This is a genomic window from Candidatus Kryptonium sp., from assembly GCA_025060635.1.
Taxonomy (GTDB): domain Bacteria; phylum Bacteroidota; class Ignavibacteria; order Kryptoniales; family Kryptoniaceae; genus Kryptonium.
On the sequence record JANXBN010000003.1, the window covers coordinates 112,100 to 169,770 of the forward strand.

At 34.9% G+C, this 57,671-nt stretch carries 51 protein-coding genes, 3 tRNA genes and 1 other RNA gene (2 of these 55 running past the window's edge); 33 read left to right on the forward strand and 22 right to left on the reverse strand.

Annotated features, from left to right (window positions below):
• The 3 genes in view from NZ923_06280 to NZ923_06290 are tightly spaced (each overlapping or abutting the next) and all read right to left on the reverse strand, a layout consistent with a single transcriptional unit that may run on beyond the window.
• A protein-coding gene (locus NZ923_06280) for a 3-deoxy-D-manno-octulosonic acid transferase (protein MCS7229627.1) crosses the window boundary here: on the reverse strand, positions 1 to 190 show its beginning. It extends 1,175 nt beyond the left edge of the window; 190 of the gene's 1,365 nt are visible here — the first part of the coding sequence; it begins with the start codon at positions 188 to 190; its stop codon lies off the left edge, out of view.
• Positions 144 to 1,322 carry a peptidoglycan DD-metalloendopeptidase family protein gene (locus NZ923_06285; GenBank protein ID MCS7229628.1) on the reverse strand — a complete coding sequence of 393 codons (1,179 nt, stop codon included), beginning with the start codon at positions 1,320 to 1,322 and terminating at the stop codon, positions 144 to 146. The genes NZ923_06280 and NZ923_06285 overlap by 47 nt, the downstream gene beginning before the upstream one ends.
• The gene (locus tag NZ923_06290) at positions 1,301 to 3,091 is read right to left on the reverse strand and encodes a menaquinone biosynthesis decarboxylase (protein MCS7229629.1); all 1,791 of its coding nucleotides are present in this window, start codon (positions 3,089 to 3,091) and stop codon (positions 1,301 to 1,303) included. Before NZ923_06290 ends, NZ923_06285 begins: the two co-directional genes overlap by 22 nt.
• Positions 3,092 to 3,144: 53 nt before the next feature.
• Here NZ923_06290 and NZ923_06295 point away from each other — a divergent pair, with 53 nt between their 5' ends.
• Positions 3,145 to 4,260, forward strand: coding sequence for an SDR family oxidoreductase (locus tag NZ923_06295; protein ID MCS7229630.1), 1,116 nt, complete (start codon positions 3,145 to 3,147; stop codon positions 4,258 to 4,260).
• A gap of 73 nt (positions 4,261 to 4,333) precedes the next feature.
• Positions 4,334 to 5,734, forward strand: a complete 1,401-nt coding sequence (locus tag NZ923_06300; protein ID MCS7229631.1) for a phosphoglucomutase/phosphomannomutase family protein — start codon at positions 4,334 to 4,336, stop codon at positions 5,732 to 5,734.
• 54 nt (positions 5,735 to 5,788) lie between these two features.
• Here the strand turns inward: NZ923_06300 and NZ923_06305 are convergent, their stop codons facing one another.
• Positions 5,789 to 6,967 (reverse strand): acyl-CoA dehydrogenase family protein, encoded by a 1,179-nt coding sequence (locus NZ923_06305; protein ID MCS7229632.1) that lies wholly within the window; start codon positions 6,965 to 6,967, stop codon positions 5,789 to 5,791.
• Positions 6,968 to 7,166: 199 nt separating this feature from the next.
• Here NZ923_06305 and NZ923_06310 point away from each other — a divergent pair, with 199 nt between their 5' ends.
• The gene (locus NZ923_06310) at positions 7,167 to 9,032 is read left to right on the forward strand and encodes a S9 family peptidase (protein ID MCS7229633.1); all 1,866 of its coding nucleotides are present in this window, start codon (positions 7,167 to 7,169) and stop codon (positions 9,030 to 9,032) included.
• A gap of 10 nt (positions 9,033 to 9,042) precedes the next feature.
• The gene (gene sixA / locus NZ923_06315; protein MCS7229634.1) at positions 9,043 to 9,531 is read left to right on the forward strand and encodes a phosphohistidine phosphatase SixA; all 489 of its coding nucleotides are present in this window, start codon (positions 9,043 to 9,045) and stop codon (positions 9,529 to 9,531) included.
• A gap of 24 nt (positions 9,532 to 9,555) precedes the next feature.
• On the opposite strand, the gene NZ923_06320 is transcribed toward sixA, so the two are convergent.
• Positions 9,556 to 9,628, reverse strand: a tRNA-Gly gene (locus NZ923_06320).
• 148 nt (positions 9,629 to 9,776) lie between these two features.
• Between NZ923_06320 and NZ923_06325 the strand changes: the two genes are divergently transcribed.
• Positions 9,777 to 10,745: a formimidoylglutamase gene (locus NZ923_06325; GenBank protein ID MCS7229635.1), complete on the forward strand. Its 969-nt coding sequence runs from the start codon at positions 9,777 to 9,779 to the stop codon at positions 10,743 to 10,745.
• A 1-nt stretch (position 10,746) separates the two neighbouring features.
• Positions 10,747 to 13,917, forward strand: a complete 3,171-nt coding sequence (locus tag NZ923_06330) for a PAS domain S-box protein (protein ID MCS7229636.1) — start codon at positions 10,747 to 10,749, stop codon at positions 13,915 to 13,917.
• On the opposite strand, the gene NZ923_06335 is transcribed toward NZ923_06330, so the two are convergent.
• The 5 genes from NZ923_06335 to NZ923_06355 are packed head-to-tail and all read right to left on the reverse strand — an operon-like array spanning position 13,914 to position 16,664.
• Positions 13,914 to 14,375 (reverse strand): ubiquinol-cytochrome c reductase iron-sulfur subunit, encoded by a 462-nt coding sequence (locus NZ923_06335; GenBank protein ID MCS7229637.1) that lies wholly within the window; start codon positions 14,373 to 14,375, stop codon positions 13,914 to 13,916. The genes NZ923_06330 and NZ923_06335 overlap by 4 nt on opposite strands.
• Before the next feature lie 4 nt (positions 14,376 to 14,379).
• Positions 14,380 to 14,910, reverse strand: a complete 531-nt coding sequence (locus NZ923_06340; protein ID MCS7229638.1) for a VTT domain-containing protein — start codon at positions 14,908 to 14,910, stop codon at positions 14,380 to 14,382.
• The gene (locus NZ923_06345; GenBank protein MCS7229639.1) at positions 14,907 to 15,461 is read right to left on the reverse strand and encodes an HDIG domain-containing protein; all 555 of its coding nucleotides are present in this window, start codon (positions 15,459 to 15,461) and stop codon (positions 14,907 to 14,909) included. The genes NZ923_06340 and NZ923_06345 overlap by 4 nt, the downstream gene beginning before the upstream one ends.
• A gap of 1 nt (position 15,462) precedes the next feature.
• Complete coding sequence (locus NZ923_06350) at positions 15,463 to 16,353, reverse strand: NAD(+)/NADH kinase (protein MCS7229640.1); 891 nt, start codon at positions 16,351 to 16,353, stop codon at positions 15,463 to 15,465.
• A gap of 17 nt (positions 16,354 to 16,370) precedes the next feature.
• Positions 16,371 to 16,664 carry a DUF1844 domain-containing protein gene (locus NZ923_06355; protein MCS7229641.1) on the reverse strand — a complete coding sequence of 98 codons (294 nt, stop codon included), beginning with the start codon at positions 16,662 to 16,664 and terminating at the stop codon, positions 16,371 to 16,373.
• A gap of 315 nt (positions 16,665 to 16,979) precedes the next feature.
• On the opposite strand from NZ923_06355, the gene NZ923_06360 reads away from it, so the two are divergent.
• From NZ923_06360 to NZ923_06385, 6 genes are all read left to right on the forward strand, one after another.
• Positions 16,980 to 19,475: an ATP-dependent Clp protease ATP-binding subunit gene (locus NZ923_06360; GenBank protein ID MCS7229642.1), complete on the forward strand. Its 2,496-nt coding sequence runs from the start codon at positions 16,980 to 16,982 to the stop codon at positions 19,473 to 19,475.
• A gap of 69 nt (positions 19,476 to 19,544) precedes the next feature.
• Positions 19,545 to 20,120 (forward strand): orotate phosphoribosyltransferase, encoded by a 576-nt coding sequence (gene pyrE / locus NZ923_06365; GenBank protein MCS7229643.1) that lies wholly within the window; start codon positions 19,545 to 19,547, stop codon positions 20,118 to 20,120.
• 15 nt (positions 20,121 to 20,135) lie between these two features.
• Complete coding sequence (locus tag NZ923_06370) at positions 20,136 to 20,705, forward strand: NUDIX hydrolase (protein MCS7229644.1); 570 nt, start codon at positions 20,136 to 20,138, stop codon at positions 20,703 to 20,705.
• Positions 20,690 to 20,869 (forward strand): hypothetical protein, encoded by a 180-nt coding sequence (locus NZ923_06375; GenBank protein MCS7229645.1) that lies wholly within the window; start codon positions 20,690 to 20,692, stop codon positions 20,867 to 20,869. The genes NZ923_06370 and NZ923_06375 overlap by 16 nt, the downstream gene beginning before the upstream one ends.
• Position 20,870: 1 nt before the next feature.
• Positions 20,871 to 22,250: a DNA photolyase family protein gene (locus tag NZ923_06380; protein ID MCS7229646.1), complete on the forward strand. Its 1,380-nt coding sequence runs from the start codon at positions 20,871 to 20,873 to the stop codon at positions 22,248 to 22,250.
• Complete coding sequence (locus NZ923_06385) at positions 22,247 to 23,149, forward strand: DUF523 and DUF1722 domain-containing protein (GenBank protein MCS7229647.1); 903 nt, start codon at positions 22,247 to 22,249, stop codon at positions 23,147 to 23,149. The genes NZ923_06380 and NZ923_06385 overlap by 4 nt, the downstream gene beginning before the upstream one ends.
• A gap of 13 nt (positions 23,150 to 23,162) precedes the next feature.
• Here NZ923_06385 and NZ923_06390 read toward each other — a convergent pair.
• The 8 genes from NZ923_06390 to NZ923_06425 all read right to left on the reverse strand — a co-directional run bounded on the left by NZ923_06390 (position 23,163) and on the right by NZ923_06425 (position 30,246).
• Positions 23,163 to 23,237, reverse strand: a tRNA-Val gene (locus NZ923_06390).
• A 187-nt stretch (positions 23,238 to 23,424) separates the two neighbouring features.
• Positions 23,425 to 23,497: transfer RNA gene (locus NZ923_06395), tRNA-Arg, on the reverse strand.
• A 74-nt stretch (positions 23,498 to 23,571) separates the two neighbouring features.
• Positions 23,572 to 24,519, reverse strand: coding sequence for a signal recognition particle-docking protein FtsY (gene ftsY, locus NZ923_06400; protein ID MCS7229648.1), 948 nt, complete (start codon positions 24,517 to 24,519; stop codon positions 23,572 to 23,574).
• Between the two features lie 14 nt (positions 24,520 to 24,533).
• Complete coding sequence (locus tag NZ923_06405; GenBank protein ID MCS7229649.1) at positions 24,534 to 25,130, reverse strand: CDP-alcohol phosphatidyltransferase family protein; 597 nt, start codon at positions 25,128 to 25,130, stop codon at positions 24,534 to 24,536.
• A gap of 1 nt (position 25,131) precedes the next feature.
• Positions 25,132 to 26,613 carry an amidophosphoribosyltransferase gene (purF, locus tag NZ923_06410; GenBank protein MCS7229650.1) on the reverse strand — a complete coding sequence of 494 codons (1,482 nt, stop codon included), beginning with the start codon at positions 26,611 to 26,613 and terminating at the stop codon, positions 25,132 to 25,134.
• 2 nt (positions 26,614 to 26,615) lie between these two features.
• Complete coding sequence (locus NZ923_06415; GenBank protein ID MCS7229651.1) at positions 26,616 to 27,674, reverse strand: PHP domain-containing protein; 1,059 nt, start codon at positions 27,672 to 27,674, stop codon at positions 26,616 to 26,618.
• A 110-nt stretch (positions 27,675 to 27,784) separates the two neighbouring features.
• Positions 27,785 to 28,450, reverse strand: a complete 666-nt coding sequence (locus NZ923_06420; protein ID MCS7229652.1) for a cysteine hydrolase — start codon at positions 28,448 to 28,450, stop codon at positions 27,785 to 27,787.
• A gap of 74 nt (positions 28,451 to 28,524) precedes the next feature.
• A complete protein-coding gene (locus NZ923_06425; GenBank protein ID MCS7229653.1) occupies positions 28,525 to 30,246 on the reverse strand; it encodes a short-chain dehydrogenase in 1,722 nt (573 codons plus the stop codon).
• Positions 30,247 to 30,371: 125 nt separating this feature from the next.
• On the opposite strand from NZ923_06425, the gene NZ923_06430 reads away from it, so the two are divergent.
• The 21 genes from NZ923_06430 (at position 30,372) to accD (ending at position 55,137) form a co-directional block, all read left to right on the forward strand.
• Positions 30,372 to 32,798, forward strand: a complete 2,427-nt coding sequence (locus NZ923_06430; protein ID MCS7229654.1) for a penicillin acylase family protein — start codon at positions 30,372 to 30,374, stop codon at positions 32,796 to 32,798.
• Positions 32,795 to 33,244 (forward strand): LytR C-terminal domain-containing protein, encoded by a 450-nt coding sequence (locus NZ923_06435; GenBank protein ID MCS7229655.1) that lies wholly within the window; start codon positions 32,795 to 32,797, stop codon positions 33,242 to 33,244. The genes NZ923_06430 and NZ923_06435 overlap by 4 nt, the downstream gene beginning before the upstream one ends.
• Positions 33,241 to 33,666 (forward strand): ribosome silencing factor, encoded by a 426-nt coding sequence (rsfS, locus tag NZ923_06440; GenBank protein MCS7229656.1) that lies wholly within the window; start codon positions 33,241 to 33,243, stop codon positions 33,664 to 33,666. Before NZ923_06435 ends, rsfS begins: the two co-directional genes overlap by 4 nt.
• Positions 33,626 to 35,275, forward strand: a complete 1,650-nt coding sequence (gene argS / locus NZ923_06445) for an arginine--tRNA ligase (protein ID MCS7229657.1) — start codon at positions 33,626 to 33,628, stop codon at positions 35,273 to 35,275. The genes rsfS and argS overlap by 41 nt, the downstream gene beginning before the upstream one ends.
• A 98-nt stretch (positions 35,276 to 35,373) precedes the next feature.
• Positions 35,374 to 37,959, forward strand: a complete 2,586-nt coding sequence (locus NZ923_06450) for a T9SS type A sorting domain-containing protein (protein ID MCS7229658.1) — start codon at positions 35,374 to 35,376, stop codon at positions 37,957 to 37,959.
• Positions 37,960 to 38,192: 233 nt separating this feature from the next.
• Positions 38,193 to 38,645, forward strand: coding sequence for a MerR family transcriptional regulator (locus NZ923_06455; GenBank protein ID MCS7229659.1), 453 nt, complete (start codon positions 38,193 to 38,195; stop codon positions 38,643 to 38,645).
• Positions 38,646 to 38,664: 19 nt separating this feature from the next.
• Positions 38,665 to 39,135 carry a DsrE/DsrF/DrsH-like family protein gene (locus NZ923_06460; GenBank protein MCS7229660.1) on the forward strand — a complete coding sequence of 157 codons (471 nt, stop codon included), beginning with the start codon at positions 38,665 to 38,667 and terminating at the stop codon, positions 39,133 to 39,135.
• Positions 39,136 to 39,158: 23 nt separating this feature from the next.
• Positions 39,159 to 39,401 carry a sulfurtransferase TusA family protein gene (locus tag NZ923_06465; protein ID MCS7229661.1) on the forward strand — a complete coding sequence of 81 codons (243 nt, stop codon included), beginning with the start codon at positions 39,159 to 39,161 and terminating at the stop codon, positions 39,399 to 39,401.
• 20 nt (positions 39,402 to 39,421) lie between these two features.
• A complete protein-coding gene (locus NZ923_06470) occupies positions 39,422 to 40,066 on the forward strand; it encodes a hypothetical protein (protein ID MCS7229662.1) in 645 nt (214 codons plus the stop codon).
• Complete coding sequence (locus NZ923_06475) at positions 40,056 to 41,354, forward strand: (Fe-S)-binding protein (GenBank protein MCS7229663.1); 1,299 nt, start codon at positions 40,056 to 40,058, stop codon at positions 41,352 to 41,354. Before NZ923_06470 ends, NZ923_06475 begins: the two co-directional genes overlap by 11 nt.
• Positions 41,355 to 41,463: 109 nt before the next feature.
• The gene (locus tag NZ923_06480; GenBank protein ID MCS7229664.1) at positions 41,464 to 42,855 is read left to right on the forward strand and encodes a T9SS type A sorting domain-containing protein; all 1,392 of its coding nucleotides are present in this window, start codon (positions 41,464 to 41,466) and stop codon (positions 42,853 to 42,855) included.
• 126 nt (positions 42,856 to 42,981) lie between these two features.
• The gene (locus tag NZ923_06485) at positions 42,982 to 45,567 is read left to right on the forward strand and encodes a YfhO family protein (protein MCS7229665.1); all 2,586 of its coding nucleotides are present in this window, start codon (positions 42,982 to 42,984) and stop codon (positions 45,565 to 45,567) included.
• Positions 45,564 to 46,766, forward strand: coding sequence for a glycosyltransferase family 4 protein (locus NZ923_06490; GenBank protein ID MCS7229666.1), 1,203 nt, complete (start codon positions 45,564 to 45,566; stop codon positions 46,764 to 46,766). The genes NZ923_06485 and NZ923_06490 overlap by 4 nt, the downstream gene beginning before the upstream one ends.
• Before the next feature lie 32 nt (positions 46,767 to 46,798).
• A complete protein-coding gene (locus tag NZ923_06495) occupies positions 46,799 to 47,899 on the forward strand; it encodes a glycosyltransferase family 4 protein (protein ID MCS7229667.1) in 1,101 nt (366 codons plus the stop codon).
• Positions 47,892 to 48,866: a glycosyltransferase family 2 protein gene (locus tag NZ923_06500; GenBank protein ID MCS7229668.1), complete on the forward strand. Its 975-nt coding sequence runs from the start codon at positions 47,892 to 47,894 to the stop codon at positions 48,864 to 48,866. The genes NZ923_06495 and NZ923_06500 overlap by 8 nt, the downstream gene beginning before the upstream one ends.
• A complete protein-coding gene (locus NZ923_06505; protein ID MCS7229669.1) occupies positions 48,863 to 50,044 on the forward strand; it encodes a glycosyltransferase family 4 protein in 1,182 nt (393 codons plus the stop codon). The genes NZ923_06500 and NZ923_06505 overlap by 4 nt, the downstream gene beginning before the upstream one ends.
• Positions 50,041 to 51,537 (forward strand): oligosaccharide flippase family protein, encoded by a 1,497-nt coding sequence (locus NZ923_06510; protein ID MCS7229670.1) that lies wholly within the window; start codon positions 50,041 to 50,043, stop codon positions 51,535 to 51,537. The genes NZ923_06505 and NZ923_06510 overlap by 4 nt, the downstream gene beginning before the upstream one ends.
• Before the next feature lie 65 nt (positions 51,538 to 51,602).
• Entirely contained in the window at positions 51,603 to 53,174 is a 1,572-nt protein-coding gene (locus tag NZ923_06515) for a PglZ domain-containing protein (protein MCS7229671.1), read from the forward strand.
• Positions 53,174 to 53,596, forward strand: coding sequence for a tRNA (adenosine(37)-N6)-threonylcarbamoyltransferase complex ATPase subunit type 1 TsaE (gene tsaE, locus NZ923_06520; protein ID MCS7229672.1), 423 nt, complete (start codon positions 53,174 to 53,176; stop codon positions 53,594 to 53,596). The genes NZ923_06515 and tsaE overlap by 1 nt, the downstream gene beginning before the upstream one ends.
• Entirely contained in the window at positions 53,593 to 54,288 is a 696-nt protein-coding gene (gene tsaB, locus NZ923_06525) for a tRNA (adenosine(37)-N6)-threonylcarbamoyltransferase complex dimerization subunit type 1 TsaB (GenBank protein ID MCS7229673.1), read from the forward strand. Before tsaE ends, tsaB begins: the two co-directional genes overlap by 4 nt.
• Positions 54,289 to 54,297: 9 nt before the next feature.
• A complete protein-coding gene (gene accD, locus NZ923_06530; protein ID MCS7229674.1) occupies positions 54,298 to 55,137 on the forward strand; it encodes an acetyl-CoA carboxylase, carboxyltransferase subunit beta in 840 nt (279 codons plus the stop codon).
• 3 nt (positions 55,138 to 55,140) lie between these two features.
• Here accD and ssrA read toward each other — a convergent pair.
• The 4 genes from ssrA to NZ923_06550 all read right to left on the reverse strand — a co-directional run.
• Positions 55,141 to 55,505, reverse strand: a transfer-messenger RNA (tmRNA) gene (gene ssrA / locus NZ923_06535).
• A 164-nt stretch (positions 55,506 to 55,669) separates the two neighbouring features.
• The gene (locus NZ923_06540) at positions 55,670 to 56,011 is read right to left on the reverse strand and encodes a hypothetical protein (GenBank protein ID MCS7229675.1); all 342 of its coding nucleotides are present in this window, start codon (positions 56,009 to 56,011) and stop codon (positions 55,670 to 55,672) included.
• Positions 56,012 to 56,043: 32 nt separating this feature from the next.
• Positions 56,044 to 56,988, reverse strand: coding sequence for an SDR family oxidoreductase (locus NZ923_06545; GenBank protein ID MCS7229676.1), 945 nt, complete (start codon positions 56,986 to 56,988; stop codon positions 56,044 to 56,046).
• A gap of 33 nt (positions 56,989 to 57,021) precedes the next feature.
• On the reverse strand, positions 57,022 to 57,671 hold the 3' end of the coding sequence (locus NZ923_06550; protein ID MCS7229677.1) for a hydrogenase maturation protein. It continues 1,039 nt past the right edge of the window; 650 of the gene's 1,689 nt are visible here — the last part of the coding sequence; the start codon falls outside the window, past its right edge; its stop codon occupies positions 57,022 to 57,024.

The window sequence follows — 57,671 nt, forward strand, 5'->3', positions numbered from 1 at the left end:
GATCTTTTCGCCCTTCTATGCCCTTTTTTGCTTTTTTATTCAGATGCCCGAGAATGTGAAAAGCGACGAAAAGAATCGGGATAAGAAATAAGTTGTAAAAAATCAGCGTTAGAATCAGATTAAATTTCTTCATTATGGTATGTTTATTTTTTTGAAAGCCATATCTCTGGGTTTTGTTGTTGTCGTTCATACCATATTTCAAAATGAACAATTGAACCTTCAATTGAATCCCCGCTTCTGCCTATGACCTGTCCTGACTTTACTGTTTCGCCTTCGTTGACAAATATATCTGATAAGTTAGCATAAACTGTTCTAAAACCACCGTCGTGTGTTATGATGATTATATTTTCAAAACTCGGTAGCCAAAAAATTTTTGAAACGATTCCGTCTGCGACTGCTTTAACCGGGCTATTTTCTGGAACTGCAATATCAACACCATAATTTAGCGTAATAGTTTTAAGGGTAGGGTGTATTTGCTCCCCGAAACGAGATATTATCTTTCCATTATCTACGGGCCATGGAAGTTTACCTCGTAGTTTAGCGAAGTTTCCTTCTATTTTTGGAATTTCTACATCTGTTTTCTTCTGTTCAAGTTTTCTTTTCCTTTCTTCTTCAATTAGTTTTGCGATAACAGTTTCAAGCTCCTTAATTGCTTTTTTCCTCCGTTCAAGTTGTATTTGCAAATTTTGTTTATCTTTCCTTATCTTCGCAAGGATTTCTCTTTTTTCTCTTATGCTTGCCTGAAGATTAAGTTCTTCTTTTTCTTTCTGATTGACCAGATCCTTTTGTTTTGATAAGACAGATTCAAGTTCATTTTTTTGTTCTTTTAACTTCGTATGTAATGCGTAGATGGAGTCAATTGTCTTTTTTCTGTATTCTGTAAATTTTTTAAGGTAAACAGTTCGCGTCAACATTTGATTAATTGATTTTGCGGTTAAAATCAATTCAAGATCGTGAGTTCTGCCCCGTTTGTAAAGTGCCCTGACATATTTAGCATACTGCTCTTTTAAGGTTTGGATTTCGCTTTCGGATTTGTAAATTTCGGTCTGAAGCTGATGGATCTGTTGTTCGTTTTCTTTGATTTGTTTTTTCAATTCAGCAATTAATCGTCTCAAGAGATTATCTTTCCTTTCGTAATCATCTATTAATTCCAGTGTGATCTTTTCTTCTCTTTGTGCTTGTTTAATTTTGTTTTCAAAAATCTCTATCTCTTTGCGAAGGCGATTTAACTCTTCTCTTTTTTGCTTTATTTTATCCTGCGAGTTTTGCTCAGTGGTTGTGAGAAAAATTAGCAATAAACTTAAAATCCAAACTCTTTCCATCGTTGAGTGATACTTTCTTTGACTTTTTCATCCATTTTTATAACTTCAAGCCACGGCTTGTGATGTCCTTCTTCTTCAAATTTTCTCGTGCAATCAATTGCCATTCGGCGACCAAAATAGGGAAGAACGCGATAATTTAAATTTCTCTCGTCAAAAAATATATCTCTCTCGGGATCAAATCTCGTAAATATCCCCCACACAAGTTCAGTTTTATCGTGGATGTTAACCTCTTCATCTACAATGAACATAATTCTGATCTTTCTACCGATGTCAAGATTCCATATTTCTCTTGCTATCTCTCTGGCTTTAAATGGTTTATCTTTTTTGATTTTTATTACAAGAATTCCATCAACTGGTCTTAATTCATCAATGATCTCGCTTTTACCTTTCAATTCAGGTATATCAATTTTCTCTATCTCAAACGGTTGTCTTTCTTTTTTAGGGGTTGCATCAATTCCAAGTTTTGAACCGTGGTCCGTTGTTGGTCCTGCGACATCAAGTGTATCAGTGTGGGCATCTCTTACGAAGATCAAATCTTGTGAAAAGTCAACCCATTTTAAAATTTCAATTGCGACATCTTTTAGGTTTTCTGGATTTATGTTTTTGTCAACAGCTATCAAAATTTTAGTTAAAGAAAGTTGTCCAAGTCCCCAAACTCCCATCATTGCTTTAACTGCTTGTCGTGGGAAGTAGCTCTCAACAGATAAAATGCCCAAGTTATGGAAGCCAGCTTCTTCACTTATATACATCTTTTCTATTTCGGGAAGTTGCATTTTTATGATGGGGAAGAAAATTTCAGATATTGCTTTTCCAATCCAAGTATCTTCCATCGGAGGTTTTCCAACTATTGTTGCTGGGTAAATCGCATCTTTTCTATGAGTGATTGCAGTGACATGCAAAACGGGAAATGGTTCAGAAAGTGAATAATATCCGAAATGATCACCAAACGGACCTTCAGTCCTGCGTTCAAATGGATAAGCATAACCTTCAATTATAAATTCAGCGTTTGCCGGAACTAATATTGGGATTGTTTTCGCTTTTACAAGACGAATTTTTTCATTAAGAAGATATGAGGCAAACATAAGTTCATCAAGATTAGGTGGTAGAGGGACGATTGCAGAAAAGATTAGCGCTGGATGTCCGCCAATTGCGATGGCTACAGGAAGTGGTTTGTTAAGTTTTTCAGCTTTCCAATAGTGATAAGCTCCTGTTTTATGGCTTTGCCAATGAAGCCCTGCGGTTTTTTCGTCATAAAGTTGAATTCTATACATCCCAACATTTCTTTTTCCCGTTTCTGGATCGTGAGTTATAACAAGTGGTAACGTGATGAACTTGCCTCCATCTTTAGGCCAGCATTTCAGCACAGGAATTTCAAAAAGGTTGGGATTAAGATTTACCACTTCTTGAACAGGCGCGTTTTTAACAACTTTAGGTTTTAACGCTTTGAAAAGTTTAAAGAAATATCTTCTATTTTTGTAAATGTTTTTAGGCGTAGGTTTTTCAGTTAGAAATTCAACAAGCCATTTGAAAGTTTCCGCAGGTTCATTTTTGATTGCAAGCTTAACTCTCTCGTATGTTCCAAGTAGATTTATCGTTACGGGAAACTTACTATCTTTAACGTTTTTAAATAAAAGAGCCGGACCGCTTGATTTTACAACCCTGTCTGCGATCTCGGTAATTTCAAGCTCTGTGGAAACTTCAGCGTTAATTTCTTTAAGTTCGTTTCTTTCCCTTAAAATCTTCAGGAAACTTCTTAAATCTTGAGCCAATGCGATGAAATTTTTTGTTTGTAAAATTTTTAGTATAATTTAACAAAATTCAGATGGGCTTACAAACAAAAAATTACTTTGTAATGTCAGCTGCACTTTTCACGGGCTTTCCGGGATTTATCGGGGCGAGGTTGATAAAAAGACTGTTTGATTATAGGCGGGATATAGAGAGGTTTTATCTTATTGTTCAGGAAAAGTATCTTTCTCTTGCGAATGAGACGATCAAAAAAATTCTCACAGAATTTCCGTCAATGTCAAAAGCATTTCAAGTTATAATAGGTGATATCACTCTACCAAATCTTGGAATTGAAAGTCCAGAGAAGATTAAAGATGAAATAACGGAATGTTTTCATCTTGCAGCTGTTTATGATCTTGCTGTTCCTTTTGAGGTGGGTTACCGAGTAAATGTTTTGGGGACTGAAAATGTTGTTAATTTTTTGAAAAATTGTCCCAATTTGCGAAAATTTAACTATGTAAGCACAGCTTATGTTTCCGGTCTTGCGACTGGAGTTTTTAGTGAAGATGATTTTGACCTCGGACAGGGTTTTAAAAATTTTTATGAGCAGACGAAATTTCTCGCTGAAAAAGTTGTGAGAGAAAATCAGAAGTTTATTCCCACGACGATTTATAGACCAGGGATAGTTGTTGGTGATTCAAAAACTGGTGAAACCGCTAAATTTGATGGACCTTATTATGTCATTCTTTTGATGCTAAAGCTCCCAAACTATTCCCCGTTTCCTAAAGTTGGATCGGGTGAGGCAGAAGTTAACATTGTTCCTGTGGATTATGTGGTTGATTCAATTGCTTATTTGAGTGGACTTGATGAGACAGTTGGAAAAGTTTTTCATCTTACAGATCCGAGACCACACAAGGTTTTTGAGTTGGTTCAAATTTTCGCTGAACGGCTTGGAAAAAGTTTTATTTATTTCCGCATTTCACCCCAAACAATGAAAAAGTTGATGAAACCTCAATTCTTGCAAAGAGTTGTTGGTATTCCTGTGCAGTTGATTGATTACTTTGATCATCATATTCATTATGATTGTAGTTTTACAACTTCAATTTTAGAGCGAGGTTATATAAGGTGTCCAGATTTGCTTGATTATGTTGATGTCATGATTGAGTTCGTTCGTAGGAATAAAGGTAGGATTGCAAGACGGGGCTTAAGTTAAGGTAATTTTTGAGTTTAAATTCAAAAGGTTTTAAATTTAATCTGCACAAATTAAAAACAAAACCAAAAAGAACATGGCACATATAAAATTTGGAACTGATGGTTGGAGAGGTATAATTGCCAAAGATTTCACATTTGAGAATTTAACGAAGGTTGCAATTGCAACCGCCAAATTTTATAAAAGACATAAAAAAGCTAAAAACGGACTTGTCATAGGATATGACACAAGATTTCTCTCACGAGAGTTTGCTGAACATGTTGCAACCGTGATATCGAATTTTGGAATAAAGGTTTTACTGTCCGACGGATATTGCCCAACGCCTGCAGTTTCATTAGCAATTCCAAAATTTAATTGTGCTGGAGGAGTTGTTATAACCGCAAGCCATAATCCTTATAAATACAATGGCTATAAGCTAAAAGCGGATTTCGGCGGTCCTGAAGAGATTGAGAACATAGAAAAAGTTGAAAAAGAAGCGAATAAACTCCCAAAGTCAGAAATTGAAAAAGTGAAAAAGTCATTTGAACAGCTAAAGGATAAGGGATTAATTGAACTTGTTGACTTGAAAAAAATTTACATTGATGATTTAAAAACGAAAATAGATGTTGAAGCAATAGAAAGATCAGGGCTGAAAATAGCTCACGATGCGATGTATGGAGCAGGGCAAAAGATTTTGAATGAGATTATACCTTCAGCGGTTGTCATTCATAATGAATTTAATCCTTCATTTGGTGGAGTAAGTCCTGAACCAATTGCGAAAAATCTTGCCGAATTAATGCGACTTGTTCCAGAGAAAGGTTTTGATGTAGGTCTTGCAACGGATGGGGACGCAGATAGAATTGGCGCTGTTGATGAAAAAGGAAATTTCGTAGATCCGCAAAGAGTATTTGCGATTTTGTTAAAGTATTTTTACGAAGATAAAGGTTTAAGAGGCGATGTTGTTAAAACTGTGTCCGTTGGATTAATGGTTGATAAACTTGCGAATAAATATGGCTTAAAAGTTTATGAACTACCTGTTGGTTTTAAACATGTGGCAACGCTTATGGTTACTAAGGATGTGATGATCGGCGGTGAAGAAAGCGGCGGAATCGGAGTTAAAACTCATATACCAGAGCGAGATGGGTTATTTCTTGGATTGACAATTTGTGAAATGATGGTCAAAAGAGGGAAAAAACTTTCTGAAATAGTTGATGAAATTTTTGAAGAAATAGGTCCTCACTATTACAAGAGAATTGATCTTCACACCACAGAAGCACACAAACAGAAAATTCTTGGAAGGCTTAAGAAAGGATTAAAAGAAATTGCGGGTTATAAAGTTAACAATGTCCTAACAATTGATGGATTTAAATTCTTCTTTGATAATGGCTGGCTTCTTGTGAGGGCTTCGGGAACCGAACCATTGTTAAGATTCTATTGTGAAATGGATGATCCTGAGAAAGTTGATAAAGTCCTTGATTGGATTGTCAATCTAAAATAAAAACAAAAAACCCCGACTGTTTGAAGTCGGGGTCGCCCTTAAGTTTTAAGTTGTTCATGTAAATGCGGAATAACCAGTGATGTGCTCTCCAATAATAAGTGTGTGAATGTCGTGTGTCCCTTCATAAGTTTTTACTGATTCAAGATTATTCATATGTCTCATAACTGGATACTCGTTCAATATTCCGTTTGCTCCAAGTATATCTCTTGCAAGGCGTGCGATTTCAAGTGCGTGGTAGACATTATTTCTTTTCGCAAGCGAAACTTGGACGAAGTTAGCTTTACCTTGGTCTTTCAATCTTCCAAGTTGAATGCATAAAAGTTGTGCTTTTGTTATTTCAGTAAGCATGTAAACGAGCTTTTCTTGGACGAGTTGGAACGAGGCAATTGGTTTATCAAATTGTATTCTTGTTTTGGCATATTCAAGGGCTGTTTCATAGCATGCCATAGCAGCACCAACAGCACCCCAAGCAATACCATATCTTGCCTGTGTCAAACACATAAGAGCTGATTTTAAACCTACCGCCTTGGGTAATATGTTTTCTTCAGGTATCCAGCAATCTTGAAATACAAGTTCACTTGTCACAGAAGCACGAAGAGAATGTTTGCCTTTCATTTCTGGTGCTTCAAATCCCGGGGTTCCTTTCTCAACGAGAAAACCGCGAATTACTCCATCAAGTTTTGCCCATACAACCGCAACATCAGCTATTGTTCCATTTGTTATCCACATTTTTGTTCCATTCAAAACAAATCCACCATTTTTATATTCTGCCTTTGTTCTCAATCCGCCAGGGTTTGACCCAAAATCTGGCTCTGTCAATCCGAAACAACCGATTTTCTCACCGCGTGCAAGTTTTGGAAGCCAATAATTTTTCTGTTCTTCGCTTCCAAACTCATAAATTGGGTACATTACAAGTGAACTTTGCACTGATGCGAAACTTCGTATTCCACTGTCCCCGCGTTCAAGCTCCTGCATTATTAAACCATAGGCGACATTGTTAAGGTTTGCACAGCCGTATTTTTCTGGCAATGTTGCTCCGAAAATCCCAAGCTCTGCCATTTCTGGCACAAGGTGCATCGGAAAAGTTCCTTCCATATAATGTTTCTCAATTATCGGGATAACCTTCTCATCAACCCACTCCCTAATAGTATCACGAACCATTTTTTCCTCTTCAGTGAGGAGTTCTTCGGTATTGTAGAAGTCAACGCCCTTGAACTTTGTTCCTACTAACATAGCAATGAACGATTTTGTTTTGAAGCTCGGATTTAAATTATCAAAAATTCTGTCTAAATGCAAAATCTTCATGCTTATTTTTTCACCAGCTTTTAAGTTCGTCTCTTCATCTTTCTGACCTTTGGGATTAGTTTGAACATTACTTGAAATTTTTATAATTTTTAAAGTGTTGAAACTAAACAAAATTTTTAAGCAAGTTATGAGGAGAAAAATTATTTTCCTTGCCCTATTTACAATTTTACCTTTCCTTCTTTTGTTTGCTCAAACTTATACGATTGAACAATATCTCAACATCAAGAGTGCATCTGGTCCAACCGTCTCGCCAGATGGAAAGTTTATAGCTTATCTTACTGACATAACTGGGACAAATCAGGTGTGGAAGACCGGCATTACATCTGGTTGTCCTGAGCAATTAACATTTTTTGATGAAAGAGTCCAATTTGTCTCATGGAACCCTAAGGATGGATACTGGCTTCTTTTTGGAAAAGATATCGGAGGTAATGAACATACCCAACTCTTTCTTTTGAAATCTGATGGAAGTGAAATAAGAAGATTAACTCATAATGATAATGTAATTTATAATTTCGGAGCTTGGTCTAACGATGGAACCATGTTTGCTTTTACGGCAAATGAAAGAAATAGAGCGTTTTTTGATGTTTATGTTATGAACATTAAAACTGGGGAGAAAAAACTTGTATGGCAAAATGACGGGAATAATTCCGTTGTCGCATGGTCGCCTGACAATAAATATATCGTTGTATCTCAAAATCGCAGCAGTTTTGATAATGACCTCTATCTCATAGAATATGAAACTGGAAAAGTTTATAACATAACGCCACACACTGAGCCAGCGAGATACTTCGGAGTTGAGTTTTCAAAGGATGGCAAGCGAATTTATCTTCTTTCAGATGAAGGAAAAGAATTTGTTGGAATAGCCTATATTGACATTCCAAATGGGAAATTAAAATATATCTACAACACCAACTGGGATGTTGAAACAATAGAACTTTCAAAAGATGGCAAATATCTCGTTTATGTTCTTAATGTTGATGGTTATAGCGAGGTTTATTCCTTGGATATTAACTCTGGAAAGAGCAGAAAATTGAATTTCCCTGCAGGTGGAGTCATAGGAACTTTAAGATTTACTTCTGATGGGACAAAGATCATATTTACATATTTAAGCCCTGTAAAAAATCAAGACATTTACTACTACGACATACAAAAGAATACTTACTCACAAATTACCAAGAGTTCAACCGCTGGAATACCGCAAAGTTCGTTTGTCGAGCCAAAACTTGTTCGCTTTAAATCATTTGACGGGCTTGAAATCCCTGGATATCTTTATCTTCCGAAGAACGCTAAAAAAGATGCTTCATTGCCGGTGATTGTTTCAATCCATGGTGGTCCTGAAGCGCAAGAATTGCCAAGATTTTCGGCACTTTATCAGTATTTCGTAAATAACGGTTACGCTGTTTACGCACCAAACATCCGCGGAAGCACTGGATATGGGAAAACATACGCTTCACTTGATAACACAACGAGACGAAAGGATGCAATAAAAGATGTTGCTATGATACCTGAATTTCTTAAGTCAACTGGTTATATTAATCCAAATAAGATCGTTGTTTATGGTGGCAGCTATGGGGGTTATATGACGCTCGCAGCAGTTACATTTTATCCTGAACTTTGGGCTGCTGGTATTGATCTTGTTGGAATTTCCAACTTCTTAACATTCTTAAAAAATACAGGCGCATGGCGCCAAAGACATAGAATGGCTGAGTATGGTGATCCGGAAAAGGACGCTGAATTTTTAAAGGAAATTTCCCCGTTCTATTATGTTGATAGAATTAAAGCACCTCTTATGATTATTCAAGGAGCAAATGATCCGCGTGTTCCAAAATCGGAGTCAGATCAAATTGTTGAATCAATAAAAGCAAGGGGTGGAATTGTTGAATACCTTGTTTTTGATGATGAAGGACATGGGCTTTCAAAACTTAAGAATAGAATTAAAGCATACAAAGCGATCGTTGAGTTTCTTGATAAATATGTGAAAAATAAAAAATGATCTTTGATTTGTGATCATTTACCTTGTACGACACGCAGATGCTGAGCAAAAGAAACCGGGGATGAGTGATTTTGATAGAGGTTTAACCGAACTTGGAAAAGAAATGACGAGAAAGATGGCTACTTTTTTGAAAAAAATGAATTTGAAAGTTGATTTGATAGTTTCAAGCCCTCTTGTTAGAGCAGTTCAAACGGCGGAAATAATTCGTGATGTACTTGAGGTGCGATCGGATATCGTGAAAATAAATGAACTCATCCCCGGTTCCGACTTTCAAGCCTTGATGAAAATAATAAAATCTTTTGATTGTGACAATCTCCTAGCTGTTGGACACGAACCTCATCTTGGAGAATTTTTGGGTTGGTTAGTGGGAATTTCTAAACCGATTGAATTTAAAAAGAATAGCATTGCCTGCGTTGAGATATCTTCATTCGGTGCTTCAGGGGGTAATTTGAATTGGTTAATTCACCCAGATATGTTTACTTGGATTGAAACAATATAAAAGAAAAAATAGTCAAAAAAGTTGAGCGGGAGACGGGACTCGAACCCGCGACATTCACCTTGGCAAGGTGACGCTCTACCATCTGAGCTACTCCCGCTTGTCAAAGATTCACTATAAATATAATATCTTAAAACAAAAAATTCAAGTTTTACGGCAAAATTGACTTTGCGAAAGATAATAAGTTGGTGTTTCCCGAATGAAGCGGGATAATAGGTAAAAGGTAAAAATTTATTTCTGATTTTAACATGATTGAAAAAATTTTTGATTTTATAGTTCCACCTGATGATGCTTTGTTTTTCTCAAGAGGTGATGAGAGCGATCCGCGAATGGGTGATTTAGTTTTGAGGAAAAGGGAAGATTTTAGAGATATTGATATCGCTATCCTTGGCGTCCCACAGGATGAAGGAGTTAAAAGAAACAAAGGAAGACCAGGCGCTTCAAAAGCTCCGAATGAATTTAGAAAGTATTTTTATCGCTTGACCCCATTTAATTTTAAATTCAAGAAACAAATAACTGAGTTAAAAATTTTTGACCTTGGAAATTTGAAAACTGATGGAACTCTTGAAGATATCCATGAGCGACTTTCTTTCGTTGTTGAAGAACTTATTAAAAATGGGATTACTCCAATCATAATTGGTGGGGGACATGATATAGCGTTTCCAAATTATATTGGCTTCGCAAGAAATTACATAACAAACAAAAAAGCTGTCATCAACATTGATACACATCTTGATGTTCGTAAAGCCGAGCTAAGAAATAGCGGAACACCTTTTAGGCAAATTCTTGAGTTAGAGATTAAACCCGATGCGATCTTTGAAATCGGAATTCAAGATTTTGCAAATTCAATTTATCACTTTAATTATGCTTTGGAAAATGGTGTAAGAATTTTTACGCTCCAAGATGTCAGAGAAAAGGGAATTGACTTTATTTTGAATGACCTCAAAAATGAGTTAAACGAACATTTTATTCATTTGAGTTTTGACATGGATGCTGTTAGAAATTCCGATGCCCCAGGCGTAAGCGCGACTTACCCGGATGGATTGGCTGCTGAAGAAGTTTTAAAAATCGCGTTATATTGCGGTTTAAACCTAAATGTAAAGGTTCTTGATATAGTTGAGATAAATCCAGAATTTGATATTGATGGTAAAACATCACGCCTTGCTTCGTTTTTCATTCTTAATTTCTTAACCGGTCTATTAAACTCTGGATGTTGATATGAGTTTAAAGATAAAATTTGTTTTGTTTTCTCTTTTCACTCTTGCTGCTTTAATGTTTATCTCAAACATTTCTCGGTTCGGTGTCAAAGTTGAGCCAATACTGATCTTTACACTTATCTTTTTCGCTCTCGGCGCAGGATATGTTTTCATTTGGAAGATTTTGAATCCTATTGAAAAATATAAGATTGCAATTGAACGAGTACTTAAGGGGCAATATATTGAAGTTGATTATAAATCAAGGGATGAGGTAGGTGAACTTGGTGAAAAACTTTCAAAATTAATTGCAAAGATAAAACGGCGTGATCTTGAGAATTTTATTATATCCCGAATTGATCACATTCTTCTATCAAATATACAGATTCAGGATGCAATCGGTGAAATTTTAAAAATTTTCAAAGAATCATTGGGTTACTATCGCTTTTCAATTTATCTTGTTGACAAGGAAAACCAAAAATTTCGTTTGCTTAGCTCGGTTGGATTTCAAGAAAAATATTTAATTAACGAACTTGCATTCGGAAGCAAGGGACTTATAAACCATGCTTACATATTTAGAAGCCCAATTTATTCTCCCGATGTTTTAAATGATCCAAGATATATCAAGGAACATCCGGACATAAGATCTGAATTTGATGTCCCTCTTATGCTTGGGGATGAAGTAATTGGAATTCTTAATGTTGAAAGCGATAAAATTGATGGGATAAAACCAGAGGATAGGGAATTTTTAACTCGTGTTTCCGTTCAAATCGCAACCGCTTTTAGGAATTCAGAATATTATAACCAAGCAATGAAAAGATTGAGGCAGTTGAACATTTTAAATAAAGTTTCGCAAGTGATTGGTTTTAAACTTGATATTGAAGATATCTTGAGATCTGTATTAAACTTGATGATGGAAAGTTACGAGACAAACAAAATTGCGGTTTTCTTGAAAAATAAAAAGGGAGAAAGCGAGGTTTTAAATTGCGCTGTTTCAATTGGTTTAAGCGATAAACATATTGAAATTGCTGAGGAATATACACCTTGGCGAGGTGAAGAGTATATTTTTCCTGTTGTAATTGATGATGTTGAAAATGAAAGGTCTCTTTTTAACTTTAAAGATGTTTTAGTTGAAGAAGGTATCAAATCCCTTGCATTTTTCCCGATAGTCCACAGAGAAAAGTTTTTAGGACGACTTGATATTTATTTCAATTCCAAAAAAATACTTGGAAAAGAGGAAATTGAACTTGGTGTAAATATATGTGGAGAAATCGCAAGCGCAATTGAAAATGCCAGATTGTTTGAATTGTTGAAGAGCTCTGAAAAATTTATAAGAACAGTTCTTGAAAGTGCTCCTGTTGGAATATTAAGAGTTGATAATAGTGGAAATCTTCTCTATCTAAATTCCGAAATGAAAAAGGTGCTTGGTTTATCTGAAGAGGATATTCGTAGCGTAGCAGAGGAAAGAATAAAAGATTTCTTTAACAGTATCAATTTAGAGCTTCTTAAAAAGACGCTTGAGAGAGGGGAAGGTATAAAAAAATTATTTGTGCCTTTCAACTTAGATAACGGAAAAGAGATAACCCTCGTCGTAGACATTCAACCTGTTTTTTCTTCCACTGGAAATGTAGATGGGTATATAATCATCGCAATGGATGTAACAGAGGAAGAAAAATTACAGCGTGAAAGGTTAATGTTAAGCAAGGTTATTGAAAATCTTTCAGAAGCGGTGTTAATAACCGACATAAATGGTAATATACAATATGTTAACCCTGCTTTTGAAAAAATAACCGGATACAAAATTAACGAAGTGCTCGGACGAACTCCAAGAATTTTGAAAAGTGGAAAACACGATAAAAAATTCTATGAGAATCTGTGGAAAACAATTTTAAGCGGCAAGGTTTGGGAGGGTGAATTGATTAATAAGAAAAAAAATGGCGATTTTTATTATGAGTATATGAGTATTTCACCGTTGTTTGATAGTCAGGGTAACATCACAAATTTTGTCGCCATAAAGCGTGATATAAGTGAGCAAAAGCTTTTTGAGACACAGATGCTCCAATTTCAAAAGCTTGAATCAATCGGTTCAATATCCAGCGGTATTGCTCACGATTTTAATAATGTTCTTTCGTCAATACAAGCGGGTATTAAAGTTTTAAGAAGAAAATTACCTGAAGAAGACCCTGATATAGCAAAAGTGCTTGAGATTTTAAGAAAAAGTGCTGAAAGAGGAGCTGATATAACAAGGCGACTCTTGAACTTTGTAAGAAGGGAAAGTGGAAAGATGTCAATTATTGATGTTAACGATTTAATTCAAGAAGTTAAAACCCTTGTCGTTCATAGTTTTCCAGAAAATATAAAAGTTGAAACATTAGTTGCTGAAAATGTAGGTTATGTAAATGTTGATTACGGTCAAATGGTTCAAGCGATAATGAACTTATGTATTAATGCCAGGGATGCTATGCCAAATGGAGGGGTTTTGAGGATAGAAGTTAGAATTGTTGATGGAGAGTTCTTAAGAGGTAAATTTGCAGGTGTTACTTCTAATCAGTATGTCGTTATATCAATTTCTGATACGGGCGTTGGAATTCCGGAGGAGATTAAAGATAAAATCTTTGAGCCATTTTTCACAACTAAACCCTCTGAAAAAGGCACAGGTCTTGGGCTTCCGATAGTTTTGAAAATTATTCAATCTCACAATGGCTTCATAAATTATGAAACGCAAATAGGCAAAGGAACAACATTTTATATTTATCTACCATCATTTGAAAGAAAAGTTGAAAAAGTAGAGGAAATTGAAGTCAAAGAAATTACACCAGTTACAATCTTAATAGTTGAGGATGAAGATAATTTGAGATATCTTTTGAAAGAATATCTTGAATCAAAGGGACACAAGGTATTTGCGACCGATGATGGTTATGAAGCTATTGAAATTTACAAGATGAACATGGAAAAAATTGACCTTGCCTTGATAGATATCGGTTTGCCAACGATAGATGGAATTACAACATTTAGAAAAATAAAACAGATAAATCCTAATGCTTGCGTCGTCTTAACGAGCGGATATTTCATTACAGAGCCATCGCCAACAGTATTAATGGCGGAAGAAGGTTTAAGCGGATTTATTCAGAAACCTTACGATATAGACAAAATAGAATTTTTAATAGAAAAATTTATCGGGAAAGCCAAGGCTTAAAGATATATAATTAATTCGTTTGTATCGCTTTTGTATTCAGTGTTATATGTTCTCAAGTTTTGTGTTGCCGGTCCTTGAATTACCTTGCCATCTTTATCAAATCTTGAACCATGACAAGGGCAATGAAATTGTTGTTCCGAGTTGACCCAATTAGTCCTACAGCCTTGATGTGTGCATATCATGGAGAAAGCTTTGAATGTTGTTTGTCCCGTGCGAAATACAATTATAGGAGTTGAATTTACAGTAAATGTTTTGAATCCTCCAATCTGTCCAAGCTCTGGATGCTCACTTAATTTTATTGTGAATCGTGTTCCCGATGTGGGAGGTTGAGTTGGATTCGTTTCTTCTTTTCTGCAACCGTGAAATAAAGTGAAAAACGCTGAAGCACCAATTGAGGCTACAATAAACGAGCCCGCAAGATTAAAAAATTGGCGCCTTGATAATTTATTGTTTAACATAGTTTTATCCTCTTTTTAATTTTAAAATCTTCAACATTGTTATTGTGAAAGCAATTCCCAAAAAGAAGCCAAAGATAAGCATTTGATATTTCCGAACATCAAGGAAAAGGGAGAGCGTCTTACCAGAGATTAACCCGATGGTTGTAAATGTCAAAGCCCAAATTAATGCTCCTATAAAATTTAAAATAGAAAATTCAAGGTGCTTTATATCCGTCAATCCGAAAAGCGCTGGAATTATATTTCTTGTTCCGTAAATAAATCTTGAGAAAAGAAGGAGGAGCGTTTTGTATTTTTCAATTAACATTCCGGTTTTTAAGATTTTCTCATGTTGAATTGGCAGAAGTTTGAATCCAGCTTTTGATAAGGCGAATATTATCTCATTATTTATGAAGGAAAGTAAAGTTGCAATAAAGATAATTGAGAAAAAGTTAACGCTTCCAGAATGAATTAAATGTCCAACGCCAAGCAAAGCAATTTCACCTTGAAGGATAATTCCAAGCGATAGCAATAAATAAACTATTAAAGTTGAATTCATAACCCAAGTTTATCTGATATTGACTTCATTGCATTAATGACAAATTGAATGTGTTCATCAAGTGGGATTCCAAGTTCCTCAGAACCTTTATAAATATCATCTCTATTCACAGACCTTGCGAATGCTTTGTCTTTAAGTTTTTTCTTTACTGATTCAACCGTTACCTCTTCAAGTTTTTTGTTCGGTCTAACAAGAGCAACGGCTGTTATAAAACCACAAAGTTCATCACAAGCATAAAGAACCTTAGCCATCAATGTGTCTCTTGGAACACCAGTGTAATCTGCATGAGCTAAGATCGCCTTGCGTATATCTTCCGGATATCCTCTTTCTTCAAGTATTTTTGAGCCAACCCAAGGGTGTTGATCTGGGCTTGGAAATTTTTCATAATCAAAATCGTGTAAAAGTCCAACGATTGCCCATTTTTCTTCATCTTCACCAAATTTACGAGCGTAAGCTCTCATAGCTGCTTCTACAGCGAAAGCGTGTTTGCGTAGATTTTCGCTTTCGGTATATTCAAAAAGAAGGTTCAAAGCATCTTCATAAGTTGGCATTTCATTGTTCCGCTTTTGTTTTTTTAATCCTTAAATCTCTTCCCCACATTAACTTTGATCTTAACAAATCAAAATAGCTTATCTCAAGCCGTTTCACGAGATTTACCTTATAATTGGCTTTCTTTACAACAACCTCAACAGGTGGCTTGATCTTGTATTCAATCTGCCCGTCAGCTGTGATTAAAATATCTCTCTCGTAAAACTCAACTTTAATTTTAATTACGCTATCATCTGGTATTACCACAGGTCTTGCAGTTAAAGTATGGGGGCAAATGGGGGTAAGAGTTATGACATTGCTTGACGGTGTCACAATAGGTCCGCCGGCAGCAAGGGAATATGCGGTTGAACCTGTAGGTGTAGATATGATAAGTCCGTCTGCAGTGTATGTTATTAGGTATTCATCGTTTATGTATGTTTCAATGTCAACAACTCGCGTTGAACCAGATCTGTCAATTACGATATCATTCAAAGCGAAGTATTTTTCATTTTTCCCTTTTACATTTGCTTCAAGAACCATCCTTTTTTCAATTCTGTATTCACCATTACAAACTTTTTTTATGAAATCAAAAATCTCTTCTGGTGAAACTTCGGCGAGAAATCCAAGCTTCCCCAAGTTTACGCCGAGTATCGGTAATTCCCTATGGCCAACTAATCTTGCTGTTGAAAGAATTGTACCATCGCCACCGAACGAAACAATTATGTCCGCGTTTTCAAGTAGATCCATAAGATTTAGTTTAGGTTCAATCCTTCTTGAAAATCTTTTTTCAATTTCATTTGCTATTTCTTCTTGAACAAAGAATTGAATTTTTTCACATTCCAATTGATTTACTAGGTTTAGAACTATCTCGTAGAGTGATTCTTTTGCGAGGTTACCTATTATCCCAAATTTCATTTAAATGTGAGATTTATTTATGATTGGTTTTGTGTGGTTGTTTCCGATTTTTGCTTCTTTTCATTTTCAACTTCAAAGAAATAATTTATCTTAAGCTGCGAAATTGAGTATTCAAGGAATCTTGATTCATCCTCTGTTAAATTTCCCTTTGTTTTTTCCTTCAGCATATCAAGTAGATCAATCGTGAATCTGGCTTCTTCCAGTTTTTTCTCAATTTTGCCAGTTGCGGGATTAGGTATCTTGCCAAGTTGTTCCCACCCTTGTGTGTAAAGTATGAAGACAAGCTTTTCAAACAGCGTCATATCTTTCATACCGATTTAACAGGTTTTATGTTTGAAATCTTTGTAAATTTTAAAAAATGAAAGAAACAAAATCAAATTGAGCGTATTTTAGGCTATTCTTTCTTGACGAGGTTTCGTATTACACGCTTAAGTTTGGTGGTTCCGTGATTTCACAAAGAACGCATCTTCATAAACCCTAACTTCGCCTTTGCCGGTAAATTTTTTAATTTGACAAATGAGCATAAAATAATTATATTTGATTAAGGGAAGTTGTTCTTGTGAAACTGGCTTTAAATTTTTCTTGTTAAGAAAAGTGAAAATACAAACAAATGAAATAAACTTGCCATGGAAGGTAACTTCTCTAACCGAGTTCAAGAAGTTATAAGATTGAGTCGTGAGGAAGCGTTGCGATTGGGACACGATTATATTGGAACGGAACATCTTCTGCTTGGCATAATCAGAGAAGGTGAAGGTCTCGCTGTTAAAATTCTTCGTAATTTGGGCTGTGATCTTTACAAACTTAAAAAAGCAATTGAAGACACAGTGAGAACAACCGGTGGGACGCTGGTTATGGGGAGTTTGCCGTTGACGAAGCAAGCGGAGAAAGTTCTAAAAATTACTTACCTTGAGGCGAAACTTTACAAATCAGATGTAATTGGCACCGAGCATTTGTTGCTTTCAATCTTAAGAGACGAAGATAATCTCGCATCACAGATTTTGAAGCAATTTGGAGTTACATATGAAGCAGTACGCAATGAGCTTGACAATATATTGAGCGGGAAATCAAGCGTTACAGAAAAGGCGAAGCATTTTGAGTCAACAAAACCACAAGAGCGGACAAAAACTCCGGTGCTTGACAATTTTAGCCGAGATCTAACCAAGCTTGCGATGGAAGGGAAACTTGATCCAGTAATTGGTAGAGATAAAGAAATTGACAGAGTAGCTCAGATTTTAAGCCGAAGAAAGAAAAATAATCCGGTTCTAATAGGCGAGCCAGGCGTTGGTAAAACTGCGATAGTTGAAGGGCTTGCCCTTAGAATTGTGCAGAAAAAGGTTTCAAGGGTTTTGCACAATAAAAGAATAGTTCAACTTGATCTAGCTGCGCTTGTTGCTGGCACAAAATATCGGGGTCAGTTTGAGGAGAGAGTCAAAGCTATTCTAAACGAACTTGAAAAAGCAAAGGATGTAATTCTTTTCATTGATGAATTACATACAATAGTTGGAGCAGGTGGTGCTTCGGGTTCACTTGACGCTTCAAATATGTTTAAGCCAGCCCTCGCAAGAGGTGAACTTCAATGCATAGGTGCTACAACACTTGATGAATATCGTCAGTATATTGAAAAAGATGGAGCTTTGGAGAGAAGATTTCAAAAGGTTATGATTGATCCACCAAGCGTTGAAGAAACAATCTATATTTTGATGAACATAAAAGACAAATACGAGGAACACCACAATGTAAAATATACAGACAAAGCAATTGAAGCATGCGTGAGATTAAGTGATAGATATATAACCGATCGTTATCTTCCAGATAAAGCAATTGATGTAATGGATGAAGCTGGAGCAAGGGTTCACCTATCGCATATAGTTGTTCCAAAGGAAATAGTTGAGTTGGAAGAGGAAATTGAGCGAATAAGACAAATGAAAAATCAGGTCGTAAAAAATCAAGATTTTGAGCAAGCAGCAAGATTGAGAGATCTTGAGAAAAAACTCCTTAGCGATCTTGAGATAGCAAAACGTGAGTGGGAAATAAAAGCGCAAACGATGGTTTTTGAGGTCACCGAAGAAGATATAGCTGAAGTTGTCGCAATGATGACTGGAATACCTGTGAATAAGATAAGCCAGTCGGAGTCAGAAAAATTAATGAATATGGAGCAAGAACTTAAAAAGCAAGTGGTTGGACAAGATGAGGCAATTGAAAAATTAACACGTGCTATAAGAAGAGCAAGAGCTGGCTTGAAAGATCCGAGAAGACCAATTGGTTCATTCATCTTTTTAGGACCAACGGGTGTTGGAAAAACCGAACTTGCAAAAGCGCTCGCAAGATATTTGTTTGATACCGAGGACGCACTGATAAGAATTGATATGTCGGAATATATGGAGAAATTCAATGTCTCAAGATTAATCGGTGCCCCACCTGGATATGTTGGATATGAAGAGGGAGGACAATTAACTGAAAAGGTAAGAAGAAAACCTTATTCAGTCGTTCTTTTTGATGAGATTGAAAAAGCACATCCCGATGTTTTCAATATCTTGCTTCAGGTTCTTGATGACGGACAACTTACCGATAGCCTTGGCAGAAGAGTTGATTTCAGAAATACAATTATTATAATGACTTCAAACATCGGAACGCGAGATATAAAAGTCACAGGTGGAATTGGTTTCGGAATTGGCGAAACCCCGAAAGATAGGTTTGAGGCGATGAAAGCAACAATTGAAGAAGCAGTTAAGCGTGTTTTCAGCCCTGAGTTTTTGAATAGAATTGACGAGATAATTATATTCAAACCACTTGAAAAAGAGCATATAATTCAAATTGTTGATATTGCAGTCCAAGATATAATGAAAAGGTTGAAGACGATGAACATGACCCTTGAGCTTACGAAGAGCGCAAAGGAGTTTCTCGCTGAAAAAGGTTACGATCCTAACTTTGGAGCAAGACCTTTGAAGAGAGCTGTTCAGAAATATCTTGAGGAACCATTGTCCGAGGAAATTTTGAAAGGTAAATTCGCACCAGGAAGCGTCATCAAAGTAAGATTATCCAAAAACAGAGACGAATTGATTTTCTACGAGTCGGGAAAGCAAAAAGATGAACCAGAAGAACTTGCAGAAGAAGAAAAATAATTTAAGGTGGATGGCTTAAACGCCATCCACTTTTTAAAACAAAATCTTTGAGTTATGCAATTTTCTCAAATCTCAGCTGATGAAGTTTTAAAAATTTTCAAGGAAGTGGGGGCTCTTCTTGAAGGTCATTTTCTTCTTACTTCTGGTCTGCATAGTTCCAAATATTTTCAATGTGCAAAGGTATTGCAATATCCTGAATATGCAGAGCTTTTGTGTCGTCAGATAGCAAGACATTTTTATACAAGTGAGGTTGAACTCGTGGTTTCTCCCGCAGTTGGTGGCATAATTGTTGGCTATGAAGTTGCCAGACAACTTGAAGCGAGAAATATATTTGCTGAAAGAGAAAGTGGAATTATGAAATTGAGGCGCGGTTTTGGAATAAAACAAGGTGAGAGGGTTTTAGTTTGTGAGGATGTTGTAACAACAGGAGGAAGTGTTTTTGAGGTCATAGAACTGGTGAAAAATTCTGGGGGAAAATTAATAGGAGTTGGATGTATAGTTGATAGAAGCGGAGGAAAAATTGATTTTGGAGTGAGGTTTGTTTCGGTTATCAAACTTGAGGTTCCTGTTTTTAAACCTGAAGAATGTCCATTATGCAAAGAAGGAATTGAAATAGAAAAACCCGGGAGCAGGGGAATTTACTAACAAATTTTCTGTTTTATGTCCGAGGGGAAAATCGTTGGAAATATGAAGCTTAAGAAAAGAAATGTAATATATCGTGGCAAAGTTTTTAATATAATCGTTGATGAGCTTGAATATCGCGAATCTGGAAATCATACCATTCGTGAAGTTGTTGAACATCCTGGAGGCGCTGTGGTTCTCGGTGTTCTTCCTGATTGGAAAATAATTTTAATTAAACAGTACAGATACCCGATTGATAAATTTATCTATGAATTACCAGCCGGAAAGCTTGACTTTGGCGAAGATCCAGAAGCTTGTGCAGTAAGAGAGCTTGAAGAAGAAACAGGTTTTAAACCTGAAAAAATTGAACTTTTAACCTATATATACACGACACCCGGATTTTGTAGCGAGAAGCTTTATATCTATCTTGCTGAAAACTTGCAAAGGAAAGAACAAAACCTTGAAGAAGGTGAGGTTTTGTCGGTTGAGTTTAAAACCATTGATGAGGCTGTGGATATGATTTTAAATGGCGAAATTGTTGACGCAAAGTCAATCGCCGGAATTATGATCGGAGAAAAAATTTTAAAACGGCGGTGGGCGAAGAAATAAAAAACGGAAATAGGCAATATAATGTTGAGATGCGGAAATGCATCTTTAAAGGTTGCACAGGTGAACTTGAGGAAATTAGCTATTACGAGAGAAACAATTGGATAACCGTGGAATATCAGTGCAAAAAATGTAAAAGAAAATTCACCTTGAAGATAGAAACCTGAGATGAAAATTGATATAATTTGGTTCAGAAGGGATTTAAGAATTCACGATAACCCAATTCTCTCGCACGCAGAACTTCCGGTTATGCCTATCTTTATTTTTGATACAAACATACTTTCTGAACTACCGAAAGATGATAGAAGAGTGACTTTTATTTTTGACAAGGTCATTGAGTTAAAGGAAAGCTTAAAGAAAATAGGTTTTGACCTCGCAATTTTTTATGGGAAACCATCGGATGTTTTTGATTACATCTCCAAAAAATACGAAATAAGAAAAATCTTTGCTTCAGGCGACAACGATTCGTATGCGAGAAGCAGGGATAAAGAAATCGCGTCAAAATATAACTTTGTCTTAGTGCATGACAATTTCTTGCTTAGGCCTCACGAGATTTTAAACTCAAAAGGGGAAACTTACAAGATATTTTCACATTTTGAAAGAGCTGTTTTAGATGCCGTTCCAACTCTTGCGAATGTTAAGTATTTGCCTGAGTTTAAGTCAAAATTAGTTGATTTTGAATACTCAAACATTTTAAAGATCAACAATGTCGTTGAACTTCTACCTTTAGAGCTTGAAAGCATCGGTTTTGAGAGACAAGAATTGGTTTTTGAAGGTGCTGTTAAATCAGCAGAAGAATTGCTGAGAAGATTTGAAAGATACATAAATTCATATGAGGAACAAAGAGACTATCCAGCTTTAAATGCGACATCTTTGTTAAGTGTCCACTTAAGATTTGGAACGATATCAATAAGGGAAGTTTTTAGATGGGCTTTAACTTACGATAAAAGTGGAAAGTTTATTTCAGAGCTTATATGGCGTGAGTTTTTTAATTATATCTTGTACCATCATCCAGAGATTGAGTTTGATAACTTCCGTAAAGATGTTATTGCAAGTTGGGAAAATAACGAAAAAAAATTTGAATTATGGAAAAAAGGTTTAACAGGGATACCATTAGTTGATGCTGGAATGCGACAGCTTGAGATGGAAGGATATATGCATAATAGAGTAAGAATGGTTGTCGCAAGCTTTTTGACAAAAAATCTACATATTGATTGGCGATTTGGTGAGAAATACTTTGCAATGAAGTTGCTTGATTATGAAGCATCGTCAAATGTTGGAAATTGGCAGTGGAATGCAGGCACTGGAACAGATACAAAATTGAGGTTTTTTAATCCGTTTTTACAATCAAAAAAATTTGATCCGAGCGGTGAATATATCAAGAAATATGTCCCAGAACTAAGACATATCAAAATAGAGCATCTGCATGATGAAAATTTTTTCTTGAATGAGAAAATTGAGGGATATCCTAAACCAATAGTTAATTTAAAAGAGTCAGTTGCAAGGTTTAAGGAAATTTACAAAAGACAGGATGTAATGCGGAGATGAAACCAACAGTAGTTATAAGCGCTTGTCTTGATGGATTCGCTTATAGATATAATGGGGCTTCCGTCAACGATGATATTGTCAACAGGTTGAAATCTTTATTTAATTTGATCCATGTTTGTCCAGAGTTTGAAATAGGACTTGGGGTTCCAAGGAAAACAATAAAACTTCATAAGATTCAAAACAAGATAAGGGCTATTCAGGATGAAACTGAGATTGACTTGACACCTCAACTTGAAGATTTTTCAAAAAAATTTTTGAGCAATCTTGGAAATGTGCATGGTTTTATTTTAAAAGCGAAATCACCAAGCTGTGGGGTTGGTAGTGCAAAAGTTTATTTAAACAATAATCCATATGGAAAAACTTATGGGATTTTCGCAAATGCTGTAAGAGAAAACTTTCCTCATATACCTTTAATTGATGAAGGTAGGTTGCGAGATAAAAATCTAATGTGGGAATTTTTGAGCAAAGTTTTTATGCTTTACCGATTTGAAAATGCAAAATTTAATATAAATTCTTTAATTGAATTTCACAGCCGACATAAATATTTGTTCATGAGCATTTCGCAGAAACATCTTAAGAGTTTAGGACGAATAATTGCTGAACATAAATCTGGTCATTTCAGCCAAATACTTGAAAATTATGAGGTCGTTTTCAAAGATATGATGCGACTTACTTTTAGAAAAACGAACATAATCAATACGATAATACATATCTTTGGACATATTTCCGAGAATCTCTCAAGAAATGAGAAGGCGAATTTTTTAAAAGCGGTGGATAGGTTTAAGAATGAAAAAATTGAATTAGCAACTATACTTGAGATGCTTAAGCTTTACGCTTTAAGATTTGAGGATAATTATCTGCTTGGTCAGTATTTTTTAGAGCCATTCCCCGAATTTTAAGTTAAAATGGAAGTGGGCGGTAGAGGATTCGAACCTCTGACCTCTTGCATGTCAAGCAAGCGCTCTAACCAGGCTGAGCTAACCGCCCGAAAATTCATTTTTAATATAAAAATTTTTGAGGTTAAAATCAAGTTTTAAAAAAGATTTTTCAAAAATTGGATAAACGAAAAATACTAAATGAGTTGTAAACGCATCTTTGCTAAAGTTAAGGTGGGTTAAGTGATTTTCAAAGTTGGAAATGTTTATCTCAAACTGATATGATTTCTGCAGTTAAGCGCGCCCGGCAGGACTCGAACCTGCAACCCACGGCTTAGAAGGCCGTTGCTCTATCCATTGAGCTACGGGCGCTTTGAAATTCTCGGATATAAATATAAAATTTTTGAAAAAATAAAGCAAATTAGCCAAAAATTTTCTAAAGGAATTTATTTTTCTAAAATTGCATCAACGAAAGCGTCAGGATCAAATGGTTGAAGTTCATCAATACCTTCACCAACCCCTATAAATCTAATGGGGATTTTAAGTTCATTAACTATCGCGAAAACAACACCACCTTTTGCTGTTCCATCAAGCTTGGTTATAATTAATCCAGTTACCCCAACAGCTTGTGAAAATTGTCTGGCTTGTTGAATTGCATTTTGACCAGTTGTGGCATCAATGACAAGCAAAATCTCGTGAGGTGCGTCGGGAATTACTTTTTGGATGACCCTTTTAATTTTTTTTAGCTCCTCCATTAAATTGGTTTTCGTGTGAAGTCGTCCTGCGGTATCAATTAAGACAACATCAATGTTTCTTGCTAACGCTGACTTGACTGTGTCAAAAGCAACCGCACCTGGATCTGCTCCTTTTTGCTGCTGAATTATATCAACACCTGCTCTTTCTGCCCATATCTCAAGTTGTTCATTTGCTGCTGCTCTAAATGTGTCAGCTGCACCTATCAAAACTTTCTTCCCGCGAGATTTATAATTGTAAGCAAGTTTTCCTATTGTAGTTGTCTTACCAACGCCATTGACTCCAACGATCATCATCACATATGGCTTTTTGCCATCGGGAATTGCAAATGGTTCAGAACTTTCAAAAGAAAGAGCGGTATTTAAAATTTTCTTTAGTTCTTCTTTCAAAAGATTGAAAAGCTCGGATGTTTCCTTAACATTTTCTTTTTTAGTCCTCTCTCTCAAAGCGGAAATTATCTTTTCGGTCATGTCAACCCCGACATCGGAGGTTATTAAAATTTCCTCAAGATTTGCAAGAAAGTTTTCGTCAATTACTTTATTGGTGCTGAATAGATTTGAGAGTTTTTCAAGTAAATTATTTCTTGTCTTTGCTAAACCATCTTTGATCTTTTTCAATCCGATTTTATCAAGTATCCCCATCAGCAAGAGATCATTTATTTTAAGGTTCTAAAGGAGTTAACATTTTTTAAACTCTCAAAAAATCTCTTGCCATAGACATACAGCGAAAGAAAGATCATAAATACGCTCGCAAGAATCAAGAGATCCATTATCAAACCTTTCGCCTTAAGCATTGAAAAGGCAATTACAATAGCAATTGATGTAACGGTATATTTCCCAGTCCTGTTTGAAGGTAAAACAAATTTTATTCTTGAACTCAAATAAGCACCAGCTGTTAAAATTAATAAATCGCGCCCAATTACTATTCCAACATACCAGGCTGGCAAATCTCCTTGTTGAACTAAACTTAAAACTATAACACCGATACAAATTTTGTCGGCAAGTGGATCAATTATCTTGCCAAATTCTGTGATTTGATTATATTTCCTTGCAAAATAACCATCCGCTAAGTCACTTAAATAAAGCAGAAACATAAAAAACATAGATATTGCACGATTAAGAGAAAGCTTAAGTCCATATGATTCAAAAAGAATGACCTCGGATTCGGCCGTTAAAAAGTAAATTGCTGGTATCAAAATTATAAATCTGCTGAAACTTAAGAGGTTTGATATGTTCAAAATAGATTTGGTCATGTTAATCAAATCTCTCTGTTGCTTCTTTGATGTTTAATTCATGTTCAAGTTTTTTAGGTTTTTCTTCAACTGATGTTGGGTAATTTCCAGTAAAGCAAGCGATGCAAAAGCTTAAATGTTTCGGTGCAGATTCAAGGAGCTTTTCCACAGATAAATATCCGAGGGTTTCAACTCCAAGTTCTTTTCTTATTTCTTCAGTATCTCCATTTAATCTTGATGCTATAAGTTCATCTTGATCTGGAAAATCCATCCCATAGTAGCAGGGATATTTTATCGGTGGGGAAGCGACTCTAAAGTGAACTTCCTTTGCTCCAGCTTCTTTAATTAACCTTACAAGAGCCTTTGATGTGGTCCCGCGTACAATTGAATCATCAACTATCACAACACGCTTGCCCTCAAGCACTCCTTTAACAGTGTTAAATTTTACTTTGACTTTAAATTCTCTGAGATTTTGCTGTGGTTGAATAAATGTTCTACCAACATAATGACTTCTTATAAGTCCAATTTCAATTTTAACATTGTTTCCGAGTTTATTGCTTTCGCTTGCGAATCCAAGAGTTGCGGTATTACTTGAGTCAGGGACATTTATAACAATCACTTTGTCATCTTCGCTTGATTGAGGTGCTGGGTGTTCGTGTGCAAGTAATTTTCCAAGTTTTCTTCTTACTTTATCAACATTTTCGCCAAAAATTTTGCTATCAGGTCTTGAAAAGTAAACAAACTCAAAAATGCAAAACGCAGTTTTTTCAACCTTTTTGTCAATCCAATATGATTTTGGTAGCCCCGTTGAGATCACTTCGTCATCAATTACAAGAATTTCACCCGGTAAGACATCCCTTATATATTTTGCACCAATTAGATCAAAGGCGCAAGTTTCAGAGGCAACAACATAACTTCCCTCAGGCATAACTCCAAGTGCAAGTGGTCTAAATCCATAAGGGTCGCGAATCGCAATAAGTTTATCGTCTGTTAGGATAACAAGTGAATAAGCGCCTTCTACTTGGTTCAATGCATCTTTTATCTGATCAATTTGATTTTCTTTTTGGCTTCGTGCTATTAGATGTAGGATTATTTCGGTATCTGTTGAGGATTGAAAAATTGTTCCTTCAGATTGTAATTTGTTTCTCAAATATCTCGTATTTGTCAAGTTTCCATTGTGCGCTATTGCAAGGTTGCCGTTTTTGTAATGAACGACAAAGGGTTGAATGTTTGCTTTGTTTGTTGCACCAGTTGTTGAATAACGATTGTGTCCGATTGCGGATGTTCCTTTTAGATATTCAGTGATTATTTTTTCATCCTTGAAAACATCGGCAACAAGTCCAAGTCCCTTATGAAAGTTAAACCTTACCTTGTTGGTAAGTTCATCTTTCTCACAAGTGACGATCCCAGTTGATTCTTGCCCTCGGTGTTGGAGTGCATAAAGCCCGTAATAAGTCATAAGTGCTGATTGTGGATGTCCATAAATTCCAAATATGCCACACACTTTTAAATCACTCCTTTATTTCCAATTCTTATATGATTTGAAAAAATCCAAGGTTTTCCTCCAAAGTATGCTTCAACTCTGTAAGCTCCCGTTTCACCAACTTCGTAATTCAATTCACTTGCATATGTTTTCGTCACTATCTCACCATTTTTCAAAAGAATTATATCAGATTCTTTTGGAAGGACTACTTTTAACTTTACCGGGTGTTCGTCTATTTCAATATAATCTCCCATATTGTAGATTTCGCCGTTTTTCTCTGCGAAAAACCTAAATCCCTTTGGATCGGCAAAATATGCATATGTGACGAAGCATCGCCCATTTTCAATCGCTGAAAAAATTTTTTGTTTGTAAAGTTCAAAATTTTCTTTCCTATTTTTATCAATCGGCTCATCAAGCAAAACATGGGTTCTTATTCCTCTGAACATGACTTTATAAGGGAAAACTTCAACTTCAAAAAGTTGCCAAATTTTATATTTGTGTCCGTGTGCATCAACGCCACCGATTCCAACGACTCGCCTTCGCCTTGCTATTTCATCCCAGCGTTTAAGTGTTTCAGGATAAGGACCTTTTAATGATTTTAGCGGATGAATAAATCTTTTAAATTTATTTTGTTGTGTCAAGCCTTCAATCCATTCCGACATATGGTTCCATATTTCAATTCCCGTGAAATCATCAAGATCCCATTCGTTCCATGGATATGGTGGATATTCTTCAAAACTATTTCTTCTTTCGTCAGGATGTGCGATGATTCCAATTCCATTAAGTTCTTTTACCTTTCGCACATATTCTCTCGCTGAATTGTTAGGATATAAAACCTCGTCAACTCTGAAGACAAGATAATGATTTTTATCATTTGGATCGTTAAGCTCATATCCAATTATAAGCATTGTATCGCCATACCAGCCTTCGTATCCGTCTTTTTTAGGTTTTAAGGTGTTATGATCGGTCATCATTACGAAGTCAAGTCCAAGTTCATTTGCTGCTTTTGCTATTTCGTGAATCGTTCCGGTTCCATCAGAATAGGTAGAGTGAACATGTATTACGCCAGCATATTCAAACATCTATACAAAAGGGTTTTGTTTAGGACAAGATAAAAATAAAAATTTAAATCCGAATAACAAAAGAAAAAGGGGAGGAAGAACCTCCCCTGATGATTTAGGTAGTGGTGGAGCTATTTTTCACCGACAAATTTCTCAAGAAGTATGTTTTTATCAACGATGTCATTGGTTTTTACGACTTCAACCCCTTCAGATTTCCATTTGTCAATAAGTTTTTTACCGCGATCTTCGTAAATGGCTTTAACTGCATCTTCAACTAAATAAATTTTGTATTTCTTTCTCTGTAAAAATCCTTCAATTGCATATGCGTCGCACACATCAAGCGCGACACCGAAAACGACAATTTCTTTCGGGTTTATAATTTCAAGAACTGTGTCAACATTTGGGTTTGAAAAGACATCAAATTTTTGCTTCCTAAAAATTATCTCACCTGTATGATTTTGAATTAATTTTTCAATCTCTTCTTTAGAATAAGGATGGCTGTCAATGTAAACAGGATTCAACGGCTTAGTTGCTTCTATTCTTTCCCAGCCAGGTGTATCTTGCAAGCAATGCGGTGGAAATGTATTTAAATAATCGGGGTTATCCGATATTTCTTCGTCGTTAAGTGTATGATAATCGGATGAGCCCATAATTTGTATTTTGTTCATCCTGGCGTAATCATAAAGCTTTTTAAGATTTGGGATAATTTCTTCAGCATTAGGAACATAGAGCTTTCCATCTTTCATCATAAAGTCATACTGTGTATCAACATCCCAGAAAACTATTTCTCTTATCATGGCGCACCTCCGCTTTTAATTTTTGCTGGAGCAATTTCAAAATTTAAAACAAGCCCATTGTTTTTCTTGTTTCATTAGGACTTCATTCTCATTCCGTGCTCTTCGCGGTCAAGTATCCAGCCAGCGAGTTTTCCTTCGTTAATTGTTTTGAAATCTTCCCAATATTCTTTTGTTCGGACAAATCGTGAGCTTGTGTCTTCTTCTGGGATTGATTCAGTTTCTTTTATTATCTGCTGAAACCTTCTCTTCCAAGTTTCCATATTTTCAACTCTCAAATCAACCCATCCATCATAAGCCCATTGGTTGATTCTTTCACGAGTTATCTCAACAGTGTTTTCTCCACGATATGGAGGTATTTTTATCTCATTTCCGCGTATAAGCGTTTCGCCATCTGGCATAAGGATTGGAATTCCAATTGAAATGATTTGCGATCTTAGTTTTTTGTTTGATTTGATGATTTCCGCGCATTTTTGACTCATTACTTTCGGATCTTGCTTTATCACATTTTCCATGCTATCAAATGCTAATTTAAGTAGGTGCGCCTCATAAAGAAGTTTGGACAATCTCGGTGGCCCAAGCAATTCAAAAGCGATGCTTTCAGTACCGTGTTGTTTTTCAAGTTCTCTCATTCTTTTTAAAGCTGTTTCTGTTAAAAATCCGGCTCTATAAGTTGGTTCAAGGGTTGCATGATCAAGAGCATTGATTATGTCATGTCCTGTGTTTCCACCTTTTATTTCAAAAATAACTGTTTCAGCAATTTCTTCAGGAGTGACATATTCCATTTGACCTGGGGTTGAAAGTGTTTCAAATTCAGCGCGTGAGAAAAGTCCGTTTTCGCCTGTATCAATAAACACCGATTTCAAAGTTTCATTCAACTTTTCAAAATTATCTTCCGCTATTTTTAATTCAAGCTTTCCGTTCAACTTAAATGCTTTATCTGGGGGACAATCAATTAACTCAATAGGTTTTCCAAATCTTTTGATTTCTCCAAATCCAATTTTTTTCCAAGCTATCGCTGCGGTTGGTTTAATTTCCTTCGTTATGGGTGCATCGGGTGTTCTCCCCATTAGGAACAGAAGAAGTGTGTGCGCGCCAGCTACAGCTGATTTGCTGAGAAGGACTTTAGAAGGTCTTTCTTCGCTGTGAGTATATGGAATATTCAATCCCATTCCTCCAGTTCCGCTTGTTCCGATCTTAACATAAATTTTAGTTCCAACTTCTTGCATTGATCGGTAAAGTATTTGCACATGTCTTATCAACTGTGGCACATAAAGTGTAGCAAGTAATCTCTCTGTAAGTTCAATTAAATTATCTTGTTCTTTTTTCCCGTTGCTGGCTTTTAATCTGTCAATTGAATGCAGAACTTCAAGAGCTATTGTAAAGATATCTTGATAAGCGATCGCAGTTGCTGTGTTGATGCAGTCAATCACAATTTCTGGGGCAAATCTATTAAGGAGCTTGTAAAGAGCTGATTGTTTTAATGTTTCGTCGGTTAATTCTCCGAGGATGTCGTCAATGAGAATTCTCCTATATTCAGGATTTGATAAAATTTCCTCTCTGCTCATGTCTTTGAATTCATCTCTTACAAAGATATTGCCCCACCATGGTATGAAGAAGTTTTTGTCAAATTCTGGAAATTCGCTTCTTAATTTTTCAACTGCTTCTTCAGCTTCCCACTGTTTGAGGGAAGCAACAATTACATTTCTTGGTTTTTCTTGAACTATGCGACGGGTGACAGCAGAGCCGACAAGCCCCCAACCGCCGAGAACAAGAACTGATTTTCCTTTAATGTCCATAGCGTGGGTGGTTTTAGTTTTTGTTGCATTTTAATTTAGCCAGATGAAGCAAAATTTCCAAAGTTAACACATTTGAAATGAAATTATGTTTTTGTAAATTTTTTTAAAACAAAATTAACACGGATATGTCAAACCTTGCGAAAATTGTCGCTGGTGTTTCATTTATATTAATCGTCTTAATTATTGCAGTGATAATTTTATCATATAGACTAATTACGCATCCACATCCACAACTTGAGGGAAATCTAACCTCGCATCTTTTGATTGATACTGTTTATGTCTATAGAGATGAAAACGGGATACCACATATATTTGCGAAGAACGAACATGACCTTTATTTCGCTCTCGGATATGTCACCGCACAAGATAGATTATGGCAAATGGATCTCTCACGAAGAATTGCAAGCGGAAGGTTATCTGAAATTTTCGGTATTGAAACAATTGAAATTGACATACTTTTTAGAACGCTTGGGTTAAATGAGACAGCTCAAAAAATGCAGAAATATCTAAGCGAAAAATCAATTGAGATATTAAAATCGTATACAGATGGAGTAAACTACTTTATTCAAACTCACAAGGGAAATTATCCAGTTGAGTTTAAATTACTTGGATATGAACCTGAGCCGTGGAGCATTACCGATTGCCTTTTGATAACAAGATTAATGGCTTGGCAGTTAAATTTCGCTTGGTGGACCGAACCAGTTTTTACGGAGATTTTAGCAAAGGTTGGAGAAGAAAAGTTTGAAAAAATAATCCCTGAATATCCAGCAAACGCACCGCTCATTTTAAAGCGATATCTAATCCCAACAGGAAAATTTGTTGATGCAAATATCAAGTTTAGAGAAATCTTTGGAAAACTTTCCGATGGAATAGGAAGCAACTCGTGGGTTATTTCTGGTAAAATATCAAAAACTGGCAAGCCAATGCTTGCGAATGATCCACACCTTCCATATTCCTTGCCATCAATTTGGTATCAAGTGCATCTTAATAATGGTGAAATTGATGTCGTTGGTGTTAATATACCTGGAACTCCTGGAATAGTTATCGGGAGAAATAATTATATTGCTTGGGGTTTGACGAATGTTATGCTTGACGATGCTGACTTTTACATTGAAAAGATTGACACTGCTAATAAAAAATATCTCTACGATGGGAATTGGTTACCTTTGAATGAAAGGGAGGAGATCATTCAAGTAAAAAATAAAAGAGAGTATAAGTTTAAAGTTTTATCTACACACCGCGGACCGATTATAAGCGATGTTTATGAGATAAGTTTTACTGAATATTTTCCAAAACCAGAGGCAAGATTTATAACGACAAGCGCTATATCTATGCAATGGACTGGCAACTTAATCTCTGATGAAATTCTCGCATTTTACAAAATTAATCACGCGAAAAATTGGGATGAATTTAAAGAGGGACTTAAACTTTTCACTGTTCCCGCGCAAAATTTCATCTATGCTGATACACTTGGGAACATCGGATATTACTGCGCTGGTAGGATTCCAATAAGAAAAAACTTAAATCCAATTTTAATAAATCCTGGAGATAAAACCGATTATGATTGGACCGGTTTCGTTCCATTTAATCATTTGCCAAATTTGTTAAATCCACCAGAAAATTTCATCGCAACTGCAAATAATAAAGTCGTTTCAGATGACTATCCATATTACATTAGCTATCTTTGGGAGCCAGAATCAAGAGCTGTGAGAATAAATGAGTTTCTTTCATCAAGGGAAAAGTTTGACTTAAATGATTTTAAAAATTTACAGTTGGATTACTTTTCTCATTATGCAAAGGAATTAACGCCATTTATCATTTCTGCTTTTAGTGGTCTTGATGTTAACGACAATTTTGTCAAAGAAGCCGTGGGATATTTAAAGAATTGGAATTTTAACTTCACTCGTGATGATGTAGCGACTACAATTTTTAATGCTTTTATTGTTGCTATGTTGAAAAACACTTTTGAAGATGAACTTGGGAGTGAACTTTACAAAAGATTTGTATTTTACTCTGGCGTCCCGCTGAGAATTTTAGCACAATTAATAATTAAAGGAGATACGCTATGGTTTGACAATGTAAAAACAGCCGACAGAGTAGAGACAAGAGATGATATTATACGTTTAAGTTTTGAAGAAAGTGTTCATAATTTGAGGAAACTTCTTGGTGATGATATTTTATCTTGGCACTGGGGCAAGGTTCATAAGCTTGAACTTATCCATCCGCTTGGTTTAAAAAAGCCACTTGATAAAATTTTCAACCTTGGTCCATTTGAGGTTGGTGGTGCTGGGACGACCGTGAATAATGCAGGTTTCAGCGTGCTAAAGCCGTTTAATTGTGTTGTGGGCCCATCAATGCGACAAATTGTTGATTTTTCTGAAAATTCATTATATTCAATTATACCAACGGGACCTTCTGGGCAAATTATGAGCAAATTCTATGATAGCCAAACTCAGCTTTACTTAAAAGGAGAGTACATTAAAATTGAAATAAGCAGAGAAAAAATAGAAAAGAGCAATCCAAAGATATTGAGGTTTATTCCATCTGAATGAGATCAAAAAAGCGAAATATATTTTTGTTTGTTACTTTTGGAGCTACATTTTTAACAGGGCTTATTTTGCTGATTTTGAAAATTTTAAGCGCAAGTTATAAATTCTCTAACGAAGAGGAAATTACAGTTAATAATCCATCTTATCAAATAGATGTTTTAAATGCTTGTGGAGTTGAAGAGATAGCTTTCCAGATTACACAATATTTAAGAACCAAGGGGTTTGATGTAATTGATTACGGAAACTATGGCTCTGTCGTTAATGAAAGTTTTGTTATTGATCGCGTTGGGAAACCTGATACAGCAAAGTTGATCACAAGAGCGCTTGGCATAAAGGAAGGTAGAATCATAAGGTCAAAGGCGAAATATTACAATGAATTTACAATCGTCATTGGTAAAGATTATATGTCGTTGAAACCATTTAAAAACAAAAGAGAGGAAGATTTTTGAGACCTAAAACAATTGCTAAAAAAGCTGCTCAACTTGCGCTTGAGAAAAAAGCCGAAGATGTTGTTATAATGGATGTGAGGAAATTAACATCAATTACAGATTTTTTTGTGCTGTGTTCTGCTGAATCATCAATTCAGTTGAAAGCAATTGTAGATCACATAGTTGAGGAACTTGAGAAAAAGGATATCAAAGCTTGGCATATTGAGGGGTATACGAATCTGACTTGGGTTTTGATTGATTATGTTGATGTTGTGGTTCATGTGTTTTTAAAACCTGCCAGGGAATTCTATGGTCTTGAAAGGTTTTGGGGTGATGCGAAGTTTGAATATGTAACGGAAAACGATTTGAAACCAAAAACAAAGAGAAAAAAGGATAACAAAAATGTTTCGGACGGCGAGGGAATATCTGAAAGAAAAGATTAAATTAGCTCTAAGCAAAATTGGAATTCAACTTGATGGAATTGAACTTGTTTTTGACAAACCAAAGAATGAAACTTTTGGTGATTTTGCGACAAATGTAGCAATGTTAATAGCAAAGAGAATGGGGAAAAACGCAAGGGAAGTCGCTCAACAAATACTTTCAAATCTTGAAATAGAACCTCAGTATATTGAAAAAGTTGAGGTTGCTGGACCCGGTTTTATTAATTTTAAACTTACTTCAAAATTTTACATTCAACAAATTCGTGAAATTTTGACTCAAGGTGAAAATTATGGAAAAATAGATATTGGAAAAGGGAAAAAAGCAAATGTTGAATTTGTAAGTGCAAATCCAACTGGTCCTCTCACTGTTGGACATGGCAGGAACGCGGTGCTTGGCGATACAATCGCTAATATACTTCAATGGGCTGGATTTGATGTTACAAGAGAATACTACTTTAACAACGCTGGAAGGCAAATGAAAATCCTTGCTGATTCAGTTCGTCTAAGGTATCTTGAATTGCTTGGAGAAAAAATTGAATATCCACAGGAGTATTATCAAGGAGACTATATTAAAGATATTGCGCAGATGTTGTTAGATGAATATGGTGATTCGCTAAAAAACGAGAGTGATTTGAAAATTTTTAAAGAAAAAGCTGAAGCAGTTATCTTTGACGATATTAAGAAAACTTTGAAGAGGTTAGGTATTGAGTTTGATGTTTTTTACAATGAAGATTGGCTTTATGAGAAAAAAATTTGGGATGTCGTTGCGGAGCTTGAAAAGCTCGGTTATGTTTATGAGAAAGACGGTGCGAAATGGTTCATGGCAACGAAAGTTGGAGGAGAACAGGATAAAGTTCTAATTAAAAGCACGGGAGAACCTACATATAGATTACCAGACATAGCTTATCATATTGAGAAATTTAAGAGAGGATTTGATTTAATAGTTGATGTTTTCGGTGCCGATCATATTGCAGAATATCCAGATGTTTTACGCGCGCTTAATGTTCTCGGATATGATACATCAAAAATTAAAGTATTAATTTATCAGTTTGTAACATTGGTACGTGATGGTGAAGTAGTTAAAATGTCTACGAGAAGAGCGAATTATGTTACGCTTGATGAGTTAATAGATGAAGTTGGTCCTGATGTTGTTAGATTTTTCTTTTTAAATAGAAGTAGGGATGCACATTTAAATTTTGATCTAACTTTAGCAAAAAAACAGTCGGAAGAAAATCCTGTTTATTATCTACAATATGCTCACGCTAGAATTGCAAGCATCTTGAGATTTGCGAAAGATTCGGGAATTGAAATTGATAAGGTAAATGAAGCAAATTTAGAATTACTCAGGGAAAAAGAGGAAGTAGAGCTTGCGAAATTATTAGGTGAATTTCCAGAGATAGTTGAAGTTGCATATTTAATGCTTGAACCGTTGAAAATAATAAATTATTTGAATGAAGTTGCAGAATCGTTTCATAGATTTTATCATAGGCATAGAGTTGTTGGTGCTGATAACGCTCTTACATTATCTCGCCTTTCGCTTTGTTTAGCTACAAAAATCGTTATTGCAAATGGACTGAAAATACTAGGAATATCAAGACCAGAAAAAATGTAAAACTTAATGTAACCCAAAAACGAGCAAGAATTTGCTTGACTTTAAAATCAGAGTATCTTATATTTGAGGTGAATCAAAAAAAATTTGGAGGCTCAATTATGTGGAAAAGGTTAGTACTTTTTACCTTAATTGCTCTGTTAATTTCTTTTCCTTTCTATCAAGCGCTTGCTGATGTATATGCAAGTAATATAAGATTTACCAATCCGGATGGAATAACACCGTTTGATGGAAGCTTTGCTGACAGAACCGGGGTGCGGATTTGGTTTACTTTAAATGATTCTGCTTCTGTTGTTGAAGTGAAAATTCGTCCCGCAACTGCACCAACTTATGTTAAAACTATAACAGCTTATAACTTAAAGTTAGGAGATAATAGCGTTTATTGGGATGGAACAAATGATAGTGGAGTACCAGTGCCGGCTGGAAATTGGATTGTGGAAATAACTGCACGACAACTTCGTGGTTATACTGCATGGACCCAAGTTTGGGAAAATCCAGTTTATACAGGTGGAGGTATTGGATTGAGCAACAGAGACATTGATGTCAACAAAGATCCAAATAGCAAAAACTTTGGCTTTATTTATATTACTGAATCAACGACTACTTACCAGTATAACCGTATGATTAAAGTTAGTGCTTATGGTTCTCTTATAGCTGAATTTGACAGATCACCGACTTTCATTAACTCAAACTTTGATCCATGGCATTTAGCAATTGCAAGAGATGGAAGAACTTATGTTACCTATAATACCCTCAGACAAATAAGAGTTTACAGCGATGTAGTTCTTGTTGATTCATTTTCAATTCCATTTGCACCAAGAGGAATAAATGTTTATGATACTGTGATTTTTGTTACGGGTGATAAGTATATTTATAGAATTGGGAAAGTTGGTAAGACTATATTGTCAAGAGATTCACTTCCGGGAGTTGGATTTTTCAGAGACATTGCAATTGATGATTCTGGTTATGTGTTTGTCGCAGGCGGGGCAAGTTCAACAGTTTACAGGAGAATTTACAGATTTAAATTAGGTGCTACTGGTTTAACTGTTCTTGATTCTGTGGAACTTCCAGACAATGTCACTCATATTGTTATCTATTCTGGTTCTAACTTGACTACAAATGTAGATGACATACTTTATGCGAGGGCCATTGGAGCAAATGGTGGTGTATTCAAAGTAAGCTTTAACCCACCAAGCTATGAACGATTATTTATTCCTGTTGCAAGCACTTCTGGAAGCCATGCCATTGCTGTTGATGTTGTAGGGAATATCTATTATGCAAATCCATCACAGGAATGGGTAAGAATGTATGCTCCACCTAACGGACCAAATTCATTTACAACAAGAGCACCTGATACTCTTGTTGTTGTAAGCCCCGGAAAAGCTGCAAAGCTCGTAACACTTGCTGAAGCGAGAAAAGACGATAATAACGATTATATTCCTGATTACAGAGTTACGGGCGATACTTTGCTTGTTTATGGAGTTATTACATCTCCCAATTACACGGCGTCTGCAGGCGCTACATCATACTACATACAAGATGAAACTGCTGGACTAAATGTTTTCAGAACGGGTGTTGTCTTAAACTTTGATCTTGGTGATTATATTATGGTGATAGGTAAAATGGATATATTTAGAGGTTTGACAGAAATAATACCATTAACAGCTGATACGACATCAATAAAAGTTCTTTGGAAAAATCATCCTCTGCCTACGCCAAGAAAATTAACAGTCGCTGAATTTCTTGCAAATTTTGAGAGGTATGAAGGTCAGTTAATTAGACTTGATTCTCTTTGGAAAGCAGCAACATCACCAGCTTGGCCAGCAAGTGGAGCAGATGCAAATATGATTTTCACTTCATATGCCAGAACTGAGACATTAACCGTCAGAATAGATAGAGACACTGACATAGATGGTCAGCCTGAACCACGATATCCTGTAAGTATTATTGGAATCGCAACGCAGTTTACTGCTGGACCAACTGTCTATACGGGTGGTTATCAAATCTCGCCAAGATATTACTCTACTGATTTTATAACGGTTAATTTGCCTCCTTCAGCTGTGACCTTAGTTTCACCTGGTGACAGCGCATTTGTTCGTATACTTTCCACAGATACAATAAGATTTGTTTGGAATAGAGCAAGAGATGGCAATGTGCCCGAAGATACTTTGACATACATCTTCTGGTTAGCAAAAGATAGAAACTTTACTACTGCAAGTATCATCAGGCGAGATACATTAGTGATGGATACTCTCAGGTTAGTTAGAGGTTCTGAATTATTCCCACACTTTACTGATACAACTCTTGTGCTTTTCTGGAGAGTTGATGTCACTGATAGAAAATCACCAGCTGTTAGATCAGCAACATACAGATTAAATCTTTCAAGACCTGTATCTGTAGATATAGCTAATCAGGATATCCCAACTGATTACTATTTAAGTCAAAACTATCCAAATCCATTTAACCCGGTTACAACAATTAAATTTGGTTTGCCTGAAGATACCGAGGTAGAGATATCAGTTTACAATATACTTGGGCAAAAGGTGGCAACACTTGTTAATGAGTTCAGACGAGCTGGACACTATGTTGTTCAATTTGACGGAAGTAATTATGCATCAGGAACTTATTTCTATGTTTTGAAAGCAGGTAATAGAATCATAAAGAATAAGATGTTGCTTATTAAATAGTTCCCGTTTGAAATCCACAAAATTTTGAAAGCCCGGGTCTATCCCGGGCTTTTTTGTTCATATTTGACACCTACCCTCATTTGCTTGTCTCTAAAATTCACAATTGCAATCCGTAAAACCCCAACAAATTTTATTGTGTTTCAATTAGTTTGTGATATTAAATGTCGTGGCATAATATTTGAAAATCTCTATTTATGACTCTAATTATTTGAAAGTCATAGATATAGATTTTTATGAAGGAAATTGACGAGAATGAGCCTGTATTTCCAATAGGCATAGTAGCCGAACGACTCGGGATCTCGGAGCACACAATAAGATTATATGAGAAAGAAGGCCTGATTATACCTTACAAAAAAGAAAGTGGACATCGTTTGTTTAGTCAGATAGATATGCAAAGAATTGAATGTATAAAGAAAACGATAGCGGAAAAGAAAGTAAGTATAGCAGGAATCAGGAGGCTATTAGCTTTAATCCCTTGTTGGGAGATTAAAAAATGTGAAGATGAAATTAAGATTAATTGTCCTGCATATTTTGATTATGAAAAACCTTGTTGGTTACATAAAGCAAATCTTAAAGGTGAGTGCGCCACTAATGATTGCAGGCAATGTCCAGTATATAATTCAATTAGAAGTTGTAGTGAGCTCAAGGAGCTTTTAAAGAAATTCATGCAGAAAACATCAATATAAAACAAAACGGTTACCAAAAATGGAGCAAAATAAACTTTCAATGGTTGTTTTTAGTGGTGATATGGATAAGTTGATGGCAGCATTTATTATCGCAACGGGGGCAGCAGCCTCTGGAATGGAAGTAAGCATGTTTTTTACATTTTGGGGTCTACAGGCAATTAAAAAATCTGAAAAAACAGGAAAAAGCTTCTTTGGAAAATTGCTTGGTGTGATGCTAAAAGATATAAATACCGTTGGTCCAAGCAAAATGAATTTCGGAGGAATTGGAAGATGGATGTTCAAAAAAATGATGAAGGCAAAAAATGTAGCGATGCTAAATCAACTCCGCGATATGGCAATTCAACTTGGCGTTAAACTTATACCATGCCAGATGAGTATGGAAGTAATGGAATTAACATTAGATAAGTTAATACCTCAAGTTTCGCAACCTGCTGGGGTGGCAACATTTCTTGAAGAGGCAAAAAATTCAAAAATTACATTGTTCATATAAAAATTAAATATAAGGAGATTAAAATGGCTGACCAAGTAAAAGTTGATCTTGTTCTTGATCTCAAAGGATTACTTTGCCCATTACCAATTGTAAAATTATCTCAAGCAATAAAAGATTTACCACTTGGTGCAGTTATAGAGGGAATTGCAACAGATCCTGGGGTTATGGCTGATGTTCCAGCTTGGGCAAGAGCTAGTGGACAGGAGTTAATTTCAATAGAACAACAAGGTAAGGAATACAGATTTTTGATAAGAAAGGTAAAATAATTAACAACGGAGATAATCTTATGTTCTGGCTTGACTTTACAAAATTTTTAGCAACAATGTCACTTCTATTTTTCGTTGCCGGATTAGCATACCACTACTACAAAACCAAGCGGTTGAAATCTGTATCTGATTTTTCACTTCCGAAGGGTTCAGACAAAATTGGAGTGATCTATGCTTTTACGATTGGGATGCTACCATGGGTTAAGGAAAGCACACGGAAACATTGGATCGCATATACGCGAGGTGTAATTTTTCATATCGGAATATTTACAGCAATAGCAGTTTTGATTCTAAAACTTCTCAATATTGAAATTAATTCTTCGCTCATAAAACTATTTGCGACTATCGTAGGAATTGGAGCAGTTGTGGGATTTGTAGGGATTGTATTGAGGATTATTGAGAAAAACCTTCGTGAAATTAGCACATTTGATGATTTTATTTCTACTTTTCTTGTTAGTTTGTATCTTGCAGCTACCACCTTTGCACTTATTAATGTAAAGTTTGATCCATTAATGTATGTTATTTCATCTTTCACCTTGATATATGCGCCTTTGGGGAAAATAAGGCATTGTTTGTATTTCTTCTTTTCAAGGTTCTTCTTTGGAATTCATCTTGGTCGCAGAGGAATTGTCCATAAACATACGGAGGTAATCTATGGCGGGTAATGAGAATATTCAAAAAGTTTTTGAACTATTGGACAAACAATTAAATCAACCTTTGAAATCATCTCTTGAAGTTTGCGCAAGATGTGGTATATGTGCAGAGGCGTGTCATTATTATGTATCTGAACCAAAACTTGAACATGTACCTGCGTTTAGAGCCGAACAATTAAGAAAAATTTATAGACGAAAATACAACTTCTTTGGGAAATATTTCCCATGGCTTGTCAATGCACAAGAACTTGATGAAGAGCAATTTAACAAGCTCGTTGAAATAGCTTTTTCTGAATGCACTCTTTGCAGAAGGTGTACTTTTAATTGTCCGCTTGGTGTAGATACACCTCTTGTTATGAGAGTTATAAGGGCAATTTCAACCGCAACTGGTAAAGCGCCTGAAATTTTGGTTATGCTTGCTGATTCAGCGATAGCGAAAGGTGAAAATCCAGAAATTTTCAAAGAAATTTTTATACAACAGATTTCTGAACTTGAAAAGGAACTACAGGAATTGACAGGTGATAAAGAAGCAAGAATCCCTGTGGAAAAAGAAGGAGCCAGGGTTTTATATGTTGGGCTCGCAGGTGCTCATTCAATATTGCCACCCGCGATAATTTTCAATGAAGTAAAAGAAGATTGGAGTTTAAGTGTCTTTGAAGCAGCAAATTATGGTGTATTCCTTGGCGATGTTGAAAGAGCAAAGAAAATTGCAAAACGAATAATTGACGAAGCAAAAAGATTGAGAGTTCAAGAAGTTATTATAGCAGAATGTGGACATGCAACTACTGCTTTGGTTTGGGATGCTCCTAATTGGTTTGGTGAACAATTTCCGTTTAAAGTTAGAAGCATAGTTGAAATCGTAGCTGAATACATTCAAAGTGGAAAATTAATACTTGAACCTGATGCGAATTTGGAAGCCGTTACATATCATGATTCATGTAATCTTGCGAGAGCAAGTGGTATATTAAAAGAACCGAGAATTATATTGAATTCTGTTGTTAAAAACTTCAAAGAGATGAACCCTCATGGTGTTGAAAACTATTGTTGTGGTGGCGGTGGAGGATTAGTTGCACTTCCAGAATATTACGAAAAAAGAATGAAGGCAGGGAAAGCAAAAGCTGAACAAATAAGAAAAACTGGTGCAAAAATCGTTGCCACAGCGTGTGAAAATTGTAAACTCCAACTCAATGATTTAAATAACTACTATAACCTTGGAATTGAAGTGAAAGGGCTTGTTGATTTGGTAGCCAACGCAATTTTACATAGAAAAAGTATCAAGCAAGAAAAAATTACATCTTGAATATAACAAGCACCTATAGCCACTTGGTATAAAATTCCTTGAGATCTGCTGAACCAAGTGGTAAAAACAACAAATCTAAAAATCTAAAAACAAAAAAGAGGTAGAAGCCATGAAGCAACTCAAATACCTTATCTTGGTGACTTTGATTATTTTCATTGCAGTTGATCTTTTAGCTCAAAGCCCTGCCAATTTCCCAACAAGCCTTCATAAGACAAGGGAAGGCAAGAGAACTTGGTACAAAGCTGCTAACGATGGATTTGAGAAAATAACAAATATCCCAATTGAAAATGTGAATTGTTTGAAGTGTCACCCTGGAACCAAAGCTGATGGAACTCCGATTAACCCGGCTACATATGATCCTGATTGTGCTGATTGCCATAATTTCGCCCAAGGGACAAGAGTTCCAGATGATATTTGCTTAAAATGTCACACAAGGCAGAGAAGAGAACGAGAAATTTATGGATTATCAGCTGATGTCCACTATGCAAAAGGTTTCAGATGTATGAGTTGCCATACTCAACGAGAAATGCATGGAGATGGGAGAACTTATTCATCATGGCTTGATCCAGGTGCAACCGACGCAAAATGTGAGAATCCAGGATGTCATCCAACAATTTCATCTACTCCTGCGCATACCCTTCATCCAAATGTGCATTGCACTGCTTGCCATGCCAGAACTGTGATAACATGTTATAACTGCCATTTTGAAAGCGAATTAACACCCGCAAAAATTAAAAGACCATATGGTATACTTCGTGATTTCTTGCTTCTTGTTCGCAGGATGCCAGAAGGAAAGATTTACTCTGGAACTATGATGACAATTACATATCAAGGTAAATCATTTGTAACCATTGCACCATATCGTGCTCACTTAATTTTGCCTAAGGATTCCACTAGAAAATGTTCTGAATGCCATAATAATGCTAATGTTAGAACCTATAACCAAACTGGGCAACTTTATGTTGTAAAGTGGGATACTGCCCTAAAGAGGTTAATTAATACCAAAGGAGTTATACCAGTTCCACCAGATTGGAAAACTTCATTGTTATTTGACTTTGTAGATTACACAGGTAGACCTGATACAACTTATACAGATCCAACCAAGTGGGTATTTTTGAAATCAACCGCTGACTTAAGACAGGAATTGACTCAATATGTTGCACCGCTAACCGCAACGCAGATGGCTAAAATCTCTATGCCTGTCTCTGTAGAAGATAACCGTAAACTTATTCCATCCGAATATAAACTTTTGCAAAACTATCCAAATCCATTTAACCCAGCAACGACAATTGAATTCCATTTACCAAAGGAAACGATCGTATCCCTAAAAGTTTATAATGCTGCTGGTGTTGAAATTAAAACTTTGATTTCAAATGTGAGATACAGTGCCGGAATTCATAGAATTAGCTTTGATGCAAGCAATCTGCCAAGCGGTGTGTATCTTTATAAGATATCTACCCCTGAATTCACTGATATGAAGAAGATGGTCTTGATTAAGTAGTGTTATTTATTTTCCGTCGTGAAAAGAGCGGGAGCTTTAAAGCTCCCGCTTTTTTATTTTTAGGGGTTTGAAATTTGAGTTTATTTTTTTAATTTTTTAGAAACAAAAAATTAAAAAACAAGTTTAATGGCTGAAAAGAAAAAAGCAGAAAAACCTCAAACGAAAAAAGCGCTTGAAACATCAAGCTATTTGATTGATATCAATCCAAAGTATCATTCTATTATCTACATTTTTTTGATAATTCTCTTGTTGCTTGTTTTATTCAATAAGGCTTTGATAGAAGGTAAAATTTTTATATCTGGAGATATAATTGCATTCAAAAGTTGGTACGCTCTTGGGGAAGATGCTCGTGAACAAAAAGTCCCTTTACTTTGGAATCCCTACATTTTTTCAGGAATGCCAGGTTATGCTAGCTTAATTGTCGGTCCTGAACGAACCTTTGATTTAATAGGAGTTATAAGGGATTTTATATTTAACTTAATATCTAAAATTTCTCCCGATAGAGAAGTTTTTGATATTGTAATTTACATGATTATTCACCTGATAATCATGGCTATTGGGGCATATGTTCTGGCGCGTCAGAAGGGAATGAGCAAATTTGTTTCTTTCATAGTTGCTTTTTCCATGACTTTTTCAACTTTTTTTATCGTTTGGATTACGGTTGGACATCAGACCAAAATTATTACTATGTCTGTTTTTCCATATTTGTTATTGCTAATTGAAAAAACAAATGAAAAAATAAAAATAATCAACATAGCACTGCTCACAATAGTAATTTGGGTAATTTTCGCAGCCTCTCACATTCAAATGATGTTTTATATATACCTCGCTGTTGGAATCTATTACTTAACAAACTTGATAGTTAAAATCACAAAAAAAGAAAATATTTTTGGATTAGTTCGTTCTGGCTTTGTGTTTGCTTTAGCGACACTTTTAGCTTTTGGAATTTTCCTTGACAAGTATTTACCAGTTCTTGAATATAACAAATATTCAATTCGTGGACAGCCACCGATAACTGAAATGAAAGAATCACAAGGTGAAGAAAAAGGAACCGCTCAAAAAACTGGTCTTGACTATGAATACGCGACGCAATGGTCATTTAGCCCTGGCGAGATTTTGACATTCATAATTCCATCTACTTATGGATTTGGTTGGAGAAATTACAATGGAATTTTAAGCGGTGGTGAAACTGTCCGATTGAATACCTATTTCGGACCAATGCCATTTACAGATGCAGCAAATTACCTTGGTGGAGTTGTGGTTCTACTTGCCATAATTGGAATAATTTTGAATTTCAAAAATGACACTTTTGTTAAATTTTTAACCTTTCTATCTTTGATCTCACTTTTTATTTCGTTTGGAAAAGAATTTCCATTGTTATACGATCTTTTCTTCTACTATGTCCCTTTCTTTAACCGTTTCAGAGTTCCAAGCATGATCTTATCTCTTGTAATGTTTGCTGTTCCAATTCTTGCAGGTTATGGTTTGAATTCCATTTTACAATTCTATAAAAACGGATTCCCTGAAAAAGTTAAAATTGCTTTTAGAAATTTAGCTTTAGTTTTTGGAGGATTGTTTATGTTTTCAATTATCTTCAAAAGCTTTATTTCAGATATATATCGTTCTCTCTTCGCTACTGATAAAGCTCTCTCATTGGTTATTCAAAGCAACTTTGGGATGATAAATCAGGAACTTTTCAATAGAGTTGTTCCATATATTTACGAGTTCATTTTTAATAATTTTTTAACTGATTTTCTCATTTTCCTTGGGCTTTCCACGATCTTATGTGCGCTTATTTATTTGCTTTCCCTTCGCAAAATAAACTTACATATTTTCAATTTTGGCATTGCTTTAATTGTAATCTTTGATTTGTGGCGGGTTGATAATATGGTGCTTCATTACTCAAATAAAGAAGAACTAACATCAATATATAAAGCTCCTGACTATGTTGAATACATAAAGCGTGATACCACTCTTTATAGGGTCATTGAACTCTCTGGAGGTCAACCTGTTATGTCAAATTATCTTGCTCTGTATCGTTTACAAAATGCATTTGGCTATCATGGCGCAAAGATGAGAAGTTATCAAGATCTAATTGATGTCGCTGGAATTACAAATCCATTTGTTTTAAACCTTTTGAATGTTAAGTATGTAATAAGTGATAGATACGATTCTATTTACGGAAATTTGGTTTACAACGGTAGCAAGAAAGTTATATTTAATCCAAATTATTTACCGAGGGCCTTTTTTGTAAACCGCTATCAAGTTGAGAAACCGTTAAATATACTTCTTAAAATGAAAAATGCAGAATTTAACCCGCGCGATGTAGTTTTCCTTGAAGATACACTCGACATTAAGATTGATCCACCAACTGAAAAGGCCTATGTTGAATTAATGAAATACCAAATTCAAAAAATAATTTTGAAAGCAAATGCGACAGGGAATAACCTTTTGTTCTTAAGCGAAACTTGGTATCCAAACTGGAAATGTTATATTGATGGTAAAGAAGTCCCTGTTTATAAAGCTAATTATGTTTTTCGTGCTGTTGTGGTTCCACCTGGTATACATGAGATTGTATTTGTTTATGAAGATAAAGAATTTGAACTTGGTAGCAGAATTAGTTTGTTTATAAATATCTTAATTCTTGGTGCACTTTTAATTTCACTTATTCCATATGCCCAAAAACTCATCCTTAAAGCCGAGAAACGATGAAAATTCTAATCCTCTCGCATAAAATGCCGTATCCTCCAAAGGATGGAGGAAGTATCGCAACGCTAAACTATGCAAAAGAATTGGCAAATCTTGGCTGTGAGATTACCATTCTCGCAATGAATACTTATAAAAGAAAATTTGAGGTAGATAAAATTCCAGACGAGTTAAAGAAATTAATAAAATTTTACGCTGTTGATGTTGATACGAAGATAAAAGTTTGGTATCTTTTTATAAATATGTTTCAAGATGTCTCATACCACATCTGGCGCTATGGAGCATCTTTGAAGTATAGAAACACCTTAATTGAGATTTTAAATAATCATAAATTTGATATTGTTCAGCTTGAGGGATTATACTTAGCACCTTATTTAAGTTTAATTAAAAAGAACTCAGATGCCAAGGTCGTCTTGCGCTCGCATAATATAGAGTATGAAATACTTGAAAGATATGCTGAGTGGGAGAGATCAATTTTAAAAAAATACTGGTTAAAAGTTCAGTCAAAAAGGTTAAAAAAATATGAGTTTAAAGTATTAAATCAATTTGATGCGGTTATTGCTATAACTGAAAGGGATGCAAAAGTTTTAAAAGAAAACGGCTGTAAAGTTCCAATCTTCGTTGCTCCCGCTGGGATTGAGATTGATAAATATAAAGCACAATTGTTATCAGTTGATTCTAATTCTATATTTTTCTTGGGCGCGCTTGATTGGTTTCCAAATCAGCAAGGTCTTGAGTGGTTTTTAAATAATGTATGGATGGAATTATACGAAAAATTTCCAAGTTTAAAATTTTACATTGCAGGTCGCAATCCAAATTTATGGAAATTCTCTTCAAAGGTTTCTAAATTCCCAAATGTTGAGCTCGTAGGTGAGGTTGAAGATGCCATTGAGTTCATGAAAGACAAACAAACTATGATAGTTCCAGTTTTCGCTGGAAGTGGAATTAGAGTGAAAATTATTGAAGCCCTTGCATTAGGGAAAATTGTTGTAACAACAAGTGTTGGAATTGAGGGAATTGAAGCAAATCAAGTTAAAAATGTTTTAATAGCTAATACGAAGGATGAATTTATAGAAAAAGTTAGCAAAGCTCTTGAAATTAAAAGTGAAAATTTGAAAAATGAAACGATTAAAATAAAAGAAAGATACGATATTAGGTTTTTGACAAGAGCTTTATTTGAGTTTTACAAACAAATTACAACATAATCCTCTCAAAACATCAACTTAAAAGAAAAGATATGCGAATAACTTTTATCGGTTCCTTTGTTAAAACGAAAACTGGAATTGAAAGAATTAATGAGGAGTTAATTAAAAGATTAATTCAAGATGACGAAATAGAAAAAATAGATATCATAGCACCAAAACAAAGAGCTCACTTGCAAGATATTGTAATAAAAAGCGATAAAGTTAGGCTACAAACATTTCCAACTTCTTTTTTAAAATTGCTCTTTTTTATTCCAAGATTCATAAAAACTATCGGAGGTAATCCGGTTTGTGTTATAGCCAATATAAGGCCTATAGCAATTATAGCTTATCTTTGCTGTTTTTTTAAATATCAAACCAAAATAATTCAAATCGTTCCAGATATCATCGCTTGGCATTATCCAAAACTTTTTCCATTTATTGTTTCTTTATCTTTTAAAATTTTTGGTATCTTATTTAAAAATTTTCCTTCTTTGTATATCGTCCATTCTGAGTTCACAAAAAACGATCTAATTACAGAGTGGGGCATAGATGAGAAGAAAATAAAAGTTGTAAAATTAGGAACCTTCATTAAACCTCACCAACCTAGAGACAATTTCGGCAGCAAGAAGATCCTATTTGTTGGAACAATAGAGCCAAGAAAAGGACTTGACAAACTGCTTGATGCTTACGAGATTATCAAACAAGAAATACCTGATGTTGAGCTTATTATATGTGGCAAGATAGGATGGAAAGTAAAAGATCTCGTCCTCAAATTGAATAAAATGATAAGCACTAATACCAAAGTAAAATATTTAGGATATGTTGATGACGATAAGTTAATAAATCTATATCGTGAGGTTGATGTTTGTGTTTATCCGTCTTTTTATGAAGGCTTTGGATTACCACCACTTGAAGCGATGGCTTGCGGTTGCCCAGTTATAGTTTCAAATACCTCATCACTTCCAGAAGTGGTAGGGGAAGCAGGAATTACTGTAGATCCAATAGATGTTAAACAGCTTGCTACTGCTATAAAAGAAGTTATTCTAAATGATGCTTTAAAGAGAAAATTAAGCATCGCCGGAATTCAAAAAGCCGAAGAGTACGATCTAAATGTCAATCTACTTCAATTAATTGAAGTAATTAAAAATGCTTGATCTTACGATATCTATTGTGAATTATGACACAAGTGAAATGATTGTAAAGTGTCTTGATAGCATTTTTAAATTTACAAAAAATTTAAATTTTGAAGTTATAGTTGTTGATAATGGATCATCAGATGGAAGTCCCGAAATTATCGCAGAAAGATTTCCTTCCGTAAAGTTAATTAAAAATCAGCAAAACGAAGGATTTGCAAGAGCTCATAACAAAGCTTTTAAATTATCTTCAAGTAAATATTTCGTAGTTTTAAATTCCGATGTTGTTATAGAGCATAACGCATTCAAAGAACTTGTTGATTTTATGGAAAAAAATCCCGATGTTGCTTTACTATCCCCAAAGGTTTTTTATCCAGATGGACGTATTCAAGATATCATTGATTACAGCCCTAGCATAAAAGATGTTTTGTTAAAAATTTTTTATAGAGTCAAACTCATAAATAAAGAAAAATTTCACGCCTATAGCCCTATTAATTTCAACTATAATCAAATGAAAATCTTAACATCTAATGAATATATAACTGGTTGTTGTTACTGTGTTCGCAGAGAACATATAAAAAACGATGAACTTTTTGATGAAAAATTCTCACCAGTATATTTTGAAGATACGGATTTATGTGCTCGCTTAATTAATGCGGGATTTAAAGTAGTTTATTATCCGAAAACTTATGTAATACACCATCACGGTTATACTGTTTATAAAAAGCGAGAAAGCAACTATAAAGATTTTGTAAACTTTAGGGTTATCTACAGATTGAATAGGTATTACTACTTTAGAAAGCACAAAGGATACATACAGGAAATTTTAGTCAGGTTACTTGATTTTGCTGAATCCTTAATTTTGCTAACCTGGAGATTGCCAAAATGGTTTCTTGAAAAAAAACAGCATGATAGAATATATCTTGAGATAGATTTTAATACATTAAAAGCAAGTTTGGGTTTGATAAAAAAACATAAATTGGTATGAAAAAAGTTGCTCTGGTTAGAGGGAATGCTTTGACAAAATTTGAACTACAATATTACTATCCCCTTGAAGACCGATTTGAAATTGTTGGAATAACAACATTGAAAAATCAGTTTAATGTTAATGAAAATAAATTAAAAATAATCCGCCTTCCTTCTGTTTACGATTTTGAATTTTTCATCCCAAGAAAATTTAAATTTAGAAAAATTTACCAGCGAATTTTTTACTATGAACTATTCTGGCAGAAAATTTTTGGGCTTGAAAAGGCATTAAAAAACTTTGATATAATCCACTCGGGCGATTTGGAGTATTTCTATACTTATCAATCTGCAAAAGCAAGGTTAAAGTATGATAAAAGATTAGTAATAACACAATGGCAAAATATACCATTTGCATATGGATTGCGAGGATACCGCTTTGTGGAAAGCAAAAGATTCAAAATTTTAAAAGAAGCCATTGATGTTATAATTGCGAAATCGGAAAGAACAAAATTGGCGCTTATACTTGAAGGTTTTCGCGAGGAAAAGATTAAAATTATTAAACCCGGCATAGATCTTAACAAATTTAAACCGATGGAAAAAGACGAGTTTCTAATGAAAAAATTGGGAATAGGGGAGAATGATAAAATTATTCTATTTTCTGGACGATTACATTGGCATAAGGGGGTTCAAGTTCTTTTTAACGCCTTTAAATTACTTCTTATGGACAAAGAAATTAATCCAAATTATGTTAAACTTTTAATTGTTGGGACTGGTGAATTAAAAAATATGTTATACGATTTTTCAAAGTTCTTAAATATTGAAAAAAATGTTAAACTCGTTGGCTTCGTTGATTATGAGGAGATGCCAAAATATCACAATCTTGCGGATATTTTCGTCTTGCCAAGTGTTCCCACCCAGAGATGGCAGGAACAATTTGGAATGGTTCTTATTGAAAGCATGGCTTGTGGAAAGCCAGTTATAACCACGATGAGCGGATCTATACCTGAAGTAGTTGAAGATAATGCAATGCTTGTTCAACCCTTTGATTTTCTTGAGCTTTATAAAGCAATGAAGAAAATCCTCACTGACAATAAATTGGCAAACGAACTTAGCAAAAGGGGAAGAGAATTTGTAGTTAAGAATTACAATGCAGAAAATGTCGCAAAAGAAATTGAAAAAGTTTACAACTCTGTATTATGATGAAATGGTCAAGGAGAAAAATTTTAAGTGATTTCTCTGTAGCATTAATTGCTCAATATCTAACACAATTCATTCTTTTCTTTCGTAATTTTGTTTTTGCAAAATTACTTGGGCCTTCCGACTTTGGAATCTATGCCTCAATTTTTTTATTCTTTTCATATGGGACATATGCTAATCTTGGGATAATTGATGGGATCTCAAGAATCGCTCCATATGAAATAGGAAGCGGAAACGAAAAAAAAGTTAAAAACTTGTTTGGAGCGGGATTATTTGGACTAAATTTTATAACATCAGCATTTGTGGTTGCCCTTGTTATTTACTCAATAATATCCCCCTTTCAAACAATAGTTGAAAATAGATTTTCTGTTATATTAACTGCTTTATCTATTTTGCTGAACCAAAATTTTCTTTTCGTTATTTTATATCTGAGGATTAAGCACAATTTTAAAAAATCATACATTCTTCAACTTTTTCAAGCAATACTTGATTTCACGCTTTCAGTTATTTTGATGCTGAAATTTAAGGTGCTTGGGATATTTGTCGGAATGATGCTTGGCTTTTTAATCACGCTTCTTTTTTCATTTAAAGATTTGTTAAAAGAAATAAAACCTAACTTTAACCTTAATCTTGTAAAAGAAATTCTAAGAATTGGTTTTCAGATTTTAATTGTTGGTTTTACCTACGGATTTTTAATGAGCCTTGATAAATTTTCCGTTGCAAATTTATTTGAAAAATCGCAAATGGGAATTTACTCTATTGCGGTTGGTTTAGGAGTGATACCTTATTTTATTTCCTCTACGCTTGGACAATTTATCGGACAAAGAATGCTTGAAGAATTTGGAAGATCAAAATTAAAGGAAAATCTTAAAATTTTCCTTGATGAATCTTTGCTCGTTCTTGCGTTTATTACACCACTCGTTTCAATACTTACAATAGCTTTTGCGGAGCCATTTATCTACTTGTTTTTGCCAAAGTATGAAGAAAGTTTAAGATATGTAGATAAACTTGCGATTGCTTATTATTTCCTCTCGCTTGGCGCTATACTTGGAACATTTTTAATTAGCATAAACCAACAGATTAAGATTCTTATATTAAACCTCAGCGTCATTCCAATTGTGCTTTTTTTAAACTATGTTGTCTATAAAAATAATTTAGGATTGCTTGGAATTGCTTATGTTACCTTCTTTAATTTCTTTGTCCGAACTTTTTTTCTCTTCATTTTTAGTTATGGAAACTACGCAAGTTTACTCTCATCAATAATCTCGTTTGCTAAATTCTCGTTTCCATCCGTGCCGATCTTATTTGCTTTCGCCCTGAAGTTTTTCATATTTGATGTTTATTTAAAATTTTACTTAAGAATTTTAATATCTCTCGTTTGGCTTGTTTTTGCGGTTTACTATTTGCTGAGAAAGACGCAAATTGTTTCAAATATGATAGAAATTATTAGCAGTAAAATTGGAGTGTATTTGAGCAGAATTTCAGATTTGTTTTGAAAAAAGTTTGTTTATTTTGGATTTGATTTTTATTTTTTTATGAAAAAGAAAACAGCAGCGGTGAAGTGAAAGAGAAAAAAGGACACATACTTTGGATAGATGATGAAATAGAACTCTTAAGATCTCACATATTATTTCTTGAGCAAAAAGGATATGAGGTTTCAGTAGCCACAAATGGAGATGATGCGGTTGAATTTTTAAGAGAAAAAGGTAAGGATATTGATCTTATATTACTTGATGAGATAATGCCTGGGAAAGGTGGTCTTCAAACTTTATCTGAAATTAAAGATCTATTTCCTGGAATCCCTGTTGTTATGGTGACAAAAAATGAAGAAGAAAGTTTAATGGAAGAAGCGATTGGATATAAAATAAGTGATTATCTTACCAAGCCGGTTAATCCGAGCCAGATTTTGATGGTTTGTAAGAAATTTATTGAAGCGAAAAAAATCGCAAGTGAAAAGCTGACAATTGAATATCTTCAAGGATTTCGCTCCATTGAAAATGCTTTGATGACGGAGTTAGATTATCAAGATTGGATTGAAATTTATCTTCGTTTAATAAAATGGGATATTGAACTTGATGAACATCCAGAGTTGGGATTAAGAGAATCGCTCTTTGAACAAAGAAGACGATGCAATATTGAATTTGGAAAATATATTGAACAAAACTATCCCGAGTGGATTGCGTCGGAGAATAGACCTGTTTTATCTGTTGATATAGTTGAAAGATATATTATTCCAGAGATTGAAGATGGGAAGAATGTTGTTTTATTTGTTGTTGATTGCATGCGTCTTGATCAATGGTTTGTGATTGAAAAAGAATTACATGATTATTTCATCGTTGAAAGAGATTATTATTATTCAATTCTACCAACTGCGACTCCATATGCAAGAAACGCAATTTTCAGTGGCCTCTTTCCGATAGATATAGAGAAAAGATTTCCAGAATTATGGGAAGGGAACAACGATGAGGAAAAAAGCAGGAACAAATACGAAAGAGAATTTTTGGAGGATTTGCTAAAGCGAAACAGAGTCAATTTGAAATCAAAGATAAAATACTTCAAGATAATTGATCCAGATTTTGGAGTAGGGGTTGAGCAAAATATAACCTCTTACGCTCAAGGGCAATTAACTGCAATAGTTGTAAATTTTGTTGATATGCTTGCTCATAGCCGTAGCAATTCAACAGTTATCAAAGAGCTATCTTTTGATGAATCTGCATATAGAAGCGTAACTCATGCTTGGTTCGTTCATTCTTCATTTTACAGAATGCTTAAAACGCTTTCAAAAATGAAAAATGTTGTCGTTTTTGTCACCACCGATCACGGTAGCATAAGAGCTCTTCGCGGTTCAAAAGTTTTTGCGGATAAGGAAGCAGCAACAAATTTGAGATATAAATATGGAAGGAATCTAAGATGTGATGAGAAGGAAGCAATTTTCATAGAAAAGCCCGAAACATACAAATTGCCCAAACGAGGTGTGGCGATAAATTATATAATTGCAAAGGAAGATTATTATTTTGTATATCCAACTGATTATCACCATTACTTAAGTTTATATAAAGATACATTTCAACACGGCGGTGTTTCTCTTGAAGAGATGATCATACCGATTGTCAAACTCATTCCGAAAATTTAATGACAGGGAAATTTTTGACAGTAAGCGAGGAAGAAACAATTAAACTTGGAAGGGAATTTGCTAAATCGTTAAAAGCAGGTGATGTCGTTGCTTTGTATGGTGAGCTTGGGGTAGGGAAAACTAAGTTTGTGCAAGGTGTTTGTCTCGGTCTTAATGTAAAGGAAACCGTTAACAGCCCAACATTTATTATAATGAACAAATATGAAGGTGATTTAACAATATATCATTTTGATTTTTACAGGGTCGATTCAATAGAAGAAATAATTGAAATAGGATTTGACGAGTTTATCTACAATGATGCTATTTCCTTTATAGAATGGGCAGAAAAGGTAGAGGAAATTTTACCAAGGAAAAGATATGATATTTTTATAACCTTCGGAGAAATGGAAAATGAAAGAAAAATAGAAATAGTTAAAAAATGATATTGGCTATTGAAACATCTACAAGTTTCGGCTCTGTAGCCATAACTGAAGAAGGAAAGACAAAATCTTTAAGTATAATTAACATTAAAAATCTTCACGCAGAAAAAATAGTTTTTTTGATAGATCAAGTTCTAAAAAATATAAACCATAGGATTGATAAAATTAAAGCAATCGCTATTTCCATTGGACCTGGTTCCTTTACTGGTTTGAGAGTAGGGCTAAGCGTAGCAAAAGGTTTATGTTATTCTTCAGGTAAACCATTGATAGCAGTTCCAACGCTTGATGCACTTGCTTTGAAATCGCTTGAGATATGTAAAATTCTTAAAAGATATTTCATAAAAGATGAAATTTATGTATGCCCAATTTTAAACGCTAAACAAAATGATTTTTATTACAGTTTTTATAAATTTAGTGAAAGTGAACTTGAGAGAATAGACGATTACTCGGTTGGAGATATTGAGTCTATTAATCAAAAGATATATAATACCACATTATTTCTCGGAGATGGAGTTGACATCGTAAGGGAAAAAATAAATAATCAAAAGGCAATCATTCTAAGTGATGAGTTTAGTTATCCTGATGCCTCATATGTTGGAAAAATCGCTGAGAGAAAGTATTTAAATAAAGAATTCACCGATATAGTTTCAATTGAGCCAATATATGTAAAAGAATTTTCAATCAAAACAAAGTAAAGGTTAAAAATGTCTTGGTTTAAAAGATTAACCAAAAACATTTCCGGTGAGAAAAAGGAATTACCCGAAGGATTATGGACTAAATGTGAACAATGCGGTGAAATAATTCACAAATCACAGCTTGAGTTAAACCTATGGACTTGCCATAAATGTAACTATCATTTCAGAATTTCAAGCTATGATTATATCAACATACTCATTGATAGCGGGACATTTAAGGAATTTGATAAAAAAATACGTTCTGTTGATGTTTTAAATTTCACCGATACAAAACCATACAGTGAGCGTCTAAAAGAAGCAATGAAAAAAACAGGTCTTAATGAGGCAATTGTCACTGGAACAGGGAAAATAAATGGTATTCCAGTCGTAATTGCTGTTATGGATTTCAGATTCATAGGTGGGAGTATGGGATCGGTAGTTGGAGAAAAAGTTGCCAGAGCAATTGAGAAATCGCTCAAAACTAAGCATCCGCTTATAATAGTTTCTTCAAGTGGCGGTGCAAGAATGATGGAAGGTGCACTTTCACTAATGCAATTGGCAAAAACTTCAGCAATGCTTACTAAATTATCTTCAGCTGGAATTCCATATATATCTGTCTTAACAGATCCAACAACAGGCGGAGTTACGGCAAGCTATGCTATGCTTGGAGATATAAATATAGCTGAACCTGGTGCTTTAATTGGTTTTGCTGGTCCGAGAGTTATTAAACAAGCTACAGGAAAGGATTTACCAGAGGGCTTTCAAAAGGCTGAATTTTTACTTGAGCATGGTTTTATTGATTTAATCGCGCATAGGAAGGAGTTAAAGGGTAAGATATCTCAAATTTTAAGGTTGTTGCTTGAGAAATAAATTCTGTGGAGGTGCCGGGAGTCGAACCCGGGTCCGGAAGCCAGACACCTAAAACATCTACACGCTTAGCCTATCTTTTAGTTTTCGCCCTACTGTTAGGGGATAGGCACCCACAGCAGGACTAGCTCAGGAATGGGCTTTCGTGTTATTCGTCCTGAGCAACGAATAACACGAGCCTGTCTTTATCCACGCCCTTTATAGCCTGGACAGGCACAAGCTATAAAGGACGGGCTACCTTTTTTATTAGGCAGCCAAAGCATATGAATAGTTGGCACTTATTTTTTCGCCGTTTGTTTAACGTGCACACGGCAAAAGCACGGCGTGCCGTTTTAAGTGCCCTTGGCTCCCGTCGAAACCACATCACCCCCAAATTTCAAAGAACAAACAGAACATTGTCCAAAGATAAAATAACAATGCATAAAATTTCAAAGTTCCTATTAAAATTTAGCAATAAATTTTAAATTTTACAAACTTTCAGTTTGAAGGGGATAGGAAGAATCAAAGAAGATAGATGAAGTTTACATAAGATTTCTTAAATGCTTTCAGCTTTATTCAAGGAAAGCACAGTAATAAGTTTTTTCTGTTTATTCACACGATAAGTTAGAATTATATTCAAAATTAAAATTTTATAGACACGAGACACAATCTTTTCGCTTTTTTCTGGAAAAGGGTTATTTTTCAGTTTTTCAATTTCTCGTATAAAATTACAGGTTTTTTCAAGGTCACCGCTGAACAAGCTCAAAATCTCTGGTAAAAGTTCCTCTTTGAATCTTAATTCAAATCCTGCTTTTTCGTCTAGTAAATCAGCCTTATTTTTCAATTCTTTAAATTTTTCATACGGTAAAATAGTTATATACTTTTTTCGCCCTTTCATTAAATGAATGATGTTGGTATCATTTACTTTTTTCAATTTGCTATTCCGAGTTTATGTTTAAAGTATTCAAGTGTTTTCGTCAATCCTTCTTTTCTTGAAATTTTAGGTTCCCATCCTAATATTTCTTTCGCTTTTGTTATGTCAGGTTTCCTAACTTTAGGATCATCTGGCGGTAAAGGTTTGAAAACAATTTGACTTTTACTTTTAGCAAGTTCTTTTATTTCCATTGCGAGATCAAGTATTGTAACCTCATCTGGATTTCCAAGATTAATTGGATAAACATAATTTGACATTAAAAGTTTAAAAATCCCATCAACGAGATCGTCAATATAGCAAATACTTCTTGTTTGCTTTCCGTCTCCAAATACAGTTATATCTTCACCTTTCAATGCTTGGGTCATGAACGCAGGTATAGCTCGCCCATCATCAGTTCTCATTCTTGGACCATATGTATTAAATATCCTCACAATTCTCGTATCAAGCCCATGGTATCTATGATATGCCATCGTCATTGCTTCGGCAAATCTTTTTGCTTCATCGTATACCCCGCGAATTCCAATTGGATTAACATTTCCCCAATATTCCTCACTTTGCGGATGAACGAGCGGATCACCGTAAACTTCACTGGTTGAAGCAAGCAAAAATCTTGCGCCTTTAGCTTTTGCAAGTCCAAGAGCTTTATGTGTTCCAAGAGCTCCAACCTTTAAAGTTTGAATTGGATACTTAACATAATCCATTGGACTTGCAGGTGACGCAAAATGTAAAATATAATCAACTTCACCAGGGACATATAAAAATTCAGTGACATCATACTTTATAAATTTAAATTTTGGGTGACCGAAAAGGTGAGCTATATTATCCAAGTTTCCTGTAATTAAATTATCAAGGCAAATAACTTCATCACCCTCCGCAATGAATCTGTCACATAGATGAGAACCTATAAATCCAGCGCCTCCAGTTATCACTACTCTTGCCAAGGTTTAATTTTCTAGTTTTGTTTTTTATAATTTTTAAACTCTTTGATATCGCCTGTGAATAGCAAGGTAAGGAGGGGTTCTAAAAGGCAGAAATCGTCGCACAAAATAATATCGCGCAATGTGATAACTGGTATCAAAACCATAGAAATTCAATTTCATATGTTCAAGTTCTTCTTCTCTATAGCTTCTCAGTGGCTTAATTGCCCAACTTTTCTTCTTTTCTTTTCTAACTTCGTTGAGAAATTCTTTAAACTCATTAGAATCTACAAAACTTTCAATTTTTGCTTTAAGTTTTTCTACAAATTCTCTATATGATTTTCCAATTACACTATCTATTAATCCCAATTTTAATGCCATACTTGAACTTATCGGCATACGATTTTCCATTATTTCTCTTGCTTTTTCCCATCCTACTCGTTTTGGTAAAGTATATGTCCAAAACTCAGAACCATATAAGTTTCCTATATTTTTATAATGCGGATTTAAAACAATTCCTTCTCTTGCAAAAACTAAATCACAAGCTAAAGCCAAAAATACACCGCCTGCTCCTGCGTTTCCAGTTAAACCTGCTATAGTTAGTTTATCAGTTGTAGTTAAAATTTCTTCGCATATATCATCCATGGCATTTATATTTCTCCATGATTCATCTGCTGGACTTTCAGATGCTTCAATTGTATTAAGGT

Coding starts and splice junctions, on each gene's coding strand:
- NZ923_06285 (MCS7229628.1), bottom strand. CDS start 1,322: ATGGAAAGAGTTTGGATTTTAAGTTTATTGCTAATTTTTCTCACAACC.
- NZ923_06295 (MCS7229630.1), top strand. CDS start 3,145: ATGGGCTTACAAACAAAAAATTACTTTGTAATGTCAGCTGCACTTTTC.
- NZ923_06300 (MCS7229631.1), top strand. CDS start 4,334: ATGGCACATATAAAATTTGGAACTGATGGTTGGAGAGGTATAATTGCC.
- NZ923_06305 (MCS7229632.1), bottom strand. CDS start 6,967: ATGTTAGTAGGAACAAAGTTCAAGGGCGTTGACTTCTACAATACCGAA.
- NZ923_06310 (MCS7229633.1), top strand. CDS start 7,167: ATGAGGAGAAAAATTATTTTCCTTGCCCTATTTACAATTTTACCTTTC.
- NZ923_06325 (MCS7229635.1), top strand. CDS start 9,777: ATGATTGAAAAAATTTTTGATTTTATAGTTCCACCTGATGATGCTTTG.
- NZ923_06330 (MCS7229636.1), top strand. CDS start 10,747: ATGAGTTTAAAGATAAAATTTGTTTTGTTTTCTCTTTTCACTCTTGCT.
- NZ923_06335 (MCS7229637.1), bottom strand. CDS start 14,375: ATGTTAAACAATAAATTATCAAGGCGCCAATTTTTTAATCTTGCGGGC.
- NZ923_06340 (MCS7229638.1), bottom strand. CDS start 14,910: ATGAATTCAACTTTAATAGTTTATTTATTGCTATCGCTTGGAATTATC.
- NZ923_06345 (MCS7229639.1), bottom strand. CDS start 15,461: ATGCCAACTTATGAAGATGCTTTGAACCTTCTTTTTGAATATACCGAA.
- NZ923_06350 (MCS7229640.1), bottom strand. CDS start 16,353: ATGAAATTTGGGATAATAGGTAACCTCGCAAAAGAATCACTCTACGAG.
- NZ923_06355 (MCS7229641.1), bottom strand. CDS start 16,664: ATGAAAGATATGACGCTGTTTGAAAAGCTTGTCTTCATACTTTACACA.
- NZ923_06360 (MCS7229642.1), top strand. CDS start 16,980: ATGGAAGGTAACTTCTCTAACCGAGTTCAAGAAGTTATAAGATTGAGT.
- NZ923_06370 (MCS7229644.1), top strand. CDS start 20,136: ATGTCCGAGGGGAAAATCGTTGGAAATATGAAGCTTAAGAAAAGAAAT.
- NZ923_06380 (MCS7229646.1), top strand. CDS start 20,871: ATGAAAATTGATATAATTTGGTTCAGAAGGGATTTAAGAATTCACGAT.
- NZ923_06385 (MCS7229647.1), top strand. CDS start 22,247: ATGAAACCAACAGTAGTTATAAGCGCTTGTCTTGATGGATTCGCTTAT.
- ftsY (MCS7229648.1), bottom strand. CDS start 24,519: ATGGGGATACTTGATAAAATCGGATTGAAAAAGATCAAAGATGGTTTA.
- NZ923_06405 (MCS7229649.1), bottom strand. CDS start 25,130: ATGACCAAATCTATTTTGAACATATCAAACCTCTTAAGTTTCAGCAGA.
- NZ923_06415 (MCS7229651.1), bottom strand. CDS start 27,674: ATGTTTGAATATGCTGGCGTAATACATGTTCACTCTACCTATTCTGAT.
- NZ923_06420 (MCS7229652.1), bottom strand. CDS start 28,450: ATGATAAGAGAAATAGTTTTCTGGGATGTTGATACACAGTATGACTTT.
- NZ923_06425 (MCS7229653.1), bottom strand. CDS start 30,246: ATGGACATTAAAGGAAAATCAGTTCTTGTTCTCGGCGGTTGGGGGCTT.
- NZ923_06430 (MCS7229654.1), top strand. CDS start 30,372: ATGTCAAACCTTGCGAAAATTGTCGCTGGTGTTTCATTTATATTAATC.
- NZ923_06435 (MCS7229655.1), top strand. CDS start 32,795: ATGAGATCAAAAAAGCGAAATATATTTTTGTTTGTTACTTTTGGAGCT.
- argS (MCS7229657.1), top strand. CDS start 33,626: ATGTTTCGGACGGCGAGGGAATATCTGAAAGAAAAGATTAAATTAGCT.
- NZ923_06450 (MCS7229658.1), top strand. CDS start 35,374: ATGTGGAAAAGGTTAGTACTTTTTACCTTAATTGCTCTGTTAATTTCT.
- NZ923_06455 (MCS7229659.1), top strand. CDS start 38,193: ATGAAGGAAATTGACGAGAATGAGCCTGTATTTCCAATAGGCATAGTA.
- NZ923_06460 (MCS7229660.1), top strand. CDS start 38,665: ATGGAGCAAAATAAACTTTCAATGGTTGTTTTTAGTGGTGATATGGAT.
- NZ923_06465 (MCS7229661.1), top strand. CDS start 39,159: ATGGCTGACCAAGTAAAAGTTGATCTTGTTCTTGATCTCAAAGGATTA.
- NZ923_06470 (MCS7229662.1), top strand. CDS start 39,422: ATGTTCTGGCTTGACTTTACAAAATTTTTAGCAACAATGTCACTTCTA.
- NZ923_06475 (MCS7229663.1), top strand. CDS start 40,056: ATGGCGGGTAATGAGAATATTCAAAAAGTTTTTGAACTATTGGACAAA.
- NZ923_06480 (MCS7229664.1), top strand. CDS start 41,464: ATGAAGCAACTCAAATACCTTATCTTGGTGACTTTGATTATTTTCATT.
- NZ923_06485 (MCS7229665.1), top strand. CDS start 42,982: ATGGCTGAAAAGAAAAAAGCAGAAAAACCTCAAACGAAAAAAGCGCTT.
- NZ923_06490 (MCS7229666.1), top strand. CDS start 45,564: ATGAAAATTCTAATCCTCTCGCATAAAATGCCGTATCCTCCAAAGGAT.
- NZ923_06495 (MCS7229667.1), top strand. CDS start 46,799: ATGCGAATAACTTTTATCGGTTCCTTTGTTAAAACGAAAACTGGAATT.
- NZ923_06500 (MCS7229668.1), top strand. CDS start 47,892: ATGCTTGATCTTACGATATCTATTGTGAATTATGACACAAGTGAAATG.
- NZ923_06505 (MCS7229669.1), top strand. CDS start 48,863: ATGAAAAAAGTTGCTCTGGTTAGAGGGAATGCTTTGACAAAATTTGAA.
- NZ923_06510 (MCS7229670.1), top strand. CDS start 50,041: ATGATGAAATGGTCAAGGAGAAAAATTTTAAGTGATTTCTCTGTAGCA.
- tsaE (MCS7229672.1), top strand. CDS start 53,174: ATGACAGGGAAATTTTTGACAGTAAGCGAGGAAGAAACAATTAAACTT.
- tsaB (MCS7229673.1), top strand. CDS start 53,593: ATGATATTGGCTATTGAAACATCTACAAGTTTCGGCTCTGTAGCCATA.
- accD (MCS7229674.1), top strand. CDS start 54,298: ATGTCTTGGTTTAAAAGATTAACCAAAAACATTTCCGGTGAGAAAAAG.
- NZ923_06540 (MCS7229675.1), bottom strand. CDS start 56,011: ATGAAAGGGCGAAAAAAGTATATAACTATTTTACCGTATGAAAAATTT.